General features: G+C 69.3%; 49 protein-coding genes (1 of these 49 running past the window's edge). 27 read left to right on the top strand and 22 right to left on the bottom strand.

The features are described 5' to 3' along the window. Window positions 1–395 precede the first annotated feature (395 nt). Window positions 396–1184 carry a helix-turn-helix transcriptional regulator gene (locus QTI51_RS16390; RefSeq protein WP_116911279.1) on the top strand — a complete coding sequence of 263 codons (789 nt, stop codon included), beginning with the start codon at window positions 396–398 and terminating at the stop codon, window positions 1182–1184. A 21-nt stretch (window positions 1185–1205) separates the two neighbouring features. On the opposite strand, the gene QTI51_RS16385 is transcribed toward QTI51_RS16390, so the two are convergent. After that, a complete protein-coding gene (locus QTI51_RS16385) occupies window positions 1206–2150 on the bottom strand; it encodes a LysR family transcriptional regulator (protein WP_116911280.1) in 945 nt (314 codons plus the stop codon). Window positions 2151–2279: 129 nt separating this feature from the next. On the opposite strand from QTI51_RS16385, the gene gtdA reads away from it, so the two are divergent. The 4 genes from gtdA to QTI51_RS16365 all read left to right on the top strand — a co-directional run bounded on the left by gtdA (window position 2280) and on the right by QTI51_RS16365 (window position 6190). Next, window positions 2280–3368, top strand: coding sequence for a gentisate 1,2-dioxygenase (gene gtdA / locus QTI51_RS16380; protein WP_286515156.1), 1089 nt, complete (start codon window positions 2280–2282; stop codon window positions 3366–3368). 52 nt (window positions 3369–3420) lie between these two features. Next, window positions 3421–4119 (top strand): fumarylacetoacetate hydrolase family protein, encoded by a 699-nt coding sequence (locus QTI51_RS16375; protein WP_286515155.1) that lies wholly within the window; start codon window positions 3421–3423, stop codon window positions 4117–4119. Then, window positions 4119–4760, top strand: a complete 642-nt coding sequence (gene maiA / locus QTI51_RS16370; protein ID WP_286515154.1) for a maleylacetoacetate isomerase — start codon at window positions 4119–4121, stop codon at window positions 4758–4760. The genes QTI51_RS16375 and maiA overlap by 1 nt, the downstream gene beginning before the upstream one ends. Before the next feature lie 98 nt (window positions 4761–4858). Then, window positions 4859–6190, top strand: coding sequence for an MFS transporter (locus QTI51_RS16365; protein ID WP_286515152.1), 1332 nt, complete (start codon window positions 4859–4861; stop codon window positions 6188–6190). Between the two features lie 24 nt (window positions 6191–6214). Here QTI51_RS16365 and QTI51_RS16360 read toward each other — a convergent pair whose 3' ends face one another. Then, the gene (locus QTI51_RS16360; protein ID WP_286515151.1) at window positions 6215–7339 is read right to left on the bottom strand and encodes a BMP family ABC transporter substrate-binding protein; all 1125 of its coding nucleotides are present in this window, start codon (window positions 7337–7339) and stop codon (window positions 6215–6217) included. Between the two features lie 118 nt (window positions 7340–7457). Continuing rightward, on the bottom strand, window positions 7458–8423 hold the full coding sequence (locus tag QTI51_RS16355) for a LysR family transcriptional regulator (protein WP_286515150.1): 966 nt from the start codon (window positions 8421–8423) through the stop codon (window positions 7458–7460). A gap of 133 nt (window positions 8424–8556) precedes the next feature. Here QTI51_RS16355 and QTI51_RS16350 point away from each other — a divergent pair, with 133 nt between their 5' ends. Continuing rightward, window positions 8557–9351 carry an alpha/beta fold hydrolase gene (locus QTI51_RS16350; RefSeq protein ID WP_286515148.1) on the top strand — a complete coding sequence of 265 codons (795 nt, stop codon included), beginning with the start codon at window positions 8557–8559 and terminating at the stop codon, window positions 9349–9351. Here QTI51_RS16350 and QTI51_RS16345 read toward each other — a convergent pair. From QTI51_RS16345 to QTI51_RS16320, 6 genes are read right to left on the bottom strand one after another with little or no spacing between them, the layout of a single operon-like run. Then, entirely contained in the window at window positions 9340–10305 is a 966-nt protein-coding gene (locus QTI51_RS16345; RefSeq protein WP_286515147.1) for an NAD(P)H-dependent flavin oxidoreductase, read from the bottom strand. The two genes, QTI51_RS16350 and QTI51_RS16345, sit on opposite strands and share 12 nt — an antisense overlap. After that, on the bottom strand, window positions 10302–11300 hold the full coding sequence (locus QTI51_RS16340; RefSeq protein ID WP_286515145.1) for an NAD(P)H-dependent flavin oxidoreductase: 999 nt from the start codon (window positions 11298–11300) through the stop codon (window positions 10302–10304). The genes QTI51_RS16345 and QTI51_RS16340 overlap by 4 nt, the downstream gene beginning before the upstream one ends. 4 nt (window positions 11301–11304) lie before the next feature. Continuing rightward, the gene (locus QTI51_RS16335) at window positions 11305–12453 is read right to left on the bottom strand and encodes a CaiB/BaiF CoA transferase family protein (protein WP_286515143.1); all 1149 of its coding nucleotides are present in this window, start codon (window positions 12451–12453) and stop codon (window positions 11305–11307) included. Beyond that, window positions 12450–14594, bottom strand: coding sequence for an acetate--CoA ligase family protein (locus tag QTI51_RS16330; RefSeq protein ID WP_286515142.1), 2145 nt, complete (start codon window positions 14592–14594; stop codon window positions 12450–12452). Before QTI51_RS16330 ends, QTI51_RS16335 begins: the two co-directional genes overlap by 4 nt. A 31-nt stretch (window positions 14595–14625) precedes the next feature. After that, entirely contained in the window at window positions 14626–15774 is a 1149-nt protein-coding gene (locus tag QTI51_RS16325; RefSeq protein WP_116911291.1) for an acyl-CoA dehydrogenase family protein, read from the bottom strand. A gap of 51 nt (window positions 15775–15825) precedes the next feature. After that, window positions 15826–16590: an IclR family transcriptional regulator gene (locus QTI51_RS16320; RefSeq protein WP_286515140.1), complete on the bottom strand. Its 765-nt coding sequence runs from the start codon at window positions 16588–16590 to the stop codon at window positions 15826–15828. Between the two features lie 196 nt (window positions 16591–16786). On the opposite strand from QTI51_RS16320, the gene QTI51_RS16315 reads away from it, so the two are divergent. From QTI51_RS16315 to QTI51_RS16295, 5 genes are read left to right on the top strand one after another with little or no spacing between them, the layout of a single operon-like run. Further along, a complete protein-coding gene (locus QTI51_RS16315; protein WP_286515138.1) occupies window positions 16787–17788 on the top strand; it encodes a Bug family tripartite tricarboxylate transporter substrate binding protein in 1002 nt (333 codons plus the stop codon). A 46-nt stretch (window positions 17789–17834) separates the two neighbouring features. Beyond that, window positions 17835–18272 (top strand): Zn-ribbon domain-containing OB-fold protein, encoded by a 438-nt coding sequence (locus QTI51_RS16310; protein ID WP_286515136.1) that lies wholly within the window; start codon window positions 17835–17837, stop codon window positions 18270–18272. Next, complete coding sequence (locus QTI51_RS16305) at window positions 18269–19426, top strand: thiolase family protein (RefSeq protein WP_286515134.1); 1158 nt, start codon at window positions 18269–18271, stop codon at window positions 19424–19426. The genes QTI51_RS16310 and QTI51_RS16305 overlap by 4 nt, the downstream gene beginning before the upstream one ends. Window positions 19427–19457: 31 nt before the next feature. Continuing rightward, the gene (locus QTI51_RS16300; protein ID WP_286515133.1) at window positions 19458–20264 is read left to right on the top strand and encodes an enoyl-CoA hydratase/isomerase family protein; all 807 of its coding nucleotides are present in this window, start codon (window positions 19458–19460) and stop codon (window positions 20262–20264) included. A 51-nt stretch (window positions 20265–20315) separates the two neighbouring features. Continuing rightward, entirely contained in the window at window positions 20316–21131 is an 816-nt protein-coding gene (locus tag QTI51_RS16295) for an SDR family NAD(P)-dependent oxidoreductase (RefSeq protein ID WP_286515132.1), read from the top strand. Here the strand turns inward: QTI51_RS16295 and QTI51_RS16290 are convergent. Then, window positions 21085–22182 carry a substrate-binding domain-containing protein gene (locus QTI51_RS16290; protein WP_286515131.1) on the bottom strand — a complete coding sequence of 366 codons (1098 nt, stop codon included), beginning with the start codon at window positions 22180–22182 and terminating at the stop codon, window positions 21085–21087. The genes QTI51_RS16295 and QTI51_RS16290 overlap by 47 nt on opposite strands. A gap of 134 nt (window positions 22183–22316) precedes the next feature. On the opposite strand from QTI51_RS16290, the gene QTI51_RS16285 reads away from it, so the two are divergent. The 6 genes from QTI51_RS16285 (at window position 22317) to QTI51_RS16260 (ending at window position 28490) form a co-directional block, all read left to right on the top strand. Next, entirely contained in the window at window positions 22317–23153 is an 837-nt protein-coding gene (locus tag QTI51_RS16285) for an SDR family NAD(P)-dependent oxidoreductase (RefSeq protein WP_286515129.1), read from the top strand. A 60-nt stretch (window positions 23154–23213) separates the two neighbouring features. After that, window positions 23214–24200 (top strand): tripartite tricarboxylate transporter substrate binding protein, encoded by a 987-nt coding sequence (locus QTI51_RS16280; protein ID WP_286515127.1) that lies wholly within the window; start codon window positions 23214–23216, stop codon window positions 24198–24200. A gap of 49 nt (window positions 24201–24249) precedes the next feature. After that, window positions 24250–25806, top strand: coding sequence for a class I adenylate-forming enzyme family protein (locus tag QTI51_RS16275; RefSeq protein ID WP_286515126.1), 1557 nt, complete (start codon window positions 24250–24252; stop codon window positions 25804–25806). Then, on the top strand, window positions 25803–26570 hold the full coding sequence (locus QTI51_RS16270) for an SDR family oxidoreductase (RefSeq protein ID WP_286515125.1): 768 nt from the start codon (window positions 25803–25805) through the stop codon (window positions 26568–26570). Before QTI51_RS16275 ends, QTI51_RS16270 begins: the two co-directional genes overlap by 4 nt. A gap of 55 nt (window positions 26571–26625) precedes the next feature. Continuing rightward, window positions 26626–27408: a citryl-CoA lyase gene (locus QTI51_RS16265; protein WP_286515124.1), complete on the top strand. Its 783-nt coding sequence runs from the start codon at window positions 26626–26628 to the stop codon at window positions 27406–27408. Window positions 27409–27491: 83 nt separating this feature from the next. Continuing rightward, window positions 27492–28490 carry a GlxA family transcriptional regulator gene (locus QTI51_RS16260; RefSeq protein WP_286515122.1) on the top strand — a complete coding sequence of 333 codons (999 nt, stop codon included), beginning with the start codon at window positions 27492–27494 and terminating at the stop codon, window positions 28488–28490. Window positions 28491–28547: 57 nt separating this feature from the next. Here the strand turns inward: QTI51_RS16260 and QTI51_RS16255 are convergent, their stop codons facing one another. The 5 genes from QTI51_RS16255 to QTI51_RS16235 form a co-directional block, all read right to left on the bottom strand. Beyond that, complete coding sequence (locus QTI51_RS16255) at window positions 28548–29747, bottom strand: amino acid aminotransferase (RefSeq protein ID WP_286515120.1); 1200 nt, start codon at window positions 29745–29747, stop codon at window positions 28548–28550. 29 nt (window positions 29748–29776) lie between these two features. Further along, a complete protein-coding gene (locus tag QTI51_RS16250; RefSeq protein WP_286515119.1) occupies window positions 29777–30778 on the bottom strand; it encodes a tripartite tricarboxylate transporter substrate-binding protein in 1002 nt (333 codons plus the stop codon). A 37-nt stretch (window positions 30779–30815) separates the two neighbouring features. Further along, window positions 30816–31484: a DJ-1/PfpI family protein gene (locus QTI51_RS16245; protein WP_286515117.1), complete on the bottom strand. Its 669-nt coding sequence runs from the start codon at window positions 31482–31484 to the stop codon at window positions 30816–30818. 168 nt (window positions 31485–31652) lie between these two features. Continuing rightward, on the bottom strand, window positions 31653–32246 hold the full coding sequence (locus tag QTI51_RS16240; RefSeq protein WP_286515116.1) for a VOC family protein: 594 nt from the start codon (window positions 32244–32246) through the stop codon (window positions 31653–31655). A gap of 43 nt (window positions 32247–32289) precedes the next feature. Next, window positions 32290–33156: a fumarylacetoacetate hydrolase family protein gene (locus QTI51_RS16235; RefSeq protein ID WP_286515114.1), complete on the bottom strand. Its 867-nt coding sequence runs from the start codon at window positions 33154–33156 to the stop codon at window positions 32290–32292. A 235-nt stretch (window positions 33157–33391) separates the two neighbouring features. Here QTI51_RS16235 and QTI51_RS16230 point away from each other — a divergent pair, with 235 nt between their 5' ends. Then, complete coding sequence (locus QTI51_RS16230; RefSeq protein WP_286515111.1) at window positions 33392–34285, top strand: LysR substrate-binding domain-containing protein; 894 nt, start codon at window positions 33392–33394, stop codon at window positions 34283–34285. A gap of 47 nt (window positions 34286–34332) precedes the next feature. Here QTI51_RS16230 and QTI51_RS16225 read toward each other — a convergent pair whose 3' ends face one another. Beyond that, window positions 34333–35256, bottom strand: a complete 924-nt coding sequence (locus QTI51_RS16225; protein WP_286515110.1) for an NmrA/HSCARG family protein — start codon at window positions 35254–35256, stop codon at window positions 34333–34335. A 92-nt stretch (window positions 35257–35348) separates the two neighbouring features. On the opposite strand from QTI51_RS16225, the gene QTI51_RS16220 reads away from it, so the two are divergent. After that, window positions 35349–35762, top strand: a complete 414-nt coding sequence (locus tag QTI51_RS16220; protein ID WP_286515108.1) for a winged helix-turn-helix transcriptional regulator — start codon at window positions 35349–35351, stop codon at window positions 35760–35762. Between the two features lie 36 nt (window positions 35763–35798). On the opposite strand, the gene QTI51_RS16215 is transcribed toward QTI51_RS16220, so the two are convergent. Continuing rightward, window positions 35799–36536 carry an amino acid ABC transporter ATP-binding protein gene (locus QTI51_RS16215; protein WP_286515106.1) on the bottom strand — a complete coding sequence of 246 codons (738 nt, stop codon included), beginning with the start codon at window positions 36534–36536 and terminating at the stop codon, window positions 35799–35801. Window positions 36537–36728: 192 nt separating this feature from the next. Here QTI51_RS16215 and QTI51_RS16210 point away from each other — a divergent pair, with 192 nt between their 5' ends. Further along, window positions 36729–37658, top strand: a complete 930-nt coding sequence (locus QTI51_RS16210; protein ID WP_286515105.1) for a LysR family transcriptional regulator — start codon at window positions 36729–36731, stop codon at window positions 37656–37658. A gap of 94 nt (window positions 37659–37752) precedes the next feature. Here the strand turns inward: QTI51_RS16210 and QTI51_RS16205 are convergent, their stop codons facing one another. After that, a complete protein-coding gene (locus tag QTI51_RS16205; protein WP_286515103.1) occupies window positions 37753–38667 on the bottom strand; it encodes an aminotransferase class IV in 915 nt (304 codons plus the stop codon). A 238-nt stretch (window positions 38668–38905) separates the two neighbouring features. On the opposite strand from QTI51_RS16205, the gene QTI51_RS16200 reads away from it, so the two are divergent. From QTI51_RS16200 to QTI51_RS16180, 5 genes are all read left to right on the top strand, one after another. Continuing rightward, window positions 38906–39841: a transporter substrate-binding domain-containing protein gene (locus QTI51_RS16200; RefSeq protein WP_286515102.1), complete on the top strand. Its 936-nt coding sequence runs from the start codon at window positions 38906–38908 to the stop codon at window positions 39839–39841. Window positions 39842–39855: 14 nt separating this feature from the next. Then, window positions 39856–40584, top strand: coding sequence for an amino acid ABC transporter permease (locus QTI51_RS16195; RefSeq protein ID WP_286515101.1), 729 nt, complete (start codon window positions 39856–39858; stop codon window positions 40582–40584). A gap of 5 nt (window positions 40585–40589) precedes the next feature. Next, on the top strand, window positions 40590–41282 hold the full coding sequence (locus tag QTI51_RS16190) for an amino acid ABC transporter permease (RefSeq protein ID WP_286515100.1): 693 nt from the start codon (window positions 40590–40592) through the stop codon (window positions 41280–41282). Between the two features lie 62 nt (window positions 41283–41344). Next, window positions 41345–42454: a histidinol-phosphate transaminase gene (hisC, locus tag QTI51_RS16185; protein ID WP_286515099.1), complete on the top strand. Its 1110-nt coding sequence runs from the start codon at window positions 41345–41347 to the stop codon at window positions 42452–42454. Between the two features lie 14 nt (window positions 42455–42468). Beyond that, the gene (locus QTI51_RS16180; RefSeq protein WP_286515730.1) at window positions 42469–43653 is read left to right on the top strand and encodes a M20 aminoacylase family protein; all 1185 of its coding nucleotides are present in this window, start codon (window positions 42469–42471) and stop codon (window positions 43651–43653) included. A 5-nt stretch (window positions 43654–43658) separates the two neighbouring features. Here the strand turns inward: QTI51_RS16180 and QTI51_RS16175 are convergent, their stop codons facing one another. The 4 genes from QTI51_RS16175 to QTI51_RS16160 form a co-directional block, all read right to left on the bottom strand. Further along, entirely contained in the window at window positions 43659–44636 is a 978-nt protein-coding gene (locus QTI51_RS16175) for a Bug family tripartite tricarboxylate transporter substrate binding protein (protein ID WP_286515098.1), read from the bottom strand. 60 nt (window positions 44637–44696) lie between these two features. Next, window positions 44697–45614 carry a 2-hydroxyacid dehydrogenase gene (locus QTI51_RS16170; RefSeq protein ID WP_286515097.1) on the bottom strand — a complete coding sequence of 306 codons (918 nt, stop codon included), beginning with the start codon at window positions 45612–45614 and terminating at the stop codon, window positions 44697–44699. A 71-nt stretch (window positions 45615–45685) separates the two neighbouring features. Then, window positions 45686–46420 (bottom strand): class II aldolase/adducin family protein, encoded by a 735-nt coding sequence (locus tag QTI51_RS16165; RefSeq protein ID WP_286515096.1) that lies wholly within the window; start codon window positions 46418–46420, stop codon window positions 45686–45688. A 22-nt stretch (window positions 46421–46442) separates the two neighbouring features. Then, complete coding sequence (locus tag QTI51_RS16160; protein WP_286515095.1) at window positions 46443–47675, bottom strand: FAD-dependent oxidoreductase; 1233 nt, start codon at window positions 47673–47675, stop codon at window positions 46443–46445. Window positions 47676–47784: 109 nt separating this feature from the next. Here QTI51_RS16160 and QTI51_RS16155 point away from each other — a divergent pair, with 109 nt between their 5' ends. Together QTI51_RS16155 and hisD are read left to right on the top strand one after the other, a co-directional pair. Further along, window positions 47785–48726, top strand: coding sequence for a LysR family transcriptional regulator (locus QTI51_RS16155; RefSeq protein ID WP_286515094.1), 942 nt, complete (start codon window positions 47785–47787; stop codon window positions 48724–48726). Window positions 48727–48833: 107 nt separating this feature from the next. Next, on the top strand, window positions 48834–49665 hold the 5' portion of the coding sequence (gene hisD, locus QTI51_RS16150; RefSeq protein WP_116911312.1) for a histidinol dehydrogenase. It continues 488 nt past the right edge of the window; the window shows 832 of its 1320 coding nt (coding positions 1–832); it begins with the start codon at window positions 48834–48836; the stop codon falls past the right edge of the window.

Genomic DNA, 49665 nt, shown 5'->3' with positions numbered 1-49665 from the left:
CGGCATTGCCGACAACCTGCTGCGCCAGGCGCAGGCCGCCATCGTTCGACAGGAGCAGCTGGGCCTGGCGCCCGTGCTGGTCGTGGGGGAGCCGGGGGGGCGGGGGGGGGGGCGGGGGGGGCGGGGGGGCCGGGCCCCGGGGCGGCGGGGGGCGGGGGCGGGGGGGGGGGCGCGGCGCCCCCACGCCGAGTTGAGACAGCGGTACCTGTTTTGCCTGTTGCGTGAGGTTCATGTGTGTGTTCCCGTAACGATGGCCCGATGCTAGGAACCGCCGCCGCCGCCCACACCTAGCACCATTGATAGGGTGCCTACGGGTCGGCCCCGATACGTGCGCGCCGGCCCGGGGCTAGCATCGCCGGGACCGAAGTTCGCACGGTCTTTGCTTGACCCACGCCATGCACCTTTCCACCACACAGACGCGCGCCCTGGGCGACGTGATGCGGCTGCTGGCCGAAGCGACCGACCCCGACGCCCTGCGCGGCGACCTGGCGCTGCCCATGCTCGACCTGCTGCACGCCGACACCTACGTGTCCTTCACCTGGGACAGCGCCGCGCACTGCTTCGCGCGCGTGAAGGCACTGAACATGTCGGTGGAAAACCTGCGCAGCTGGGACGAGTACTACCGCTTCGTCGACCCGCTGACCTTTCCGATGATGGAGCGGCGCCACCCCACGCTGGCCACGCAGATCCTCTGCCAGCAAGACCTGTCGCGCACCGAGTTCTTCAACGACTTCCTCAAGCGCGACCGCATGCACTGGGGCGTGAACGTGTACGTGTTCGCCGACGGCGAATGCACCGGCGACATGCGCATCTGGCGCCACCGCGAGCGCGGCAACTTCGACGCGAACGAGATCGAGGCGCTGCGCCTGGTGGAGCCCGCCTTCGCGGGTGCGCTCGCGCGCTTCAGGTGGGAGGCCACGCCGGCCTCGTCGGCGCGGGCGCACGAAGACGTGAGCGAGCTGCTGCAGCGCAAGTCGGCGCTGAGCCAGCGCGAGGCGCAGGCGGCCGCGCTGGTGGTGTCGGGCTGCCCCGACAAGCTCATCGCCAAGCGCATGGCCGTGGGGCTGCCCACGGTGCGCTTCCACCTGGGCAATGCCTTTCGCAAGCTGCGGGTGGACAACCGCACGCAGCTTGCGGCGCGGGTGCAATCGATGATCAACGGCGAGGCGCTGGCGGACGGTTGAACCTGCGGGCCCGCCGGGCGTTCATCCCGCCTGTTCCGCAGGCGTTCCCGGCAGCGCATCGCCCTCGGCGTGGCGCAGGCAGTCGAGCATCTTCGCCACCGCCGCGCGTTCGGCGCTGCCCACGTTCCAGTACATCGACACCGAGCCGAAGCCCGACAGCCGCATCGGCAGGATGCGCATCGCGCCCAGCCGGGCAAAGCGCTGCGCCGTGCGGTGCGAGGCCAGGCCGATCATGCTGCTGCTGTTCAGCAGCGTGACGTTGACCGTGACCGAGTTCGACTCCACATGGTCGCGCGGCAGCGCACGGCCTTCGGCGGCCAGCGCGGCCTCCAGCGCATCGCGAATGGGCGTGCCGCGCGGCCACACCAGCCAGCGGTAGTCGAGCATGTCGGCCCAGTCGATGGTCTCGTGCTTGAACAGCGGGTGCTGCGGGCGCGCGACGAAGTGCAGCGGCTCCATGTAGAGCACCTCGGTGCGAATCAGCTCCTGGTCGTACGCGGCCGTGGTGCGCCCCACGATCACGTCGAGCTCGGCATGGGCCAGCTGGCGCATCAGCAGGTCCATGGTGCTCTCGACCAGGCGCACGTGCGAGCGCGGCATTTGCTGCAGCAGCCGCAGAACGGCCAGCGGCACGGTGTCGGAGGCCGAGGCGCCCGAGGTGCCCACCGCCACCAGGCCGCTGCCGCCTTCGAGCATCGCGGCCATGTCGTCGCGCGCCATGTCCAGCTGCGCCTCGATGCGCCGCGAATGCGCCAGCAGCGCCTCGCCGTGCACCGTGGGCCGCAGGCCGCGCGCCAGGCGCTCGAACAGCGTGAGGCCGATGTCGTCTTCCAGCTCCTTCAGCCATTTCGACAGGCCGGGCTGGGTGGTGTGCAGCTCTTGCGCGGAGCGGCTCATGTTGCCGGTGCGCGCCAGGCTCTGGAGCATCTGCAGGTTGCGCAGCCGGAGCCGCTGGGTCCAATCCATGGGGTAAACCCTTAAATCAATACGAATCCTGATATGGATGCGAACAAAAGATGATTTTACGGAGTATGGCTTGGCACCAATAATCCGGGCATTCCGCTTTTTCCAGGCGGGACGAACGCGAGACAAAAGATGGCCGACACCGCCCCGAACACTTCACCTAGCCCCACCCCCACCCCCACCGGCTCCGAAGCCGACAGCCGCAACGCCTACTACGCCCGCATCGGCCAGCAGAACATGGCTCCGCTGTGGGAGTCGCTGCACGCGCTGGTGCCCAAGCAGCCCAGGCCCAAGGCGGTGGCTGCGCTCTGGAAGTACGCCGACATCCGCTCGCTGGTGATGCAGGCCGGCCAGCTCATCAGCGCCGAAGAGGCGGTGCGCCGCGTGCTCATCCTGGAGAACCCGGGCCTGCCGGGCACTTCGAGCATCACCTCGACGCTGTATGCCGGCCTGCAGCTCATCCTCCCCGGCGAAATCGCGCCCGCCCACCGCCACACGCAATCGGCCCTGCGCTTCATCGTCGAGGGCAAGGGCGCCTGGACCTCGGTGAACGGAGAGCGCACGACCATGCACCCCGGCGACTTCATCATCACGCCCTCGTGGAACTGGCACGACCACGGCAACCCGACGGTGGCCGAAGGCGGCGAACCGGTGGTGTGGCTCGACGGGCTGGACATTCCGCTGCTGGTGCACCTGGACGCGGGCTTCGCCGAGAACCACAGCGAGGCCATGCAGGCCGTGGTGCGGCCCGAAGGCCACAGCTGGGCGCGCTTCGGCCACAACATGATGCCGGTGCGCCACCGCGTGAGCGACCCGACATCGCCCATCTTCAGCTACCCCTACGAGCGCAGCCGCGAGGCGCTCGACAGCCTCTACCGCTTCGGCGAACTCGACGCCTGGGACGGCGTGAAGCTGCGCTACACCAACCCCGCCACCGGCGGCTGGCCAATGCCCACCATGGCCACCTTCATGCAGCTGCTGCCCGCGGGCTTCCAGGGCAAGACCAGCCGCAGCACCGACGCCACCGTGTTCAGCGTGGTCGAGGGCCGCGGCACGGTGCGCATCGGCGAGCAGCACTTCGACTACCAGCCGCGCGACGTGTTCGTCGTGCCCTCGTGGCAACCGGTGCAGCTGGCCGCGGTGAGCGACGCGGTGCTGTTCAGCTACTCCGACCGCCCGGTGCAGGCCGCGCTCAACCTGCTGCGCGAAGAGCGCAGCTGAGTCTTCCCTTTTTCATTCTTCTTTTTCATTCCTTTTTTCTGGAACACGACACATGGCCTTCGTCTTCAACCCCGCCCCCACCGTCGCGATTCCCGTCGCCGGCAGCGACGAGCAGTTCGCGGTGCGCCGCGTCTACTGCGTCGGCCGCAACTACGCCGCCCACGCCCGCGAAATGGGCTTCGACCCCGACCGCGAACCGCCCTTCTTCTTCTGCAAGCCGGCCGACGCCGTGATTCCCGTGGCCGACGGCCAGACCCTGGAGCTGCCCTACCCGGCCAAGACCGCCAACTACCACTACGAGGCCGAGCTGGTGGTCGCCATCGGCCTGGGCGGCAGCGACATTCCGCGCGAAAAGGCGCTGGAGCACGCCTGGGGCTACGCCGTCGGCCTGGACATGACCCGCCGCGACCTGCAGATGAAGATGCGCGAAATGGGCCGCCCCTGGGAAATCGGCAAGGCCTTCGACGCCTCCGCGCCCATCGCGCCGCTGCATAAGGCCGCGACCGTGGGCCACTTCGACAACGCCGCCATCTGGCTGACCGTGAACGGCGCCGACCGCCAGCGCAGCGACGTGTCGCACCTGATCTGGTCGGTGGCCGAGACCATTGCCGACCTGTCGACCTACTTCCGCCTGGAACCCGGCGACCTGATCTACACCGGCACACCCGAAGGCGTGGGCGCCGTCGTGCGCGGCGACCTGATGAAGGTCGGCATCGACCGCCTGGGCGAACTCTCGGTGCGCGTGGCCTGATGCAGCTCTACAGCTTCTTCAACAGCTCGACCTCGTACCGCGTGCGCATCGCGCTGGCGCTGAAGGGGCTGCCCTTCGACTACGTGCCGGTGAACATCCGCGCCGGCGAGCAGCGCGAGGCGGGCTACGTGGCGCGCGTGAACCCGTCGGCCGCCGTGCCCGCGCTGGTGGACGGCGACTTCAGCCTGGGGCAATCGCTCGCGATCATCGACTACCTCGACGCCAGGCACCCCGTGCCGCGGCTGCTGCCGCAAGACGCGGCCGCGCGCGCCCGCGTGCTGGAGCTGTCGAGCGTGATTGCGTGCGACATACACCCCGTCAACAACATGCGCGTGCTGCGCTACCTGCAAGACGTGCTCGGCGTCACGCCCGCGCAGAAAGACGCGTGGTACCGCCACTGGATCGACGACGGCCTGGCCATGGTCGAGCGCCTGCTGCAAAGCCACGGCCACGGTGACTGGTGCTTCGGCGATGCGCCCACGCTGGCCGACTGCTGCCTGGTGCCGCAGATTGCCAACGCGCAGCGCATGGGCTGCGACACCTCGGCCCACGAACGCGCGATGCGCGTGTACACGCATGCCATCGCGCACCCGGCGTTCCAGGCCGCGGAGCCGCGCAGGCAGCCCGACCACACGGCCTGAAAAAGGCGCAAAAGGCGCAGAAGGCGCATAAGGCGCGCCGCGCTGCGCGCCTTGCACGTCTTTGCGTGTTCGTGCTTCCAGAAAACAGCGAGAGACAAATGTCAGCCCCAACCCTCATTCACGTTCCGTCCTTCATCGACAGGCAGCCGGTCTCGCGCTTCCAGGTCATGATCGTGGCGCTGTGCTTCCTGATCGTGGCCATCGACGGTTTCGACACCGCCGCCATCGGCTTCATCGCGCCGGCCATCGGCGCGCAGTGGAAGCTCACACCCGTGCACCTGGCGCCGCTGTTCGGCGCGGGCCTCATCGGGCTCATGATCGGCGCGCTCGGCATCGGCCCGTTCGCCGACCGCTTCGGGCGCAAGACGGTGCTGCTGGCCAGCGTGTTCTTCTTCGGCCTCATGAGCCTGCTGTCGGCCTGGTCGTCGTCGCTCGAAATGCTGATTGCGCTGCGCTTTCTCACCGGCGTCGGCCTGGGCGGCGCCATGCCCAACGCCATCACGCTCACCGCCGAGTACTGTCCCGAGCGGCGCCGCTCACTCATGGTGATGACCATGTTCTGCGGCTTCACCATCGGCTCCGCGCTGGGCGGCCTGGCGGCGGCGGGCCTGGTGGAGGCCTACGGATGGCATTCGGTGCTGGTGCTGGGCGGCGTGCTGCCGCTGGTGCTGCTGCCGGTGCTCGCCGTGCTGCTGCCCGAATCGGCGCGCTACCTGGTGGTGGCGGGCAAGCGCACCGACGAGGTGTTGCGCACGCTGCGCCGCATCGCGCCCGGCCACGTGCCTGCCCAAGCGCAGCTCGCGATGCCGCCCGCGCCGCGCGCCGGCTCGCCGGTCGGCCACCTGTTCGCGCCCGGCCTGCTACGCGGCACGCTGCTGATGTGGCTCGCCTTCTTCTGCAGCATGCTGGTCATCTACCTGCTTTCCAGCTGGCTGCCCACCGTGCTCAAGAGCACCGGCGCCACGCTGAAGACCGCCGCGCTGGTGACCATGCTGTTCCAGGTCGGCGGCACCGTCGGCACGCTCACGCTGGGCTGGTTGATGGACCGGCTCGACCCGCACCGCGTGCTGATGGCCGCGTATGTGATCGCCGGCGTGTGCATCGCGATGATCGGCACCTTCGGCGAGCAGCACGCGGTCGTCGGCGTGCTCGTGTTCCTCGCGGGCTTCGGCGTGTCCGGCGGGCAGGTCGGCGCGAATGCGCTGTCGGCCGCGTTCTACCCGACCGACTGCCGCGCCACCGGCGTCAGCTGGGCCAACGGCATCGGCCGCATGGGCTCGGTGCTGGGTTCCATGGGCGGCGGCGTGATGCTGTCGATGGGCCTGGGCCTGCCGACGCTGTTCGTGGTGGTCGGCGTGCCGGCGGTGCTGGCCGGGCTGGTGCTGATGGTGCTGGGCTCCGCGCGGGGCGGGCGGCACGCGGTGGCCTGAGCGGCATCCGGGCGCCAGGCTCGCTCAGCGTGTGACGCGTCCCTGCACGCCCTCGACCAGCCAGTTCATCTTCAGGATCTGCTCGTCGCTCAGCTGCGCGCCCTTGGCGATCACGACGCGGCCTTCGTTGTCTCGCACGTCGGCCGCCACCGCGCGAAACGGCTGCAGCTTGCCCGCGGCGATGTCCTTCTGCCGCGCGAGCACCTCGTCCTGCACGGCCTTGGGCACCTTGGTGCCGAAGTCGCCCACGCGGATCATTCCCTCCTTCACGCCGCCCCAGAGGTTGCCGCTTTTCCAGCTGCCGTCGAGCACCGCCTTCGCGCGCTGCGTGTAGTACCCGCCCCACTGGTGCGTGACCGCGACGAGCTGCGCGTCGGGCGCCACCTTGCGCATGTCGGAGTGGTACGCAATGGCCATCTTGCCGCGCTCCTGCGCCGCCGCCATCACCGCCGTGGAGCCGGTGTGGAAGGCCACCACGTCGGCGTTCTGGTTGAACAGCGCCATGGCCGCGTCGCGCTCCTTCGGCGGATCGAACCACTCGTTGAGCCACACCACGCTGACCTTGGCGGCAGGGTTCACCGAGCGCATGCCGAGCGTGAACGCGTTGATGCCCTGCAGCACCTCCGGAATCGGAAAGCCCGCGACGTAGCCGGCCACGTTCGTCTTCGTCATGCGCCCGGCAGCGACGCCCGCCAGGTAGCGGCCCTCGTAGTAGCGCGCATTGGCCGTCGCCACGTTGGGCGCGGTCTTGTAGCCGGTGACCGACTCGAACTTCACATCGGGAAAGTCCTTCGCCACCTTCAGCGTCGGCTCCATGTAGCCGAAGCTCGGCGTGAAGATGAGCGTGTTGCCCTGCTGCGCAAGGTCGCGAATGACGCGCTCGGCATCGGCGCCCTCGGCCACGTTCTCGACGAAGGTGGTCTTCACCTTGTCGCCCAGCGCGGCTTCGACGGCCTTGCGGCCCTCTTCATGCTGGCGCACCCAGCCGGCGTCGGTGACGGGGGTGACGTAGACGAAGCCGATCTTCAGGGGCGGCTTCGTGGGTGCCTGCGATGTCTGTGGAGTCTGTGGAGTCTGAGAAAGAGCGGGCGATAAACAGCAAGCGGCAACCCACGCCAGAACGGCGCGGCCCGCGAGGTTTTTGTACATGGTGGTCCTCTACATGGCCCCGGGAAAAACAGAATCCGCACCTGCCGGGACGCCAGGCGCGAAGGGGGAGCATTTTAGGCGGGCGAAAACCGCTAGCCGGCGAAGCCTGCGTTGCCGGCTATTCGGCCGCTGAAGAGCTCGGAGCCCGCCTCTTCCTGCCTGCGCCTGCCGTGCCGCGCCATTGCTCCCAAGGTGGCGTTCCCTCGAATGCCGTGGCCAGCCGCTCGATCAGCAGCCGCGCCTTCCAGGGCACGTGCTTTGCCGTGGATGTCACGGCATGCAGCGGCAACTCGGGGCTGTCGAAGCCCGGCAGCACTTGCACGAGTTCGCCGCGCGCCAGGTGGTTCGCAAACACGAAGCCCGGTGCATAGGCCACGCCCAGGCCCGCCAGGGCGAGCTCCAGCATCATCGATGTGTTGTTCGCTTCCACCCGGCACGCGCGCGAGAGCTGCACCGGCGCCGAGCCCGGCGCGCCGAACATCCAGGGCGGCGTCGACACATCGCCCAGATAGCCGATGCGGGCATGGGCTTCGAGCTCTTGCGGCGTGCGGGGTGTTCCGGCACGCCGCAGGTAGGCGGGCGTTGCGCAGGCCATGAGACGGCAGCCGGCCAGCCGCCGCACCACCAGGTCGGAATCGGGCAGGCGGCCGATCCGCAGCGCCAGGTCGAGCCCCTCTTCCACCAGGTCGACGAAGCGGTCCTGAAGCTGCATTTCCACGCGCACCGCGGGAAACTCCTGCATGTACCTTGCGACCACCGGGCCGAGGTACATCGCCGCGAAGGTCACGGGTGCCGCCACGCGCAGCGTGCCCCGCGGGCTCGCGTGCTTGTCGACGGCCTCGTTGTTCGCTTCCTCCAGGTCTTCGAGGATGCGCTTGCACTTTGCGTGGTAGGCCTGCCCGGCGTCTGTCAGGCTGAGGCGGCGCGTGGTGCGCTGCACGAGGCGCGCGGGCAGCGCCTGCTCCAGCGAAGAGAGATAGCGCCCGGCCATCACCGCGGAGATGCCGAAGCGCCGGGCCGCGGCCGCGATGCTCCCTTCATCGATCGCAGTCACGAAGACGGCCATGCTCAGCAATCGGTCCATGCAAGCCCCACTATGTACTCTTGATACTGACTGTACATCTCGCTGGACGTCTTATCTATCCAGCCGCAGGAATGAACAATGGCCACCAGGAAGCGGCAAGGGTTGCCGCCGCCCATCACTCAAAGGCATGGTCATGAAAATCCTGGCAAACAGCGTCCATCTCGAGGTATCGCAACAAGGCGCCGGCGACATGGCGCTCGTGTTCCTTCACTACTGGGGCGGCTCTTCGCGCACATGGGCGCCGGTCGTCTCGCGGTTGTCGGACACGTTTCGCTGCGTGGCACTGGACGGCCGCGGGCAAGGCAGTTCCGAGGCACCGACCGAAGGCTACAGCGCCGTCGACCTCGCCGACGATGTGCTCGCCGCCGTCGAGCAACTGGGCATCGGCGACTACATCCTCGTCGGGCACTCCATGGGCGGCAAGACGGCACAGGTCGCGGCCTCCCGACGCCCCATCGGGCTGCGCGGCATCGCCATGGTCGCATCGTCGCCGCCCTCGCCCATGCAGATCGACGACGTGCAACGCGCGCAGATGACAAAGGCGTATGCGAACCGTGAAGCGGTCGAATGGACGCTCGACAACGTGCTCACCGGCAGCCCGCTGTCGCGCGAGGCGCGGGAACAGGCAATCGAAGATGCCCTGCGGCTCAGCCCGCAGGCCAGCCTGGGCTGGATCGACACCGGCACGCGCGAAGACTTCAGCCACAGGGTGGCCGCCATCGACGTGCCCGTGGTCATCGTCGCGGGCGAACTCGACCGCGTCGACCCGGTTGCGGTGGTGCGCGACCACATCGCCGTCCGCTACCCGCAGGCCGCGGTTCACCTGATTCCGAACCGCGGGCACCTGCTGCCCGTGGAGGCACCGCGGGAAGTCGCGGACATCCTGCGCACGTTCGCACGCGCGGCGCGTGCGGTGTCACCGCGCTGATCGCAGCCCGTCGAACTCGCCGCGAAGCGCCCGCACCAGTTCCGCGACCGAAGGAACCGACGCTACGCCCGACACCGAATGCCCAGCGCTCCACAGGTCGGCCCACCGCTGGACCACCGCGCCCTCCGAACCGCCGCCGAACCGGCTGCGTGCTTCCTGCACCGACACGGTCTCGTCGAGCGCTTCGGGGTCCAGCCCGGCCTGCACGACCGAAGGCCGCAGAAAGTTCGCGGGCAAGCCCGTGAAAGCGCGCGTGGTCATCACGTCGTCCAGCGAGCTTTGCGTGAGCATCTGCTTGTAGGGCGCGCTGCCCAGGCTCTCGCGCGTGGCGATGAAGCGCGTGCCCATGGAGCCCAGGTCGCAGCCCAGCGCCACGGCGGCCTTCAGTGCCACGCCGTCCGACAGGCCACCCGCCAGCACCAGCGGCCCGTCGAACAGCGCTCGCACCGCGCGCACGAAGGCAAACGGGTTGGCCCAGCCGGTGTGCCCGCCCGCGCCCGCCGTCAGCAGCACGAGGCCGTCGACACCCGCCTCGATGGCGCGTTGCGCATGGTGCACCGAGGCCACGTCCGCCAGCACCATGCAGCCGCCCGCGTGCAACGCGGGTACCACCGAGGCGGGCGAGCCCACGCTGGTGATCACCACCTCCGCGCGATGCCGCACGATGAGGTCGACCTCGGCCTTCACCTTCGCGGGGTCGCGCCGCATGATCAGGTTGGGGCAGTACGGCGCGTGGCGTGCGCCCTCGGCTTCGGCCTGTTCAGCCTCCGTGCGCAGCCGCCGCAGCCACGCGTCGAACTCTTCGAGCGATGCGCAATTGGCGGTGGGAAACGCGCCGACCACGCCGGCCCGGCATGCCGCCGAGACCAGCTCGATGCCGGACACCCGCAGCATGGGCGCCGCGATGAGCGGCAGCGCAAGGCGCTCTAGAAAGGGCAGTCGATGCCTGGTCATGCCGCGGTCCGTTCGAGTGAAGAAAGCCGGCCTAGCGATGCACGCGCCTCGTCCAGCAGCCGGGCCACGATGGCCGCGAGCGGCTCGATGCGCGTCGCGAAGGCAATGGCCGGCCCCAGCGACAGCATGCCGCGCTGCCAGTCGCCCTGGGCATAGCAATGGTCGCGCGCGGTGCGCCCGCTGATGAGGTCGCCGAAAGCCGCATGGTCGGCCGCGCCGGCACGCTCGATCTCGTCGATGCGCTGCGCGGTGTCGTTGCGCAGCACCCGCCAGGTGTTGCCCAGCGTGTGCAGCAGCCGCACGGTGGAATGTTCGTCGCAGCCCAGCAGGTGCTCCTTGTACGCCCGGTGCGCGCCGATCTCCTCGCACACCAGGAAGCGGCTGCCCATCATCACGCCCTCGTGCCCTTGCGCGAGCGCCGCTGCAATCTGCCGGCCGTGGCCGATGCCGCCGCCCAGCACCACGGGCACGCGGAACTGCTCCGCGGCCAGCGCGCCCATCAGCATGGTGGGCAGTTCGTTGGTGCCGGGGTGGCCGCCCTCTTCCATGCCGATGAGCGCCACGGCGTCGGCGCCCGCGCGCTCGGCCGACAGCGCGTGACGGATGCTCGGCGCCTTGTGCAGCACGATGGCGCCGGCCTCGTGCAGGGTGCCGATCAGCTCGGTGGGCGCGTAGCCCGCAGTCTCGAAGTGGCGCACGCCGTGCGCCAGCGCCATGTCGAGCCAGCGCCGCACGGCCGCGTTGGCCTCGGGCCGGCTCGACAGCGTGAGGTTCACGCCGAAGGGCCTGCCGCCGGTGAGCGTGGCGCATTGCACCAGCGCAGCGGCAAAGTCTTCGTCGCTGTCGAAGGAGCGCGGCGTGATGAAGCCCATGCAGCCGGCGTTGACCAGCGCCGCCACATAGCGGGCGTCCGACAGCCACATCAGCCCGCCGCCCAGGATGGGGTGCGCAATGCCGAACAGCTCGGTGATGCGCGTGCGAAATACGGGTGCCACGGCGTCAGTTCCGCGCGCTGTCGAGCGCCGGTGCGCCGCCGAGCGCGCCCGCCCGCACACCGGCCAGGGGGACGGGGTAGCGCGCCACCGGCAGCACGGCGCCGTCTTCGAACTTGCCGCGCCGCGCGAACTGCGGCAACGCCGCCACCTTCGACGGCTCCACCACCGGCGCCGCGGGCACGTCGTGCCGCTGCAGCAGCGCGAAGACCTCGTCGGCGTCGCTGTGTGCCACTACCTCGGCAATGCGCGCGTTGATGGCACCGGCCACGGCCTTGCGCGCCTTCATCGCGCGGAAGTCTTCGCCGCCGTAGGGCGCCAGGTCGAGCGCCTCGCACAGGCGCGCCCAGAAGTGGTCTTCCAGCGCGGCGATGGACACGTGCCGCCCGTCGCGGCAGGCGAAGGCGCCGTACGCGGGCTTGACCAGCGTGGCCTCGCGCTGCGCTTCCAGCGTGTGGGCACCGGCCTCGCGCCAAGCGCCGACGCGCGGGTTCATCCAGTGCAGCGCGCAGTCGGCGAGCGCCACGTCCAGGTGCTGGCCCTGCCCCGTGTGCTCGCGCTGGTACAGCGCCGCGAGCGTGGACGACAGCGCATACGTCGCGCCGCACAGGTCCGCCACCGGCAGGCCGAAGCTCTGCGCAGGTCCGCCGCCTTGCACGCCCGACACCGCGAGCACGCCCGCGGCGGCCAGGTAGTTGATGTCGTGGCCCGGCAGGTCGGCCCACGGGCCGTCTTGCCCGTAGCCGCTCAACGACACGTACACCAATCGCGGAAACGCCGCGCGCAGGCTGGCCGCGTCCAGCCCCAGCCGCGCCATCACGCCGGGGCGGTACGACTCGACCACCACGTCGGCCGTGGCGATCAGCGCGCGCACCTCCGCGCGCTGCGCCTCGTCCTTCAGGTCGGCCAGCAGGCTCTGCTTGCCGCGGTTCACCGCATCGAACACGCCCGGTCCCATGCGGCGTACGTTGTCGCCACCGGGCGGGCGCTCGATCTTGATGACGCGCGCGCCCATCTCGGCCAGGCTCTGCGTGAAGAACGGGCCCGGCAGCAGCTCGCTGAAGTCGACGACGGTGATGCCGGCCAGCGGCGGCGCCACCGGTGCCGCGCTGGTGCTAGCAGCCGTGGCCGTAATAGCAGCCGTGGCCGTGGTCATGCGGCGCCCCCTGTGCGTTCGATGATCACCGCGTCGAGCGGCATCGCGCCCTCGCCCTTCGCGCCGACCCACACCGGGTTCAGGTCCATCTCCTCGACGCGCTCGCCGTGGCGCACCACGAAGTCCGAGATGCGCACCAGGAGGTCCTCCAGCGCCGCCACGTCGGCCGCGGGCCGGCCGCGCGCGCCGTCGAGCAGCGGAAAGCAGCGCATCTCGCGCACCATCGCCGCCGCATCACGCGGGCCGATGGGCAGCAGCCGCCGCGTCACGTCGCGGAAGATCTCGACATAGATGCCGCCCAGCCCGAAGGTCATGACGTGGCCGAACACCGGGTCGCGCGTCACGCCGATCATCAGCTCGACGCCGCCGCGCGGCGCCATCTTCTCGATGAGCAGGCCGTCGACCTTCGCCTCGGGCTTGTGCCGCGCCACCGAGGCCATGATGTCGCGCCAGGCCGCGGCGACCTGCGCCCCGTCCTGCAGGCCGACCTGCACGCCACCGATGTCCGACTTGTGCACGATCTGCTCGCTGGCGATCTTGGCGACCACCGGGTAGCCCATGCGGTCGGCCAGCGCGCGCGCTTCCTCCGCCGACGTGGCGAGCACGTTCGGCAGCAGCGCCACGCCCGCTTCGCGCAGCTGTTGCTTTGCCTGCGCTTCCGAGAGGCTGCGCGTCGCGCCTTCCTGCAGCGGCGCGGCCAGGGGCGGCAGCGCGACGGGCCGCATGTCGGGGTTCGCGCGGCGCCAACGCCCGTATTCCACCCAGCGCCCGATGGCGGAAATGGCCTTGCCCACCGAGCGCGGCGGCGCAAAGCCCGCCGCCACCAGCCGCTGGTAGCCCTCGCCGAGGCGGTCGCTCATCCAGATGGGCACGATGGGCGCTGCGCAGCCCTTCTGCGCATTGATGATGTTGTCGGCCATGCGCGTGGTGGTCTCGCCGTAGTCCAGCGCAATGGGCACGATGGTCAGGCCCAGGTTGGCGTCGTTGGCCACGCAGCCCAGCGTGGTTTCCACCACGGTCTTGTCGCTGAGCACCATGGCGGTGGTGTCCACCGGGTTGCCAATGGCCGCGTAGTCGGGCAGCTTGGCGCGCAGCACCGCCGTGGTCTCGGGCGTGAAGGCCGCGAGTGTGAGCCCGGCCGAGCCGACCGCGTCGGCCGCCAGCGCCGCCGTGCCGCCCGAGGAGCAATAGATGCCCAGCGCCTCCTGCGCGCCGGGCATGGCGCGCGCGAAGAGCCAGGCGGTGTCGACCAGTTCGTCGATGTCGTCCACCTCGATCACGCCGAACTGCCGGAACACGGCGCTGTTGACCTCGGCCGAGCCCGTGAGCGAGGCGGTGTGCGACTGCGCCGCGCGCCGCCCGTACTCCGACTTGCCCACCTTCAGCCCGATCACCGGCTTGCCGTTGGCCGCCGCGCGCTGCACGGCCGCCACGAACTTCGGCCCGTCCTTGATGCCTTCCAGCAGCGTGACGATGACCTTGATGTCCGGCGCGTCCGCCATGTAGTGGATGAAGTCGGCCACCTGCAGGTCGACCTCGTTGCCGGTGGAGGCCCACAGCCCGATGCCGATGCCGCGCTCCATCGCCTGCATCACGTTGCGCCCGAGGCCGCCGCCCTGCGTGGCCAGGCCGATGGGGCCCTTCACCAGGTCGTGCGGGAACGAGGGCGAGAAGGTCAGGCCGAGCCGACCGTTGACGTTGGTCAGGCCCGGGCAGTTGGGGCCGTACAGGCGCAGGCCGCTGCGCTCGGCGATCTCCTTCATGCGCTGCTGCTCGCGCTCGCCCTCGGCACCCGCCTCGCCGAAGCCCGAGCTCAGGATGACTGCGAACGCCACGCCGCGCGCGGCACATTCCTCGATGACCGTGAGCACGCCGCTCGCGGGCACGGCCACCACGGCCACGTCGGGCGTGGCCGGCAGCGCCGCCACGCTGGGCCAGCAGCGGTGGCCGCGAATCTCGGGTTTCGTCGGGTTCACGAGGTAGACGTCGCCGCCGAACTCAGAATGCGTGAGCAGGTTGGTGAGCGTGCGTTCGCCGATGCCGCCTTCGCGGTCGGACGCGCCGACCAGCGCGATCGAACGCGGGTTGATCAGGCGCGACAGGTCGGCCGGGCCGTGCGCGGTGTTCTTGGTTGTCTCCATGGTGCGTGTTCCTTTTGTTGTTCTTGTGGGTTCAGGCAATGGCCGACATGCCGAGGATCTCGCGCCCGACGATCAGCGTCTGCACCTCGGTCGTGCCTTCGGGAATGGTGCCGCCGCGGGTGTCGCGGAAGATGCGCTCTATCGGATAGTCGGTCGAGTAGCCCAGCCCGCCATGCACCTGCAGCGCCATGCTCGCCACCTCGTGCGCCGCCTCGGTGGCGTACAGCTTGGCGATGGAGCAGGCCATGCGCGCATCGGCCTGGGAGTCGAGCGCGGCGGCGGCGCGCAGGCCCAGCGCCCGCGCGGCTTCCACGCGCACCGTCATGTCGACAATGAGTTTCTGCACCAGCTGGAAGCTGCCGATGGGCTTGCCGAACTGGGTGCGCGTGCGCGCGTAGTCGATCGACAGGTCCAGCGCCGACTGCGCCGCGCCCACCGCTCCCATGGCGATGTTCACGCGCGCGCTGTCCAGCCCCACCAGCATGCGCTTGAGCGCGCTGCCCTCCTCGCCGATGAGGTTGGCGCGCGGCACCTTCACGTTGTCGAAGTTCAGCTCGGCCGTGCCGGTGCTGCGCAGCACCATGGTGTCGACGCGGCGCACCTCGTAGGGCGACACCTCGCGCTCGACCAGGAAGGTCGACAGCTGGCCCTGGCAGTCGGCGCTGAAGGTGCGCGCCACCACGATGCCGAAGTCGGCGAAGGCGCCGTTGGTGATCCACAGCTTGCGGCCGTTCAGCACGTAGTGGTCGTCCACCAGGTCGGCCCGGGTCTGTATCTGCGCGATGTTCGAGCCCGTGCCCGGCTCGCTGATGGCCGTGAAGCAGCGCCGCTCGGAGGCCAGCAGCGGCTTCAGGAAGCGCTCTTTCTGCTCGGGCGTGCCTTCGGCGGCGATCTTGTGGATCGGCCCGTTGGTGATGTTGAGCATGGTGCGCATCGACAGCCACGCGTAGCCCGCCTCTTCCATCAGCATGGCCCAGGTGAGCTGGTCCATGCCCATGCCGCCCTCGGCCTCGGGCAGCCGCCCGCCGATGTAGCCGAACTGCGCCAGCTCTTTCATGATCTCGAAGGGAAAGCTCCGCTCGACGTCGTGCTTCGCGATGAGCGGCGTCACCTCGCTCTTCATGAAGCGGCGAATGCTGTCGCGCAACAGCGCCTGGTCGGCGTCAAGGGTGAAACTCATCGGGTTGTCTCCTGAGGTTGGATGAAAGGGGGCGCGCGCCGCGCCCGTGCGCTACGAAGCGCCGGGCTCCCTGGCGTTGCGTGGACGAAAGACCAGCGCCTGCACTTCCTGCAGGGCTGCGAGAAACGGTTCGCGCTGCTGGCGCAGGCGATCGGTGGGGCCGGCCACGGACAGGGCCATGGGCTCGCCGCCCACGTAGCCCGCCACGGCGAGCGCAGCGAGGCCGTCGCCGCCCTCGTTCTCGACCCAAATCCAGCCCTGCGTGCGGGCCTGCTCGACCTGCGCCTCGAGCACGGCCAGGTCGACGATGGTGCCCTCGGCAATCTTGCGCAGCGGCTTCAGCCGCAGTTGGCGCGCGGCCTCTTCGGGCGTGCCCAGCGCAAGCACCGCCTTGCCCAGCGCCGACACGTGCAGGCTGAGCTTGTCGCCCACGTTCTGCATGTAGCGCAGCGGGTGCCGCCCTTCATTGAAGGCCAGCACCTTCACCACGCCGCCTTCGAGCCGGCCGCACAGGCCGGTCTCGCCGGTCTTGTCGCGCAGCAGTTCGGCCGCTTCCGAGGCCACCGCGTACAGCGGGTCGCTCGCCGAAATTTCCTTCGCCACCGACAGCAGCCGGGCCGTCGGATAGAAGCGCCGGCTGCGCGCCGTGCGCAACAGGTAGCCGAGCTCGTGCAGCGTGTGCAGCAGGTCGGAGCAGCTGCTCTCGGGCAGGTCCATGAGCCGCGCGAGATCGGAGTTGGAGAGTTCGCGCTTTTCGCGGGCGAACAGCTCCAGCAGCGACATGGTGCGGGCGGCGGCGGGGACGAGTGTTGGCATATTTCCTCCGATATTTCGTAGACAGGCACGAATATTAGCGGAGCAGCTTGCAGGCAAGTTCATTCTTGAAGTCGCAGTTTCCGTTTTGATTTGTCGAAATTCATCGGCACATCTCCTCTTGTTTTTCTACGATTGATCGAAGTATATTGCGATTACTCGTAGACAAACGAGACAAAAAAACCAACTGGAGACATGCATGGACAAGTTCTGGAAGAAGGCGCTGGCTGGCCTGTGCGCGGTGGTCGCGGGCGCGGCGTCGCTGGGCGCCGCGCAGGTTGCGCAGGCCGCGGACGTGGCATGGCCGACCCGGCCGATCACCTTCGTCGTGCCGTTCACGCCCGGCGGCATCACCGACAACACCTCGCGGGTGCTCGCCAAGCTGGTGGGCGACAAGCTGGGCCAGCCGGTGGTGGTGGACAACCGGCCCGGCGCGGGCGGCTCCATCGGCGTGGAGGCGGCCTCGCGCCAGCCGCCCGACGGCTACACCATGATCTACGGCACCCAGGGCACGCAGGCGGCCAACCTGGCGCTGTACAAGAACATCCGCTACGACCCGGTGAAAGACTTCGTGCCGGTGCACGCCATGTCGGAGACGCCGCTGATCCTGGTGATCAACCCCGCGCGCCCGTTCAAGACCGTGCCCGAGCTCATCGCGTACGCCAAGGCCAACCCCGGCAAGCTGAACTTCGGCTCCGCCGGCCCGGGCACCGGCACGCACCTGACGGCCGAGCTGTTCCAGGTGGCCACCGGCACCAAGATGACGCACGTGCCCTACAAGGGCAGCAGCCCCGCGCTCACCGACCTGATGGCCGGCAACCTCGACCTGATGTTCGACTACCCGGTGGTGGTCATGCCCTTCGTGAAGGCCGGCAAGCTCAAGCCCCTGGCCGTCACCGGCAAGACCCGCCTGGCCATCGCGCCCGAGATTCCGAGCGTGAGCGAACTGGGCTTTCCCAAGGCCGAGTCCACCGCCTGGAGCGCGGTGTTCGTGCCCGCGAAGACGCCGCCCGACATCGTCAAGAAGCTGGGCGACGCCATCGCGCAGGCCATCGCCGACCCCGAGATGCAGCAGGTGACCGAGAAGTTCGGCAGCGTGCCGCTGAAAGACCTGCGCGACGCGAAGCTGGGCGAATTCGTGAAGAGCGAGATGACCCGCTGGCGCGAGGTCGTCCAGGAATCCGGCGCCAAGCTGGAGTGAGTTCGCCTTGTCTCTTTCCTCTCCCCCCGTTCAGTCCTTCCAGCACATGACCCAAGACCTCACATCGATGAAGCCGCAGCGCCCATCGCTCTACCGGCTCGCGGCCGACGGCCGCTCGCTCGACTTTCTCTTCGCGCAATGCCCCGCATGCCACGCGCTGAGCTTTCCGGCCAATGCGCCCGGCTGCATGCACTGCGGCCACGCGATCGACGCCACGGACACGGCCACGCAGGTGGCGCGGCCCGGCGGCGGCACGCTGCTGGAATACGTGACGCTGCACGTGCCGCTGGTGCCGGGCATGCCCGCGCCCAGCATCGCGGGCGACATCCGCATCGCCGAACAGGTGGTGGAAGAAGGCGTGATCGCCGTGGCCGACGAGAGCGCCCTGCGCCCCGGCATGGCGCTGCGGGCCGTGGCGGTGCCGCTGGCCTCGGGCGACAGCTATGGCTGTGCGTTCGTGCCGACCGAGGAGGTGGTGCGATGAGCGGCAATTGGATCGACGCCAATGACGGCGTCTACGTCGTGGGCATCGGCCTGCACCCGTACCAGTTTCCGAGCGACACGCCCTACACCCACCTCGGCCTTACCGCGGTGCGTGCCGCGCTGACCGATGCGGGCATCGACTGGAAGCAGGTGCAAAGCGCCTACGTCGGCACCACCTCCATCGGCATGGCCGCGGGCCGCGTGATGTTCCGCCACCTGGGCTCCACCGGGCTGGCGGTCACGCAGGTGGAAAACGCGTCGGCCTCCGGCTCCTTCGCGTTCCGCCAGGCCTGCATGGAAGTGGCGCACGGCATCAGCGACGTGGTGCTGGCCATGGGCGTGGACAAGCACGGCGACGGCCGCCGCGCCGCCAACAAGGACAGGCTCGAACGCCTGAGCGACACCGCCACCATTCCGGCCGTGAAGTTCGCGCTGATGGCGCGCAGCTACCTGCGCGAGCGCGGCGCCGGCATGGAGGCCATGGCCAAGGTGGCGGTGAAGAACCACGGCAATGCCTCGCTGAACCCCTATGCCCAGTTCCGCAAGCCGCGCACGCTCGAGCAGGTGCTTGCCTCGCCCCAGGTGGCGGGCGACCTCACGGTGCAGCAATGCTGCCCGCGCGGTGAAGGCGCGGCGGCCGTGCTCCTGGTGTCGGGCCGCGCGCTGAAGCGCCTGGGCCTGGACGCCAGGCGCTGCGTGCGCGTGCGCGCGTCGGTCGCCAACAGCGAGCGCGACGAAACGGTGTACGGCCAGGGCCCCATCGACCTGGTGCGCAGCAGCGCGCAGGCCGCGCTCGACCAGGCCGGCATCGCGCCCACGCAACTCGACCTGCTCGAGCTGCACGACGCCTTCTCGGTGGAAGAGCTGCTCTACAGCGAGGCCATCGGCGTGTGCGCGCCCGGCGAAGGCGCGGCCTACCTGGAGCGCGGGGACTCGCGCATCGGCGGGCGCTGCGCCATCAACGCCTCGGGCGGGCTGATCGGCATGGGCCACCCGCTCGGGCCGACCGGCATCGGGCAGATCGCGGAAATCACGCGGCAGATCCGCGGCGAGGCCGAAGGCCGGCAGCACCCGAACGCCCGCTGGGGCATGGCCCACATGATCGGCCTCGGTTCGGTGGCCATCGCCCATGTGCTCAGCGCCGCGCAGGCCTGAGCGAACCACACCCAGGAAGGAACCCACTCCCATGACCGCATCCACCCCCGCGCTCGACACGCTGCTGTACGAGGTGCGCGGCAACGTCGCCATCGTCACGCTGAACCGCCCCGAGCGCATGAACACGCTCGGCGGCTCGATGAAGCCCGACCTGGCGCGCGCCTTCTTCGAGTACGCCCGCACCGACGAGCGCGTGCGCGCGGTGCTCGTCACCGGCAGCGGCGAGCGCGCCTTCTGCGCGGGCGCCGACATCAAGGAGCGCGCCGGCAGCCAGGCCTCGGGCACCGACTACTTCGTCGCGCAGAAGGCCACGCACGACCTGTTTCGCAACATCGAAGAGTTCGAGAAGCCTGTCGTCGCCGCCATCAACGGCGTCGCGCTGGGCGGCGGGCTGGAGATTGCGCTGTGCTGCGACATCCGCATCGCGGCCGACAGCGCGCGCTTCGGGCTGCCCGAGATCAAGCTCGGCGTGATTCCGGCGGCCGGCGGCACGCAGCGGCTGCCGCGCCTGATCGGCGAGGCGCGCGCCAAGGAACTGATCCTCACGGCCGACCTGGTCGATGCCGACACCGCGCTGCGCTACGGCATCGTGAGCCGCGTGCTGCCGCAGGCCGAGCTGCTGCCCGCGGCACTGGCGCTGGCGCAGCGCATTGCCGAGCACCCGCCGCTGGCGGTGCGCTTTGCCAAGCGCGCCATCAACCGCGGCATGCAGGTCGACCTCGACTCCGGGCTGGAATACGAGCGCTACGCCGCCGCCATGATCATCGACAGCGAGGACCGCAAGGAAGGCATGCGGGCGTTCGTCGAGAAGCGCAAGCCGGTGTTCACCGGGCGCTGAGCGCCCTCTTCTTTCTGCACGACGACCTCAACGAATCAAGAAAGCACACACATGAAACTCGGATTGGAAGGCAAGGTTGCGCTGGTGACCGGCGGCGGCCAGGGCGTGGGCCGCCAGATCTGCATCGAGCTCGCGGCCGAAGGCGCGCGCGTGATCGTCAACGACCTGTTCGCCGAACGCGCGCAGGCCGTGGCCGCTGAAATCACCGCGGCCGGCGGCCAGGCGCTCGCGGCGCCCGCGGACATCACGCGCGCCGAAGAAGTCGAGGCCATGGTCGCCAAGGGCGCGGCGCACTTCGACGCACCGGTGACGGTGCTGGTGAACAACGCCGGCATCATTCCCGAGCGGCGCGAGAAAGGCGGGCGCACGCCCCCCTTTCTCGACATGCCCACCGTGGACTGGGCCAAGATCGTGAACCTGAACGTGTACGGCACCATGAACTGCTGCCGCAGCGTGCTGCCGGGCATGGTCGAGCGCAAGGGCGGGCGCATCGTGAACATCATCTCGGAGGCCGGGCGCATCGGCGAGGCCAACATGGCGGTGTACTCGGGTGCCAAGGCCGCCATCGCGGGCTTCGGGAAAGCGCTGGCGCGAGAGCACGGGCGCCACGCCATCACGGTGAACTCGGTGGCGCTGGGCGCGGTGTCGCACGCGGGCATCAAGGACGGGCCGCTCAACATCCATGCGACGCCCGAGAACGACGAGCGCCTGGGCAAGATGCTGAACGTCTACCCCATCTCCAAGGGCGTGGGGCGCCTGTCGCGGCCCGAAGACATCTCGGGCCTGATCGCGTTCCTGGCCTCCGACCGCGCGCTGTTCATCACAGGCCAGACGATCGGGGCCTCGGGCGGCTTCGCGATGGTGTAGCGGGCACTTCTTCAACGCGCGCCGCCGCCTTCGGCGGCATGCACGAAGCGCCCAGCACCAGGTCGAGCCCGATGGTCACCTTGCGTGGCGCGCCGGCCGTCTTGCCCCCCAGCCGCTCGAGCATCAAGTGCGCCGCGGCCTGCGCGGCCTCTTCGATGTTGAAGCGCAGCGTGGTCAGCGCCGGGTGCATCAGCGCGAAGGCGTCGTCGGTGCCGATGCCCACCACCGACAGGTCCTGCGGAATGCGCAGGCCCGCGGCGCGCACGCTGCGCAGCGCGCCCGACAACAGGCGCGTGCCCAGCGCGATGACGGCCGTGGGCGGCGAGGCCAGCTCGAGCATGCGCGCCATCTGCGCCTCGGACGACTGCACGGCCGAGCTGAGCATGCACACCAGCGCCTCGTCGAAGGCCACGCCGCCGCGCGCCAGGCTGTCCTGGTAGCCCAGCAGCTTCTCGCGGCCGGGGCGAATGGCCACGCTGGGGCCGAACAGCGCGATGCGCCGGTGGCCCAGCGACACCAGGTAGTCGACCGCCTGCGCCACGCCCTGGCGATGGTCCTGGTAGACGGCGTCGCCGTCGCAATCGACCTCGCGGTCGACGATGACCAGCGGCAGCTTGCAGCGGGCGAACGGATCGACCTCGCGCGACAGGCCCTCCACGCTCGGCGAGGCGATGATGCCTTCGAGCCGCCGGTTCTCGAACAGCGTGAGCAGCTCCTTCTCGCGCGCGGGCTGGTCGTAGGTGCTCGCCACCAGCAGCGAGAAGCCGGCCGCCTGCATGCGGATTTCCACCGCGGCGAAAAAGGCCGAGAGAAACGGGTTGGCCATGTTCGACACCATGAAGCCGACCGCCTTGCTGCGCCCGGTCTTCAGGTGCCGGGCGTTGAAGTTGGGCACGTAGCCCGTGGCCTCCACGGCGCGCTCCACCCGGCGCCGCACGTCGGCGCTGACGTAGCCGCTGTTGTTCAGCACCCGCGACACGCTCGCGATGGACGCGCCCGATGCGGCCGCCACGTCGCGCAGCGACACCGACTTTGCTGTCTCCGTGCTCATTGTTTTCCCTTATGAAAACGTTCCATGGCTTGCGAGCGACCGGGGCATCTCTTAGCCTCGGCAGCGTTATGAAAACGTTTCCACATCTTAATGAATCGGCGCGGGTCGGCAACAAGCGTTTCACGGGTCGCACAGTGCTGGTGATCGGTGGCGGGCAGGCGAGCGGCGGTGCCGGTGAAGCGAACGATGCCGGCGCGCCCATCGAGACCATCGAGCCCGTTGGCAATGGCCGCGCCATCTGCCTGCAACTGACCGCGGGCGGCGCCCGCGTGCTGTGCGCCGACCGCTCTGCCGATGCGGCGGCGCGCACGGTCGCCGACATCGCTGCGAGCGGCCTCGCCGAGCAAGGCGAGAACGACCTCGCCCGCGCCCTCGCCCTCACCGCCGACATCTCGCGCCCCGAAGACATCCGCGCGCTGTTCGACGGGCTGGCGCAACGCGGCATCGCCATCGACGGGCTGGTGCTGAACGCGGGCATCAGCGACCGCAAGTCGCTGCGCGACATCACGCCCGAGAGCTGGGACACGATCTTCGGCGTCAACCTGCGCGGCCACGCGCTGTGCGCCCAGGCCGCGCTGCCGGCCATGAACCATGGCGGCGCGATCGTCTTCGTGTCGTCGCTCGCGGCCGAGATGCCCGCGGGCCGCAACCCCGCCTACGAAAGCTCGAAGGCCGGGCTCTCGGCGCTGTGCCGCGCGACGGCGCTGGAGGCGCATGAGAAAGACATTCGCGCCAACCTCGTGCGCGCCGGCCTCATCGACACGCCCATGGGCCGCGCGGCCAGCGCCGCGCGCCCGGGCCGTGCGGCGGGGCCGCTGCCCTTCGGCCGCCAGGGCACGGCATGGGACATCGCCAACGCGGTGTGCTTCCTGCTCTCGGACGAGGCCGCCTACATCAACGCCGCCGAGCTGGCGGTGGACGGCGGGCTGCGACACGGCATTGCGCGCGCGGCGCCGCCGGCCTCTTCCTGACACGTCCGCAGGCACGCCCAGCCCCATCCGATCTCTTTCAGCATTCCCGGAGACATCCCCTTGAAAAGAAGAACCCTCGCATTCACTGCAGCCGCGGCCCTGGCCGCGCTGTGCGCACCCGCTGCCTGGTCGCAACCCGCGCCCGCGGCATGGCCTGCCAAGCCCCTTCGCCTGGTCGTGCCCTTTCCGCCCGGCGGTGCCGCCGACCTGTTCGCGCGGCTGATCGGCGCGGAGCTTGCGCAGTCGCTGGGCCAGCCGGTGATCGTCGACAACCGGCCCGGCGCGGGCGGCAACATCGGCGCGCGCGAGGTGGCCTCGGCCGCGCCCGACGGCTACACGATGCTGCTGGGCACGGTGGGCACGCACGCCATCAACCCCACGCTGTACGGCAACCTGCCCTACGACACGCGCAAGGCGTTCACGCCCGTGGTCATGGTGGGCTCGGTGCCCAACGTGCTGGTGGTGAACCCGCAGCTGCAGGCGAAGTCGGTGGCAGAGCTCACGGCCCTCGCCAAGAGCAAGCCGGGCAAGCTGAGCATGGGCTCGTCGGGCAACGGCAGCAGCATCCACCTGTCGGGCGAGCTCTACAAGCACCTGGCGCAGGTCAGCATCCTGCATGTGCCCTACCGCGGCGGCGCCGCCGCGCTCACCGACCTGATCGGCGGGCAGATCGACCTGATGTTCGACAACCTGCCAACCTCGCTGCCGCACATCGCCAAGGGCTCGCTGCGTGCACTGGCGGTCACGGGCGCGCGCCGCTCGGCCTCGCTGCCCGACGTGCCCACCATGGCCGAGGCCGGCGTGCGCGGCTACGAGTCGACGGCCTGGTCGGGCCTGTTCGTGCCGGCCGGCGTGCCCCCTGCGGTCACGCAGCGGCTGCACGCCGAGGTGGAGAAAGCGCTGCGCACCGACAAGGTGAAGGCGCGCTACCGCGACCTGGGTGCCGACGCGCCCGAGATGAGCCAGAGCGCCTTCGACGCCTTCGTGCGCAAGGAATACGACAAGTGGGCCGAGATCGTTCGCGTGTCTGGCGCGAAGGCCGAGTAAGCACGCCGAGTAAGCACGCCGAGCAAGAAGGCAAAGACAAGACACACCCATGCGCCCCATCGATTTCCTGCTGCGCAGCGCGCGGCGACATCCCGACAAGATCGCCATTTCCGGCCCCGAAGGCGAGATCAGCTACGCCGAGCTGCTGACCCGCACCGAGGCACTGGCCACCGCCTTCCAGGCACTGGTGCCCGACGCGCGCGGGCGCATCGCGATCTGCGCGGGCAACCACATTTCCCATGTCGTGGCGCTGTTCGCCACGCTGATGGCAGGCCGCATCTGGGTGCCGCTGAACCCGCGCGCCGGCCAGGCCGAATTGAGCCGCATCGTCGAGTTCACGGAGGCCGCGCTGGTGGTGACCGAAGCCGGCCTCGAAGACAAGGTGGCAGGCACGCGCGCACGCCGCATCGGCTACGTGCCGCAAGACGCCGCCCACACCGGGCGCCACGCCGAGTGCGAGCTGAGCGCGCTGGTCGCCCTGTACCGCGGCCGCCGGCCCGCCGACGTGCGCCACGACCTGGGCGAAACGCAGGCCATCAAGTTCACCGGCGGCACCACCGGCGCGCCCAAGGGCGTGATGCAGAGCTACCGCGCGTGGAACACCACCATCGTGTCGATCGCGCATGCCATGCGGCTCGACGCCGACGAACGCTACCTGGCGGTGGCCTCGATCACGCACGGCACCTCGACCTTCCTGCTGCCGGTGCTGGGCTGGGGCGGCACCGTGCTGCTGCCCACCTCCACGCAGCCGCGCGACGTGCTCGAGCAGCTGGAGCGCGAGCGCGTGAGCGCCGTGTTCATGCCGCCCACGCTGATCTACAGCCTGCTCGAGGACGAGACCGCGCGCACGCGCGACTGGTCGGCGCTGCGCCACTTCGTGTACGCGGCGGCACCGATGCGGCGCGACAAGATCATCGAGGCGCAGCAGGTGTTCGGCCATGTGGAAACCGGCTACGGCCAGACCGAGGCGCCGGCCATCATTTCGTACATGCCTGCGCAAGACCTGCTCGACGCGCGCAACCTCGACTCGGTCGGGCGCGCCGCGCTGATGACCGACATCGCCATCATGGACGCTACAGGCAAGCTGCTGCCCCCGGGCGAGACCGGCGAGGTGGTGGTGCGCGGCGACCTGCTGATGTCGGGCTACTGGAAGCAGCCCGAGAAGACCGCCGAGACCTTCCACGACGGCTGGCTGCGCACCGGCGACGGCGGCTACCTCGACGAGCGCGGCTACCTGTTCCTGAAGGACCGGGTGCGCGACATGATCATCACCGGCGGCTTCAACGTGTACCCCACCGACGTGGAGAACGCGCTGGGCAAGCACCCCGCGGTGTACGACTGCGCAGTGGTCGGCATCGATGACGACAAGTGGGGCGAGGCGGTGCACGCCGCCGTGCAGCTGCGCGCCGGTGAGCAAGCCACTGAAGCCAAACAGGCCGAACTCATCGCCTGGGTGCGCGCGCATCTCGACCCCGTGAAGACCCCCAAGGCCGTGCACTTCTTCGACCCGCTGCCGCGCACCGCGAACGGCAAGGTGTCGAAGAAGGACGCGCGCGCGGACATCGTCCGGCGCATGCAGCACGACAGCACCAAGGCCCCGACATGACATCGCCAATCGCACAACACGAACATCACCAAGCCACGCAAGACGGCACCCCGCGCCACGCCCTGGTCACCGGCGGCTCCTCGGGCATCGGCCTGGCCACCTGCCACGCGCTGATGGCGGCGGGCTGGCAGGTCGTCAACTTCGACATCCAGCCGCCGCCCGATGGCAGCTCCGGCGCGTTCGTGCGCGTCGACATGGGCGACAAGGCCGCGCTGGCCGCGGCGCTGGCCGAGGCCACCGCGCAGCGCGCCTTCACCGGCCTGGTGAACAACGTGGCCGCTATTCGCCCGGCGCCCATCGAAGACACCTCGCTGGACGACTTCGACCTGCAGATGGCCGTGACCACGCGCGCCGCCCTGCAATGCACGCAGGCCGTGCTGCCCGCGATGCGCGCGGCCGGGCACGGCCGCATCGTCAACATCACCAGCCGCGCGGCGCTGGGCAAGGAGCTGCGCAGCGGCTATTCGGCGGCCAAGGGCGCGCTCAACGCGCTCACGCGCACCTGGGCGCTGGAGCTGGCGGCCCAGGGCATCACGGTGAACGCCGTGGCGCCCGGGCCCATCGCCACCGCCGCGTTCAAGGCCGCCAACCCGGCCGACAGCCCGCGCACCCAACGCATCGCGCAGGGCATTCCGGTGCAGCGCTTCGGCGAGCCGGCCGAGGTGGCGCACGCGGTGGGCTGCTTCATGCACCCGATGGCGTCTTTCATGACCGGGCAGGTGCTGTACGTGTGCGGCGGCATCACCGTCGGGCTCGCGGGCTGAACGCCGCCTGGAAGAGCGCACACGCGAGTACCGACATACGCAAGGACACCTCCCCATGCCCATCAAGACCGACATCGGCTACACCACGCCCGACACCATCTGGGTGCGCGGGCGCAACCTGTCCACCGAGCTCATCGGCAAGCTCGACTTCGTGGAAATGATCTGGCTCCTGACCTTCGGGCGCACGCCCGAGCCGCGCGAGAAGAACATGGTCAACCTGCTGCTGGTGACGGCGGCCGACCACGGCCTCACGCCCAGCGCCATCACCGCGCGGCTCACCTGGCTGGGCGCGCCCGAGTCGCTGCAGGGCGCCGTGGCGGCCGGCCTGCTGGGCGCGGGCAACAACTTTCTGGGCACGGTGCAGAACGTCAGCGAACTCCTGCTGCGCGAAGCCGCGCCGCTGGCCGACGACGCGAGCGACGCCGACGTGCGCGAGCGCGCGGCGCAGGTGGTGCGCGAGCACCGCGCGGCGCGCAAGTCCATTCCCGGCATCGGCCACCCCATTCATGTGAACGGCGACCCGCGCGTGCCGACGCTCATGGCCGTGTCGAAGGACAACGGCTACTTCGGCCGCCACTGGCGCCTGGCACTGGCCATTGCCGACGTGCTGCGCGAAGACCACGGCCGCGACCTGCCGCTGAATGCGGCCGGCGCCAACGGCGCCGTGCTGGCCGACATGGGCCTGGACCCGTTGCTGGGCCGCGGGCTCGCGCTGATCGGGCGCGCGGCCGGGCTGGTGGCGCATGTGTACGAAGAGCGCTCGTCGCCGACCGGGCAGCAGGTGTGGGACCTGGTGCTGCGGCAGGACGAGCGCAACGTGCTGCCGGCGTCGCGCTGACAGGCGGGCGCAGACTGAGTGCCGCGCAGGGACGACGCACAAACCAGGCACAACTGAGGCACAACTGAGGCACAGTTTGTGCCATGCATCCCATCTGGTTCCTCGTCTTCGACCGCTTCCAGCTGCTGGACGTCAGCGGTCCCCTGCAGGTGTTCTCCACCGCGAACGAAGAGCTGGTGCTCTCGGGCCGCGAGCCGCTGTACCAGACCTCCATCCACGCACTGCAGGCGGGGCCGGTGCAAAGCTCCAGCGGTGTCGAGCTGGTCGCGGGCGCGCTGCCGCGCAGGCTCTCGCGCGACATCGCCTCGGTGCTGGTGCCCGGCGGCCCCGGCATCTGGCGGCCGGGCTTGCCGACACCCGATGCACTGCAGGCACAGCGGCTCGATGCGCTGATTGCCTGGGTGCGGCGGGCCGCGCCGCGCTTCTCGCGCATCGCGTCGGTGTGCACCGGCGCGTTCGTGCTGGCGCGCGCGGGGCTGCTCGAAGGCGGCAGCGCGGTCACGCACTGGGCGGTGTGCGACCAGCTGGCCAAGGAGCACCCGGGCGTCGATGTGCAGCGCGACGCCATCTACTCGCGCCAGGGCCGCGTGTGGACCTCGGCCGGCGTCACCGCGGGCATCGACATGGCGCTGGGCATGGTCGAGGCCGACGTGGGCCGCGAGATTGCGATGAGCGTGGCCAAGAAGCTGGTGGTGTTCTACAAGCGGCCCGGCGGGCAGTCGCAGTTCAGCAGCGCGCTGCTGGCGCAGACGGCCGGCGACGCGCGCATCGACACCCTGCACACCTGGATAGGCGCGCGGCTGCACAAGGCGCTGTCGGTGGCCGACATGGCCGAGCAGCTGGCCATGACGCCGCGCACCTTCGCGCGCTTCTACCAGCAGCACGCAGGCATCACGCCCGCGCTGGCCGTGGCGCGCATGCGGCTCGAAAAAGCGTGCCAGCTGGTGGAAACCAGCCGTCAGAGCCTGAAGTCGATCGCGCAGCAATGCGGCTTCAATTCCGAAGAGGTGCTGCGCCGCGCGTTCGTGCGGCACCTGCACGTGTCGCCCACCGAATACCGCGAGCGCTTCGCGGCGCGTTGATCAGGCGCCTGCACGCACCACCGGTTGCACTGGCGGTTGCACCACCGGTCGCATCAGCTATCGCATCACCTCGCCGATGGCGCGGGCCACGGCATCGACGTTGCGGTGGTTGAGCCCGGCCACGCACATGCGGCCCGACAGCAGCAGGTACACGCCGTGGTCTTCCCGCAGCCGCGTGACCTGCGCGGCCGACAGCCCCGTGTAGGTGAACATGCCCCGCTGCGTGAGGTAGCGCGACAGCGTGGCACCGCCCGGCAAATCCTGCCGCTGCAGCGCCGCATGGATGGCGCCGCGCATGGCCTGGATGCGCGTGCGCATGGCGGCCAGCTCGCGCTCCCACTGCGCGCGCAACGCGGCCGACGACAACACCGCCGCCACCACGGCCGCGCCGTGCGTGGGCGGGTTGCTGTAGTTGGCGCGCACGGTGCCGGTGAGCTGGCCCAGCATGCGCTCGGCCTCGGCCTTCGACGCGCACACGATGCTCAGCGAGCCGACGCGCTCGCCGTACAGCGAGAAGTTCTTCGACAGCGAACTCGCGACCAGGCAGGCCACGCCCGCCTCGGCCAGCACGCGGGGCGCGAAGGCGTCTTCGTCGAGCCCGTCGCCGAAGCCCTGGTAGGCCATGTCGACGAACGCGATCAGGCCGCGCCCGCGCATCAGCGCGGCAACGGTGCGCCATTGCGCCTGCGTGAGGTCCACGCCCGTGGGGTTGTGGCAGCAGGCATGCAGCAGCACGATGCTGCGCGCAGGTAGCCCGCCGATGGCGTCGCACATGGCATCGAAGCGCAGGCCACCGGTGGCCTTGTCGCAGTACGGGTAGGTGCCGACGCTGAAGCCAGCGGCCTCGAACACGACGCGGTGGTTCTCCCAGCTCGGGTCGCTGACCCACACGCCCGCGCCCGGAAAGTGCTTCTTCAGAAAGTCAGCGCCGACGCGCAAGGCGCCCGAGCCGCCGAGCGACTGGATCGTGGTGATGCGGCCTTCGGCGCGGGCCGCGTGGCCGGGGCCGAACACCAGCGCCTGCAGCGCGTCGCGGTACGCCGCGAGCCCCGCCATCGGCAGGTAGGAGCGCGCACCGGCGCGCGACTGCAGCTCGGCCTCGGCCTGCGCCACGGCGGCCATCAGCGGCAGCGTGCCGCTGTCGTCCAGGTACACGCCGATGCCGAGGTTGGTCTTCCCGGGACGGGTGTCGTTCTGGAAGTCTTCATTCAGCCCGAGGATGGGGTCGCCCGCGTGGGCACCGATGTGGTCGAACATGGTGGCAATCTTTTTCGGTGGCGGCGGCTTCAGTGCGGCACGAAGCCGCTTTCGCTCATCAGCGTGGACAGCACGGCCGACGCCTGCACCAGCCGCTGCTGCTGCTCGGCCGGCGTCATGGGCGCGGGCGTCATCACGTAGCTCTTGAACTTGGCGACCACCTCGGGGTTGGCCAGCACGCGGTTCAGCGCCGTGTTGTAGCGCGCGACCAGCGCGTCGGGCATGGCCGCGGGGGCGTAGATGCCCAGCAGGTCGGTGGTGTTGTCCAGCCCGGCCAGGCCGGCCTCGGCGAACGACGGCACGCCGGGCAGCAGCGGCGTGGTGCGCGTGACCGCGAGGATGCGCAGCGTGCCGGCCTGGTGGTACTGCTGGAAGTCCGAGATGCTCGACACGCCGGCCGCGAGCTGCCCCGCCAGCAGGTCCTGCACCATGGGCGGCGCGCCGCGGTACGACGCGGCCACCGTGTCGGCCTTGAAGGTGCGCGACACCTTCGCCGCCACGAACTCGGGCGAGCTGGCCGGCGCGGGCACGCCGATGGACGACTCGCTCTGGTGCGCCGCGAACCACGCGCCCAGCTCCTTCAGCGTGTGCGCGTGGGTCTTCGGGTTGACCGCGAGCGCGAGCTCGAAGGTGGCCACGCCGCCCACCGTGCGAAAGTCTTTCGCCGTGGCGAAGCCCGGGTTCTTTACCGTGAGCGGCACCGTGACCACCGTGTGCGTGTTGCTCAGGAAGAGCACCGAGCCGTCGGCCGGCGCGGCCTTCAGCGCCTGCGCGGCAATCTGCCCGCCCGCGCCCGGCTTGTTGTCGACCACCACCGGCTGGCCCAGCTCGGTGCTGAGCTTTTCCGCGACGATGCGCGCGGCGGTGTCCGCCGGGCCGCCGGGCGTGTAGCCGACCAGCAGCCGGATGGGGCCGCTGCCCTGCGCCTGCGCGGGCAGGCCGACCAGCGACAGTGACAGGCCCAGCGACAGGCCCATCAGCCATGTGCGCCAGGCGCGCCATGGACGATGCGAAGAGATGCGTTGGAACATGGAAACCTCGAATGAAAGTGGCGACGACCGAAAAGGCTCAACGCGCGCGCCGCGCCGCGAGCAAGGCCCGGCGCTGCTCGACGATGGGGCGCAACCTTTCGCGCATGGCCTCCACCAGCGCGGCCGGCGCCTTGTGCGGCGTGCCGCTGTCGAACGGCGGTTGCGGGTCGTATTCGGCGAACAGCTGCACGCCGCGTGCCACGTCGTCGCTGCTGGCCAGGGCAATTGCCTTCAGCGCGCAGTCGATGCCCGAGGTCATGCCCGCGCCGGTGATGCGGTTGCGGTCGACCACCACGCGCTCGTCCACCGCGATGGCGCCGACCTGCGCCAGCAGCTCGTGCGAGCCCCAGTGGCAGGTGGCCTTGTAGCCTTCGAGCAGGCCGGCCGCGCCCAGCACCAGCGGGCCGGTGCAAATGCCCACGATCCAGGTGGCGCCGCGCGCCTGCTGCGCGAGAAACGACAACGTCTGCTCGTCCTGCAGCAGCGCCGCGATGCCGGGGCCGCCCGGCACCACGATCATGTCGAGCTGGCCGCAGCTTTCATAGGAGGCGGTGGCGCGAAACTCCCAGCCCAGCTCGGTCTTGAGCGGCTCGGTGTGCTTCCACACCAGGTTCAGCGTGGCGCCGGGAATGCGCACCAGCAGGTCGGCCGGCGCCACGTAGTCGATGGCGGTGATGTCGGGAAAAACAAGCATGCCGATGTTCATGGCGCGGCTCTCGGGGGTTGCGATGAGGGCCAGTCTAGGAACGACGGCGTTGTCCTCGAAGACAGAATGCCCACGATTCCTGCCACGGCGGGGTTGCGCCTCGGCACAGTCGGCGCAGCAGTGCAGAGCTGCGTTGCGGCCTGTACCGCACCGCGCGTTCGCTTCGACTCAGTTCACCAACTCATCCCACGGCGTGCTGCCCACCGGCAGCTCCGGCCGCGCCGTGAGGCTGCGCAGCGGCTCGCCCGCTTCGTAGCGGCGTATCAGGTCCTCCGGGTCGAAGCGCACGCCCATGAAGTTGCGCACATACGCGCCGCCGCCGAAGAAGGCGTCCAGGTCCGCGGGCCGGTCGAACACGTCGTACTGCAGCTCGACGCGGTTGCCGTCCGGGTCCTTGTAGTAGAGCGACACCGTGGGCCCGTGGTTGATGCTCCAGTACGGCGTGACGCCCGCCGCCTTCAGGCGCCGGAAGGTCGCGAGCAGCCGCTCCAGCGTGGCGAAGGTGAAGGCGATGTGCTCGAGCCCGGCCAGCGCGTCGTCGGCCGCGCCCAGGCCTGGGCGGGCGATGAGGCCGATGCGGTGGTGCTCGTCGTCGTAGGTCATGAAGCACAGCATCTCGTTCTCGAACGCGGGCCAGGCCTGCAGCAGTTCGAGGTACCAGGCGCGCGAGCGCGGCAGGTCGCTCACGCGCAGCACGACATGGGCCAGCTTGGAGGGGCGGATGGGCTCGGCGGCGGCGTCCGGTAGGGTTCGGGGGGTCATGGTGTCGTTGTCTCTCTTGTTTTTTTGAACGGTGCGTCGTTGCTCAGGGCAGCGGCTCGGCGATCACCGTGTTCTCGATGGCGCCGATGCCTTCGATCTCCACGCGCACCACGTCGCCCACGCGCAGGTAGGTCGGCGGGTCCATGAGGCCGCCCACGCCGGCGGGGCTGCCGGTGGTGAGCACGTCGCCGGGCTCCAGCGTGAAGGCGGTGGTCAGCTCGACCAGCATGTCTTCCACGCGGTGGGTCATCTCGGCGGTGTTGCCGTCTTGCCGCAGCTCGCCGTTGACCCAGGTGCGAAGGCGCAGGCGGTGCGGGTCGGGCAGCTCGTCGCGCGTCACCAGCCAGGGGCCGAAGGGGCCGTGCGTGTCGAAGGACTTGCCCAGCGTGTGCGTGGGCGCGCGCATCTGCCAGTCGCGCACGCTCAGGTCGTTGACCACCACGAAGCCGGCCACCATGTCCATCGCGTTCTCGCGCGTCACGTGCCGGCAGCGGCGCCCGATGACCACGCCCAGCTCGCCCTCGTAGTCAAACTCGTGCGACACGGCCGGCAGGTGCACCGGGTCGAAGGGACCGGCGACGCAGCTCACCTGCTTGTTGAACCACACCTGGCCCGGTGCCCTGAGCAGGCCGATCTTGCGGGCCTCTTCCAGGTGCGAGGCGTAGTTGCCGCCCAGGCCGAGGAACTTGCGCGGCGCAGGCACCGGCGCGCGCAGGCGCACGCTGGCCAGCGGCAGCCGCCGGGCCTTCGGCGTGGCGCGTTCCAGCCACTGCCAACCGGCGGCTTCCATGTTCAGCATCGACAGCAGGTCACGTGGCCCGTGTTCGAGTGCGCTCACGTCGAGCACCTCGTCGCCGCGCACGAGGCCGAAGCCCTCGTGCCCTTCGAACGCGAAAGACACGAGCTTCATGCGAGTACCGCCTGTGCGCGGTCGCGGAACGCAACCAGGGTCGGCCTGTGGACGAAAGGATCGCAGGGCGGGCGCGGGTCGGTGTGCAGGGCTTTCATGAGGCATTCCGGGATATAAGAACGGCCATCATCCGGCGGGCGAAGCGCGCGATCCAGCGGGTTGGCTGGAACGAATCGTTCCGCGGGCGCAACGACGAACCGCGCTGCTTCGACCGCACCACTGCCACATTTGCGCCATGCACGACATCAACGACCTGGTTTATTTCGCGAAGGTGGTAGAGCACGGCGGCTTCAGCGAGGCCGGCCGCCAGCTCGGCATTCCGAAGTCGCGGCTCAGCCGGCGCATCACCGCGCTGGAGGCCCGGCTGGGCGTGCGGCTGCTGCAACGCTCGTCGCGCCGCGTGACCCTCACCACCGCCGGCCAGGGCTACTTCGAGCAATGCCGCGCGCTGGTCGAGCTGGCGCAGGCGGCCGACGACGGCGTGAAGCAGGCATCGAGCGAGCCCGCGGGCGAGGTGCGCATCAGCTGCCCGATGACGCTGGCGCAGGTGTGGCTCACGCCGCTCATCCCCGGCTTCATGACGCTGCACCCCAAGGTGCGGCTGCAGGTGCTCGTTTCGAACCGGCGCATCGACCCGGTGCAGGAGCGCATGGACGTGGTGCTGCGCGTGCGCAGGCCGCCGCTCGAAGACTCCGACCAGGTCGTGCGCAAGCTCGGCGAGTCGGTCGACGTGCTGGTCGCCAGCCCCGCCTGCCTGGCCGCGGTGGGCCGCCCCCGCGCGCCCGAGGACGTGGCCGGCTTGCCGACGCTCTCATTGCCCGCGGTCGGCGAGCGCGCGCGCTGGCAACTGAGCGACGGGCAGCGCGTGGTGGAAGTGCGCCACGAGCCCCGGCTGGTCACCGACGACATGTTCGCGTTGAAGGAGGCCGCGGTGAACGGGCTCGGCCTGGCCTTGCTGCCGCGCAAGATCTGCCACGACGACCTGCGCGCCGGGCGGCTCGAGCTCGCGCTGCCGGGCTGGGCCTCGCCGCCGGGACATGTGCAGGCGGCGTTCACCAGCCGCAAAGGGATGATGCCGGCGGTGCGTGCGTTGCTGGACTATCTGGACGGGCATCAGCAGGTCGACTAGCCGCCTTGACGGCGCCCTGCGGGCCGAGGCCCTGCGCAGGTCCGGCCTTACGCGTGGCCGTAGCCCCACGCACCGCCGGTTCCCAGCGCCGCCTGGAACGCATCGCGCCCGTTGCCTGCGAGCCAGGCACGGAACGATTGCAGCTCGGGGTTCAGCGCGCGCAACGCGGCCAGGTCGGCCTTGCCCACCAGGCGTCCGTCGTCGAGCAGGGCCGTCAGCTTGGCAAGAAAGGGGTTGCCCCTCAGCACATCATCGGAAAACCGCGCGTACGTGATCGGCCGGCCCGCCGCCTCGGTGAACAAGGCCTGCAGCTGCAGGCCGGTCACCTTGTCGCCCGCCAGCTCGAAGGCCTGCCCACCGAAACGTGCCGGGTCCGCGAAGACCTTCATCACGAGCTTGCCGATGTCTTCCACCGCCAGCAGCTGCATCGCCTGCTCGGGTTTCATGAAGAAATTGAAGCGTCCCGTGTCCAGCCCGAAGCCGGGCATCACCAGCATTTCCATGAACGCGGCCGGCCGCACGATGGTGAAGGTGATCGGCAGCGTGCGCACATGTGCCTCGATGCGCGCCTTGCTGTCGAAATGGCCCATGCCGGTAAGCCCGTCGCTCACCGCGCCGGTCGAGGTATAGACCAGGTGCTCGACGCCGCTCTCGAGCGCCAGGTCGGCAACAGCAATGCCGTAGCGCTCTTCTTCCTCGTCGCTGAGCCCGAGCGCCGGGCCCTGCCCCGAACTCGGCTGCACGCTGAAGACGCCGTGCACGCCCTTCATCGCGTTGCGGATGGCCTCGGTGTCGGCGAAGGTGCCGCGCACGATGTCCGCACCCGCCTCGCGAAGCGCCAGCGACCTCGCGGACCCAGGGTCTCGCACCAGTGCGCGCACCTGCCATCCGGCCTTCAACGCCGCCGCGGCGACCGACCCGCCCTGCTGCCCGGTGGCGCCGAAAACCAGGATTCTCTTGCTGTCCGACATGACAAATACCCTCGTGAATGAACAAGGGTTACGAATCTATACTCACGAAAAAATGGCCGGCGGCGGCACATTGCTTAACCTGAGGCACACGGATGGTACGGCTGCGGAAAACAATCAACGGGCGGCCCTACGCCGAGACGGAGCAGGGCCCTCGCTTCACGCCCTGCGCACCCCACGGCGTGCTCGCGCGGCTGGGAGACAAATGGACGATCCTGGTCATGTCGCACCTTGCCGTAGCGCCCGGCCACCGGCTTCGTTTCTCGGCGCTCAAGATCGGCATCGAAGGCATCACCCAGCGCATGCTGACGCTCACCCTGCGCAACCTGGAGCGCGACGGGCTGCTGGTGCGGCACTACTTCGCGGAAGTGCCGCCGCGCGTGGAGTACGAACTCACCGAAATGGGTGCGGGCATGCTGCCCGCGCTGGAAGGGTTCACCTCGTGGATACGGGACCACTGGCCGCGCATCGAGGAGTGCCGGCGCAGCTACGACGAAGCGCGGCAGTGAGCCGGACAGCACACTGAAAGCGCAGCCGTGCCGCCTTCAGTGCGCCAGGATCTTGTCCAGGAAGTCCTTGGTGCGCGGCTGGCGGTTTTCCGGGTGGCTGAAGAACTCGTCCTTCGGGCAGTCTTCCAGGATCTTGCCGCCCACGTCGATGAAGATCACGCGGCTGGCCACCTTGCGGGCGAATGCCATTTCGTGCGTAACCACCATCATGGTCATGCCTTCCTTGGCCAGGCTCACCATCACGTCGAGCACTTCGCCGACCATTTCGGGGTCGAGCGCCGAGGTGGGTTCGTCGAACAGCATCACGATCGGGTCCATCGACAGCGCGCGCGCAATGGCCACGCGCTGCTGCTGGCCGCCCGACAGCTGGCCCGGGAACTTGTCCTTGTGCGCCATCAGGCCCACGCGGTCGAGCATCTTCAGGCCTCGGGTCTTGGCCTCGTCGGGCGTGCGGCCCAGCACCTTGATCTGCGCGATCGTGAGGTTCTCGGTCACCGAAAGGTGCGGGAACAGCTCGAAGTGCTGGAACACCATGCCGACCTTGGAGCGCAGCTTGGGCAGGTTGGTCTTGGGGTCGTGCAGCGGAATGCCGTTGACGGTGATCTCGCCCTTCTGGAAGGGCTCGAGCGCGTTCACGGTCTTGATGAGGGTGGACTTGCCCGAGCCCGAAGGCCCGCACACCACCACCACGTCGCCCTTGGAGATGCTCACCGAGCAGTCGTCGAGCACTTGCACCGGGCCGTACCACTTCGATACGTTCTGAATCTTGATCAAGTCACTGCCTTTGAAAACCGAAGGGGCTGAAAGCCGAAGCCGGGTATTTCACGCGCACGCCTTAGATTTGTGAAATTTAAATATCAAATCAATTGATATGCCCTGCCAATCAATTCGATTGCGCGCACGCGAGGCTGTTCGCCACCGCGCTGACGCGGCATAGTGGCTGCCTTCACAGCTCCGGGCCGCGCCATGAATCTGCAGCAACTTCGTGACTTGAACGCCGTGATCACGCATGGCGGCTTCCGGTCCGCGGCACGCGCGCTCGACGTCTCGCAAGCCGGCCTGACCAAGAGCGTGGCGCGGCTGGAGAACGAACACGGGCTCTCGCTGTTCGAGCGCACGGCCAAGGGCGTGGCGCTCACCGCCGACGGCCAGGCCTTTCTTCCGTATGCGCAGGCGGCGCTCATCGAGGCCACGCGGGCCGAGGAATGGCTGCGCGGCGCGCAGGGCCGCCGGGCGACACGGGTTGCGCTGGGCGTGTCGGTCGAGCCGTCGCTGCGGCTCGTGCCTGCCGTGCTGCAGGACTTTCGCCGCGCGCTGCCGGACGTTGCCATCCACCTGACGCAAAGCGCGAACTCGGAACTGCTGTCGGCGTTGCGCGACAACAGGCTGGAGCTCGCGGTCATGCGGCTGCCCGAGAAGCTCGACGCGGCCGACCTGCGGGTGGACGTGCTCTACGAGTCGGAGGCGGTGATCGTCGCGCGCGCCGGTCACCCGAGCGCCGGTGCGCGCGCCATCGGCGAGCTGGCCGGCCTGCAATGGGTGGTGGTGGGTGCGCCCGGGCGACCCGGGCAGGACGACGAAAGCATCCAGGAGCTGTTCCTGCAGCAACAGATGGGGCGACCACGCATCGCCGCGGTGTCCGATTCGCTGTTCGGCGCCGTCTCGATGCTGATCGACTCCGACTGCGTGTCGCGCATGCCAAGGTCCATCCTGGACCATCCGTTGACGGCGCGGCAGCTGGTGGAAATCAAGCTCCCGCACCCCTCGCGGCGCTACGAGGTGGGCATCGTTTCCAGGGCAAGCCGCAGGCTGAGCCCCGAGGCGAAGACGCTGGTCGCGATGCTTCGCTCGTTCTCGCGCATCAGCCAGGCCGCGTTGCGGCGCCCTCCGCCCTGAAACTGCCATCGCGAGTGCGCGCGATGGCATGCGTTCAGCCCCGAGTTCAGGCCTGCATGCAGGCCCGTGTCTAGGCCCGTGTCTAGGCCCGTGTCTAGGCCCGTGTGTAGGCCGCATACAGCCTTGCGAAGACGGCGCCCGGCGTGCCGTCCCCGATCTGCTGGCCGTCGAGCGCGACCACCGGCACCAGCTCCTTCACCGCGGACGACAGCATCAGCTCGTCCGCGTCGAACACCTCCGCGCGCGACACCTCGCGAAGCTCGAAGGGCAGCCCCTCCTCGAGGCAGAGCGACTCCAGCAGCCCGTAGCGCACGCCTTCGAGCACCCGATTGCTTTTCGGCACGCCCACCACCCGGCCGTTCTTCACCAGCCACACGTTGCTGGCGGAGGCCTCGCTGAGCTGGCCGTCGCGGAACATGATGGTGTCGGCAACGCCCGCGTCCACGCTCAGCTGCTTCGAGAACACAGCGCCCAGCAGGCTGGTGGACTTGAGGTGCGCCTTGCGCCAGCGAAAGTCTTCGGCCGTGATGCAGGCCACGCCATGGCGGCGTTGTGCCTCGCTCGGCACGGGCATGCGGTTGACCATGGCGAACACGTTGGGCGCGATGCCTTGCGGCATTGCGTGCTCGCGCATCGCGACACCGCGTGTGACCTGGAAATACACCAGCTGGTGGCGCACGCCACCCGGGTGCGGGTCCGCTTCCGCATGCATGGCCAGCAGGCGTATCGTGAGCGCGTGCCACGCGTCGCGCGCCATCGGCTCGGGAATTCTCATCTCGGCCAGGCCGCGCGCCAGGCGCGCCATGTGCGCATCGAACATGAAGGGCTGGCCGTCGTAGGCGGGCACCACGTCGTAGATCGCGTCGCCGAAAAGAAAGGCCCGGTCGAGCACCGACACCCGCGCCTCGCGCAGGTTGGTGAACTCGCCGTTCAGGTAGCAGGGCCAGGGCGGAATGGTGTCGGGGATCTGTGTCTGGAAAGAGGCGGGGAACGGTGTGTCGAGCGGCATGGCGGTGAACTCCTGAAATGCCTGGCATCGTGTGCGCAGTGCCGCGGCGCGTCCACCGCTTCGACGTGATCGGGATAGCCGTTGCGCATCGCCCGGCCGCGGTCGCGCGCCTGCCCCGCGGCCCGTTCGTTCCCGGCTGATAGCGATGTGGAATCGCGATGCCGCCCGCGGCATGGACAGCCCGCGCCGCAGCAAAGACCATTCGCCGGTCTCCCTCCACTCTCCTCGAAGGAAAAAAATGCGCAAAGCTTTCTCCACATGGATCGCCGGCGCCGCGCTGTTGACGGGCTTCTCAATGAGCGTTGCGCAGACGGGCGCCCAGCCGCCGGCGGCACCGCTTTCGGGCACGCTGAAGAAGCTCGCGGACACCGGCACGATCGCCCTCGGCGTGCGCGAGAACCAGGTGCCGTTCGCGTATGTCGACGACAGCCAGAACGTGATCGGCTTCACCGTCGACATCTGCAAGGCATTGGTCGAGAGCCTCAAGGCCGATGCCGGCATCAAGACCCTGAAGGTCGAGCTCAAGCCCGTCACGGCGCAGACCCGGCTCGCGCTGCTGGGCAATGGAACCATCGACATGGACTGCGCCAGCGTGACCAACAACGCGGCGCGCCAGAAGCAGGTGGCGTTCAGCAACACCTTCTTCCTGACGGCCACCGCCTTCGCGGCCAAGAAGGCCAGCAACCTGAAGTCGATTGCCGACCTCAAGGGCAAGACCGTCGTGGCGGTGCCGGGCTCGAACCACATGGTGATCCTCAACGAGCTCAACCTGAAGCAGAACCTGAACCTGCGCATCGTCAACGCGAAGGACCAGCCCGAGGCCTTCCTGATGCTGGCGACCGACCGGGCCGCGGCGCTCGTCAGCGACGACGTGCTGCTGGCCAGCGCCATCGCAAGCGCCAAGGACCCGGGCGACTACGTGATCTCGCCCGACACCCTTGCACCGCCCGAGCCCTACGGCCTGGTGATGCGCCGCGACGACCCCGAGTTCAAGGCCGCCGTGGACAAGGCGCTCAGTGCCTACCTGGCCTCGCCCGCGGCCAAGGCCAACTACGACAAGTGGTTCGTGCAGCCCATTGCGCCGCGCGGCCTGCGAATGAACTTCCCGATGAGCCCCGCCCTGCGCAAGGCCTACGCCAAGCCCACGGACTCCATCGATCCGGCCGCCTACTGAGCGCAGGTGAACGCGTGAACTACCAATGGAACTGGCGGGTTTTTCTCGAGCAGTCGCCCACGGGCGGCGGCGCCTACGGCTACCTGCTGGCCGTCGGGCTCGCATGCACGGTGGCCGCCACGCTGCTGATCTGCATCGTGGCGCTGACACTGGGCACCGCAGTGGGCGTGCTGCGCACGCACCCGTCCGCCAAGGCGCAGGCGGCGGGCCGCATCTATGTCGAGCTGTTTCGCAACATCCCGCTGATCGTGCAGCTGTTCGTCTGGTACTTCGTGCTGCCCGAGCTGCTGCCGAAGGCGGCCGGCGACTGGGTCAAGCAGTGGCCGGGCGGCCCGTTCTTCACCGTGGTGGCCGGCATCGGCTGCTACATGGCCGCGCGTGTGGCCGAGCAGCTGCGTAGCGGCATCCACGCACTGGCGCGCGGCCAGCAGCTGGCCGCCGCGGCGCTGGGCCTCACGCTGGCACAGACCTACCGGCACGTGCTGCTGCCGCGCGCGTTCCGCATCATCTGGCCGACGCTGACCACCGACGCCATGAACACCGTCAAGGCCACGTCCGTCGGGTTGACCATCGGCCTGGTCGAGCTGACCGCGCAAGCGCATGCGATGCAGGATTTCTCGTTCCAGGTGTTCGAGGCTTTTCTCGCGGCGCTGGGCATCTACGTGCTGCTGAACTTCGCGGTCGTCACGGCCATGCGCCGCTTCGAGCGCCGTCTCGAACTGCCGGGCTTCGGCGCAAGGTGAGCGGCATGTTCTCCAGCTTCGACTTCGCCTCGGTCTGGCATGCGTTGCCCTACATGCTCACGACCGGGCTGGCGTTCACCGTCAAGCTCACGCTGGTCGCGGGCTTCTCGGGCCTGCTGCTGGGCTGCGGCATCGCGATGGCGCGGCTCAGCGGCAACCGCGTGCTGCGCGCCGCCGGCGACGCGTACGTCAACCTGTTCCGCGCCATTCCACTGGTGCTCGGGCTCTTCGCCTTCTATGTGCTCGTTCCGTACACGGCGGCGTGGGCGGCGGGGTCGCCCACGCCGGTGGCGGTCGGCGCCACCGCGTCCGCGTACCTGACCTTCGTGCTCTTCGAGTCGGCGTACTTCTGCGAAGTCATTCGCGCCGGCATCCGCTCGATCCCGAACGGGCAGGCGGCCGCGGCGCAGGCGCTGGGCATGAACGGCACGCGCACCATGCTGTACATCGTGCTGCCGCAGGCACTGCGCAAGATGCTGCCGGTGCTGCTCACGCAGTTCATCGTGCTGTTCCAGGACACCTCTCTGGTGTACGTGCTGTCGCTGGACGACCTGTTCGGCACGGCCTCGAAGATCGCGCAGCGCGACGGCCGGCTGGTCGAGATGTACCTGTTCATCGCGCTCTTCTACTTCTGCGTTTCCTTCGCGCTCTCCAGCTATGTGCGCGCGCTGCAGGCGCGCATTGCCCGCGCGGGCTGACATCCAGGCACCCGGACAACTGGAAACCCAACCACCCTCCTCAACGTCGAAAGAAACCTCCCGTGAGAAACGCACCCGTCTACCCCCCGCACATCGAGCAGCTCAAGTCGTACTCGCCGGGCTTGCCGATGGAAGACCTCGCCCGCCGCATCGACATGCCGCTCGCGCACATCGTCAAGCTCGCGTCGAACGAAAACCCGCTGGGGGCCAGCCCCCGTGCGTTGGCCGCGCTGGCCGCGTCGTCCATCGACCTCTCCCGCTACCCGGACAACGACTGCACCGACCTCACCCAAGCGCTGGCGCTGCAGCTCGACGTGCCGCCCGACTGGATCGTGACCGGCGCCGGCTCCGAAAGCGTGATCGGCATGGCTGCCACGGCCCTGCTGAGCGCGGGGCGCTTCACGCTCTACGCGCAGTATTCGTTCCAGGCCTATGTGAACGCGGCGCAGCGCGCGGGTGCCACCGCGGTGGTGGTGCCGTCGCCGGACTTCACGGTCGATCTCGGCGAGATGCTGCGCCTCGGCGCGCGCCAGCCCGTTTCGCTCGTGTACATCGCGAACCCGGGAAACCCGACCGGCACCAGCCTCGACCCCGATGCGCTCGAGGCCTTCATCGCGGCCCAGCCCGACGGCACTGTGGTGGTGCTCGACGAGGCCTACCTGGAGTACCTGCCCGCCGCCGCGCGGGGCGACGCCGTGGCCTGGGTGCGGCGCCACCCCCACCTGCTCGTGACGCGCACCTTCTCCAAGGCCTACGGGCTGGCCGGTCTTCGCGTGGGCTACGGCATCGCGCAGCCCGCGCTGGCCGGCATGCTGCGCCGGGTGCGCGCGCCGTTCCAGGTGTCGCAACCCGCGCAGGCGGGCGCCGCAGCCGCGCTGGGCGACGGCGATTTCCTCGCGCGCACGCTCGCCGTCAACAGCGAAGGCCACGAACAGCTGTGCGCCGCCTTTCGTGCACGGGGGTTGCGCCACCTTCCGTCGTCGACCAACTTCGTCTCCGTGGAAACGGGGGACAGCGCCGCGCTGGCCGGCCGGCTGGAACAGCACGGCCTCATCGCACGGCCGCTGGGCTCCTACGGCCTCAAGAACTGGCTGCGGGTGAGCATTGGCACGGCCACGGAAAATTCGCGTTTCCTCGAGGCGCTCGCGCAAGAACTGCGACCGGCTTCATGACCACCCGCACCCCCATGGCATTGATCGACGCCATCGTCGCGCGCACCGAAGCCAACGCCGCGCTGCGCCGCGACATTCACGCGCACCCCGAGCTGCGCTATGAAGAATTTCGCACCGCCGACCTGGTCGCGGCCGAGCTGACGCAATGCGGCATCGACGTGCACCGCGGCCTGGCGCGCACCGGCGTGGTGGGCTCGCTGCGCCAAGGCAGCGGCAGCAGGTCCATCGGCCTGCGCGCCGACATGGACGCGCTGCGCGTCACCGAGCTCAACACCTTCGGCCACGCGAGCACGCACCCCGGCAAGATGCATGCGTGCGGCCACGACGGCCACGTCGCGATGCTGCTGGCGGCGGCGCGGCACCTGGCGCAAACGCGCCGGTTCGACGGCACCGTGCACTTCATCTTCCAGCCCGCCGAAGAGGGTGGCGCGGGCGCGCGCGCGATGATCGACGACGGCTTGTTCGACCGGTTTCCCGTCGATGCCGTGTTCGGCATGCACAACTGGCCGGGCATGGCCGAGGGACATTTCGCCGTGAGCCCGGGCGGCGTGATGGCGTCGAGCACCGAGTTCACCGTGATCGTTCACGGCAAGGGCGGCCATGCGGCGCTGCCGCACGCGGCCGTCGACCCGGTGCCCGTGGCCTGCGAGCTTGTGCAGGCGTTCCAGACCATCCTCTCGCGCAACAAAAGCCCGGACGAGGCCGCGGTGCTGACCGTGACCGTGCTGCAGGCCGGCCAGTCGAACAACGTGATTGCGGACAACTGCGAGCTGAGGGGCACGATCCGCACCTTCTCGCTGGCCACGCTCGACCTGATCGAACAGCGCATGACCCAGATCGCCAGCCACGTGTGCAGCGCGCACGACGCGCGCAGCGAGGTGCGCTTCAACCGAAGCTATCCGCACACCGTCAATTCGGCGGCCGAGGCCGACTTTGCCCGTGGCGTCATGGCCGGCATCGTCGGCGAGGGCAACGTCCTCGTGCAGGAGCCCGCCATGACGGCGGAAGACTTCGCCTTCATGCTGCAGGCGCGGCCCGGTGCCTATGCCTTCATCGGCAACGGCGACGGCGCCCATCGCGCGATGCCGCACGGCCCGGGCCCCTGCAGCCTGCACAACCCCAGCTACGACTTCAACGACGCGTTGATTCCACTGGGCGCCACCTACTGGGTGAGGCTGGTCGAGCGCTTCCTGGGCTGAGGGCTTCAGTCGACCGTGATGTTGCGTTCCTTGATCAGCTTCGACCAGGTGGCGCCTTCGTCGCGAACCATGCGTGCAAGCTCCTGCGGCGTGCTGGAGGTGGCCTCGAAGCCCAGCTCGCGCAGCTTGTTCACGATGTCGGGGCTCTTGAGCACCTTGTCGGTCTCGATGCGCAACCGCGCCACCACGTCGGCGGGGGTGTGGGGCGGCGCGACGAAGCCCGACCAGCTTTCCAGCGCCAGCTGCGGCATGCCTTGCTCGGCCACGGTCCGCACCTCTGGCAAGGCGCTCATGCGCGTCTTGCTGGTGACCGCGAGCGGGCGAATCTTGCCGGCACGTATCTGCGGCAGCAGCGTGCTGGGCGCTTCGAAGAACAGGTCGACCTGGCCGCCGAGCAAATCGTTCAGCGCCGGCGCGCCGCCCTTGTAGGGCACGTGCGTGATCTCTATCGCCGCCTCGCGCCTGAACGTCTCGCCCACCAGGTGCGGCGTGGTGCCATAGCCCGGGGACGCGAAGCTCAGCTTGTCGGGGCGCGCCTTGGCGGCGGCGATCACGTCGGCGAGCGACTTGTACGGCGAGGCGGCATTGACCACCAGCACCAGCGGAAACTGGCTCACGGTGGTGACGGGCGTGAAATCAGACGGCTTGACGTTGACGCCCTTCTGCAGATACGGCGCGATGGTCAGCGTGCTCGCGTTCGCCAGGAACAGCGTGTAGCCGTCGGGCGCGGCGCGCGCCACGTTGGCCGCGGCAATCATCCCGCCCGCGCCGGGCACGTTCTCGACCACCATCGGCTGGCCGAGGCCGGCCGACAGGCGGGCGGTGATGAGCCGTGCCACCACGTCCGACTGGCCGCCGGTCGCGAACGGCAGGATGACCTTGATCGGCTTCGAGGGATAGGCATCGGCCGCCAGGCCGGCCTGCGGGGCGAGCCCGAGCGCCAGGGCGGCGCCCAGGCCGTAGAGCAGTTTGCGTCTTGTCATTGGTTGTCTCCGTCGTGTTTGTTTCTTGAAACCGCAAGGTGTGCGGTGGTGTGCAGCGCCTCAGTAGCCCAGTCGCCTGTCGACCTCGTCGAGCAAGGGCTCGCCTTGCGAAAGGCGCCGCAGGTTGTCGATGAACTGCGCCACCACCGGGCCGACCGAAGGCTGGGCCGCGATGTGCGGCGTGACCAGCACCTTGTCGTGCCGCCAGAAGGCGCTGCTGGGCGGCAGCGGCTCGGTCGCGAACACGTCGAAGGCGGCGCCGCCCAGGTGGCCTTCGTCCACCAGCGCCAGCAGGTCTTGCTCGACCACGATGCCGCCGCGCGCCACATTGACCACATAGCTGCCCGTGGGCAGCTTCGACAGGCGCGAGCGGTCGAGCAGGCCGGTGGTTTGCGCGGTGATGGGCAGCAGGCACACCAGGTAGTCGCACCGCGCGAGAAACGCGTCCATGCCGCCCTCGCCCACGAAAACCGGCACGCGGGCCGCACGCGCTTCGGAGCGCGTCCACCCGATCACCTTGAAGCCCAGTGAGCCGACCACCTCGGCCACCACCGAGCCGATGGCGCCCAGCCCCATGATGCCGACCGTGACGTCGCGCGCATCGGGCACCGGCAGGCGCTTCCATTCGCCCGCCGCGTGCTGCGCCTGCATTTGCGGCAGCGCTCGGAAGTGGCTGAGGATCTGCAGCGACACGTACTGCGCCATGCTCAGGCCCAGGCCCGGTTCGACCGCGCGCGTCACCTTCACATGCCCCGGCAGGTCGGGCGCCGAAAGAATGCCGTCGGCGCCGGCGCCGACCGATGCCGCGAGCCGCAGGTTGGGCAGGCGCGGCGCGATGCCGGCCGGCAGCTTGAACGCGAAGAGCGCGGTCACGTCGGGGTCGGCGCCGGCACCGAGCTCGGTCACGACCTGCAGGTCGGGCGCGCGCTTGCGCAGTGCTTCGTAGCGCGCGGTAACGAAGTCGGAGGTCAGCAGCATCAGGACCTTGGGGGGCCGTGCGTCAGCGACTGCTTCTGCGGCTGTTTCAGCGGGTATTTCAGCGGGTGCGTTCATGCAAAGTTTCTCTCGAAGGTGAAGTGGGGGTTGTGCCGCCGCGCCTGGCGCACCAGCAGTTGCCAGCGCAAATCGACCACGTCGGGGCGGCGCAGAAAGGCCTTGGTCTGGCGCGCCTCTGCGGGCGGCAGCTTCTTGGGCGTGCCGACGGCCATGGCCTGCAGTTGCACGCGCGCCGCGAACTCGAGCACGGTGGCCGCGATGGCCGTGTCCGCGATGGATTCGCCCACCACCACCGAGCCGTGGTTGCGCAGCAGGATGGCCCGGTTGGTGCCCAGCCGCGCGGCGATGCTGGCGCCCTCCTTCTTGTCGAGCACGATGCCGTCGAACTCGTCGAACAGCACGATGTCTTCGTAGAACAGCGCGCCGCTCTGCGTCACCGGCTCGAGGTTGCTTCCCACGATGCCCAGCGCCAGCGAAGCCTCGGAATGCGTGTGCAGGATGCAGCACACCTCGGGCCGGGCTTCGTAGATCTCGGTGTGGATGTTCAGCGTGGGGTTGCAGGGCAGCGAGCCCGTGACCGTGCGCAGCTCGAAGTCGGATTCGATCAGCTGCTCGGCCGTCGCCTCTTCGAAGCCGAAGCCGTAGGGAATGCTCCAGAACGTGCGGGCGTTCGGAAGGCGGGCCGTGAGGTGGCCTGAAATGCCGCTGCCCTGCCCGTCCATGGCAAGCACCTGGAAGGCGTGCACCAGGTCGTGGATCAATGCCGGCAATGCGTGGTCGTCGTTCATTCGTCGGGTTCCTTGTTTGAATTCAGTTCGTGGCCTGGGCATCGAGGGCGCCGCCGACGTCGACGGTGGTCGCGTCGTAGCTGAACAGCCACTCGTAGCGCTGGCGCACGCTGTCCTCGTTCCATTCGCGGTCCACATAGCGGCTCGCCTCCGCGGCGTCGGCCAGCAGCGGGTTGTGAAAACGCGCCGCGTTGGCCGCGGAGCCGCGCACGATGCGCGAGGTGCGCTCCAGCCGCAGCGCCTGGTAGCGCAGCAAGCCTGCCGCGGGGTCGCCGCGGTGGGCGGCCAGGCAGCGGGCCAGCACCACGCCGTCTTCCAGCGCCATCACCGCGCCTTGCGCCAGGAAGGGCAGTGTCGAGTGGCAGGCGTCGCCCAGCAGCGTGGCCCGTCCGTCGGTCCAGCTGTCCATGGGCTGGCGGCTCAGCAGGGCCCACTTGAAGGGCTGCTCGATGCCCTGGATGAGCCGCTGCACGTCGTCATGCCAGTGCCTGAAGTCGTTCAGGCACTCGTCGACGCTGCCGCGTTCGGTCCACGACTCGACCTGCCAGTCGCTGCGCTCGACGATGCCCACGAAGTTGACGAGCCGGCCCTCGCGCAGCGGGTAGTGGATGACGTGGGCGCCGGGACCGATCCAGTTGGTGCCCAGGTTCGCATGCAGGTGGGCCGGCAGCTTGTCGCGCGGCACCAGGCCGCGCCACGCCACGCAACCGGTGAACTGCGCATCGCTCGGGCCGAACATGGCGCGGCGGATGCGCGAGTGCACGCCGTCGGCACCGACGAGAACATCGCCGCGCACGCGCTCGCCGCCCTCGAGCTCGACCTCGACGCCTTCGACGTCCTGCGTGAAGCCGACCGCCTTGGCGCCCAGCCGGATCGCGTCCGGCTGGCGTTCGCGCACATGGCGCGCCATCAGCGCATGCAGGTCGGCGCGGTAGATCAGGTAGTACGGAAAACCGTACTTCTGCACCGACTCCGCGCCCAGGTCGAACAGCTTCCAGGTCTGCCCGGTGTTCCACAGCCTGACCTGCTTGCCGGCGGCCTGCGTTGCCAGCTGCGGCAGCTCGTCGCCCAGGCCGATGTCCGCCAGGCAACGCGAGCCGTTCGCGCTCACCTGGAAGCCCGCGCCGACCTCGCCCAGCTCGGGCGCCTGTTCGAGCACCGTGACGCGAAAACCGCGTCGCTGCAGCGCCAATGCGCAGCAAAGGCCGCCGATGCCGGCGCCGGCAATGAGTACGTGAAGAGGTTGGGCCGCCATGTGTTTCTTTCCTTCATTGCCAACGGGCCCGATCGGCCACCGGGCAATTGCATCGCAGCGAGAGAAATTTGAGAAGTTAAACTATCAAATCAATTGATAGGCCCTGCTAATGAATATCAGCACCCGCCAGCTCCAGGCTTTCCTGGCCATCGCACGGCTGGGCAGCTTCACCCGCGCAGCCGAGGAAATCTTCGTGACGCAGGCGGGGCTGAGCCTGATGCTCAAGGACTTCGAGGCGCAGGTGGGTGCCCGCCTGTTCGACCGCACCACGCGCTCGGTGCGCCTCACGCCGGCGGGCGAGTCGTTGCTGCCCACCGCGCGCGGCATGCTGGCCGACTGGGACAACGCGACCGCCAACATCGGGCAGCTGTCGGCGGTGGCCGGGCAGCAGGTGTCGCTGGCCGCCACGCCGTTGATCGCGTCGAGCGTGCTGCCGCGCTGGCTGCACGATTTCCGCCAGGTGCAGCCAAGCATCCGGGTGAACGTGAGCGACCTCGACCGAAGGCAGATATTGCAGGGCATCGAGGCCGGCGAGGTCGACCTCGGGCTGGGCGCCTTCTTCAAGCCAGCGGCGGGCATCGAGCGCCAGTTGCTCGCCACGTTCCACATGGTGCGCGTCAGCCCGGGCGCCGGCACGCCGGCCCCGGCGCGCTCGCGCGGCCGGCGCGCGGGCGCGGGGCAGCGCGCGGCCTGGTCTGAATTCTCCGGCGAGCGGCTGCTCGCGCTGCCCAACGACAACCCCATCCAGAAGCTGGTGGATGCGCAATTGCGCGAGCTCGACGCCGCGCCCGCGCGCAGCGGCGCGCTGCAGAACATCCAGGCCATCATCGCGATGGTGGAGGCCGGGCACGGCGTGGCGGCGCTGCCGGGATTCGTGGCGCCTGCCTGCACGCGCTACGAGGTGGCGGTTCGAACACTGGTGGAGCCGCTGGTGCCCATCGACTTCTTCGTGGTGAGCAAGAAGGGGCGGCAAAAGAGCGAGCTCGCGTCCAAGCTGATCGACGAACTCGGCAAGCATTTTCAGAAGTTGAGCCAGATCAACTCGGCCTGAACAGGCTGTCGAACGATCGGAAAAACCTAGGGTTTTCCCTGTTTGCATACGAATGCAAGGTTTCGACATTGCATTCGTATGCAACGCCAAACCACTGGGAACACCCGATGATCAAATACCTCAAGCGCGGCAAGGACGTGCAAGTCCGTGCCGACGACGATGCCAAGGTGCGCGCCACCGTCGAAGGCATCATCAAGGCGGTCGAGGCGCGCGGCGACGACGCCGTGCGCGACTACAGCCGCCAGTTCGACAACTGGAACCCGGCCGACTTCCGGCTCTCCGCCGACGCCATCGAGAAGGCGCGCAAGAGCCTCTCGGCGCGCGAGATCGAAGACATCGCCTTCGCGCAGAAACAGGTGCGCAACTTCGCGCAGATCCAGCGCGAATCGATGAAGGACGTCGAGGTCGAGACCTACCCCGGCGTGGTGCTCGGCCACCGCAACATCCCGATGGACGCCGTGGGCTGCTACATCCCCGGCGGCAAGTACCCGCTGCTGGCCTCGGCCCACATGAGCGTGCTGACGGCCAAGGTGGCCGGCGTGAAGCGCGTGGTGGCCACGGCGCCGCCCTACCAGGGCGCGCCGCACCCGGCCATCGTCACGGCCATGGCCATGGCCGGCGCCGACGAGATCCTGGTGCTGGGTGGCGTGCAGGCCGTGGTGGCCATGGCCGTGGGCACGCAGACCATCGCGCCGGTCGACATGCTGGTGGGCCCGGGCAACATGTACGTGGCCGAAGCCAAGCGCCAGCTCTACGGCCGCGTGGGCATCGACCTGTTCGCGGGCCCGACCGAAACGCTGGTGATCGCCGACGACACCGCCGACGGCGAAATGTGCGCAGTCGACCTGCTGGGCCAGGCCGAGCACGGCCCCACGTCGCCGGCCATCCTGCTGACCACGAGCGAGCAGCTGGCGCACGACACGCTCGCCGAAATCGAGC

The sequence above is a fragment of the Variovorax sp. J22G73 genome, assembly GCF_030317035.1.
Classification (GTDB): domain Bacteria; phylum Pseudomonadota; class Gammaproteobacteria; order Burkholderiales; family Burkholderiaceae_C; genus Variovorax.
This window is presented reverse-complemented; position numbering and strand designations above follow the sequence as displayed.

Bases quoted from the DNA above. Each gene is read 5' to 3' on its own strand.
- QTI51_RS16350 (WP_286515148.1), top strand. From the start codon at position 8,557: ATGAAAATCCTGGCAAACAGCGTCCATCTCGAGGTATCGCAACAAGGC.
- QTI51_RS16155 (WP_286515094.1), top strand. From the start codon at position 47,785: ATGAATATCAGCACCCGCCAGCTCCAGGCTTTCCTGGCCATCGCACGG.
- QTI51_RS16165 (WP_286515096.1), bottom strand. From the start codon at position 46,420: ATGAACGACGACCACGCATTGCCGGCATTGATCCACGACCTGGTGCAC.
- QTI51_RS16235 (WP_286515114.1), bottom strand. From the start codon at position 33,156: ATGAAGCTCGTGTCTTTCGCGTTCGAAGGGCACGAGGGCTTCGGCCTC.
- QTI51_RS16265 (WP_286515124.1), top strand. From the start codon at position 26,626: ATGCCCATCAAGACCGACATCGGCTACACCACGCCCGACACCATCTGG.
- QTI51_RS16385 (WP_116911280.1), bottom strand. From the start codon at position 2,150: ATGGATTGGACCCAGCGGCTCCGGCTGCGCAACCTGCAGATGCTCCAG.
- QTI51_RS16230 (WP_286515111.1), top strand. From the start codon at position 33,392: ATGCACGACATCAACGACCTGGTTTATTTCGCGAAGGTGGTAGAGCAC.
- QTI51_RS16315 (WP_286515138.1), top strand. From the start codon at position 16,787: ATGGACAAGTTCTGGAAGAAGGCGCTGGCTGGCCTGTGCGCGGTGGTC.
- QTI51_RS16220 (WP_286515108.1), top strand. From the start codon at position 35,349: ATGGTACGGCTGCGGAAAACAATCAACGGGCGGCCCTACGCCGAGACG.
- QTI51_RS16240 (WP_286515116.1), bottom strand. From the start codon at position 32,246: ATGACCCCCCGAACCCTACCGGACGCCGCCGCCGAGCCCATCCGCCCC.
- QTI51_RS16330 (WP_286515142.1), bottom strand. From the start codon at position 14,594: ATGGAGACAACCAAGAACACCGCGCACGGCCCGGCCGACCTGTCGCGC.
- QTI51_RS16200 (WP_286515102.1), top strand. From the start codon at position 38,906: ATGCGCAAAGCTTTCTCCACATGGATCGCCGGCGCCGCGCTGTTGACG.
- QTI51_RS16275 (WP_286515126.1), top strand. From the start codon at position 24,250: ATGCGCCCCATCGATTTCCTGCTGCGCAGCGCGCGGCGACATCCCGAC.
- QTI51_RS16375 (WP_286515155.1), top strand. From the start codon at position 3,421: ATGGCCTTCGTCTTCAACCCCGCCCCCACCGTCGCGATTCCCGTCGCC.
- QTI51_RS16295 (WP_286515132.1), top strand. From the start codon at position 20,316: ATGAAACTCGGATTGGAAGGCAAGGTTGCGCTGGTGACCGGCGGCGGC.
- QTI51_RS16260 (WP_286515122.1), top strand. From the start codon at position 27,492: ATGCATCCCATCTGGTTCCTCGTCTTCGACCGCTTCCAGCTGCTGGAC.
- QTI51_RS16355 (WP_286515150.1), bottom strand. From the start codon at position 8,423: ATGGACCGATTGCTGAGCATGGCCGTCTTCGTGACTGCGATCGATGAA.
- QTI51_RS16365 (WP_286515152.1), top strand. From the start codon at position 4,859: ATGTCAGCCCCAACCCTCATTCACGTTCCGTCCTTCATCGACAGGCAG.
- QTI51_RS16245 (WP_286515117.1), bottom strand. From the start codon at position 31,484: ATGAACATCGGCATGCTTGTTTTTCCCGACATCACCGCCATCGACTAC.
- QTI51_RS16345 (WP_286515147.1), bottom strand. From the start codon at position 10,305: ATGACCAGGCATCGACTGCCCTTTCTAGAGCGCCTTGCGCTGCCGCTC.
- maiA (WP_286515154.1), top strand. From the start codon at position 4,119: ATGCAGCTCTACAGCTTCTTCAACAGCTCGACCTCGTACCGCGTGCGC.
- QTI51_RS16270 (WP_286515125.1), top strand. From the start codon at position 25,803: ATGACATCGCCAATCGCACAACACGAACATCACCAAGCCACGCAAGAC.
- QTI51_RS16360 (WP_286515151.1), bottom strand. From the start codon at position 7,339: ATGTACAAAAACCTCGCGGGCCGCGCCGTTCTGGCGTGGGTTGCCGCT.
- QTI51_RS16190 (WP_286515100.1), top strand. From the start codon at position 40,590: ATGTTCTCCAGCTTCGACTTCGCCTCGGTCTGGCATGCGTTGCCCTAC.
- QTI51_RS16255 (WP_286515120.1), bottom strand. From the start codon at position 29,747: ATGTTCGACCACATCGGTGCCCACGCGGGCGACCCCATCCTCGGGCTG.
- QTI51_RS16310 (WP_286515136.1), top strand. From the start codon at position 17,835: ATGACCCAAGACCTCACATCGATGAAGCCGCAGCGCCCATCGCTCTAC.
- QTI51_RS16320 (WP_286515140.1), bottom strand. From the start codon at position 16,590: ATGCCAACACTCGTCCCCGCCGCCGCCCGCACCATGTCGCTGCTGGAG.
- gtdA (WP_286515156.1), top strand. From the start codon at position 2,280: ATGGCCGACACCGCCCCGAACACTTCACCTAGCCCCACCCCCACCCCC.
- QTI51_RS16250 (WP_286515119.1), bottom strand. From the start codon at position 30,778: ATGTTCCAACGCATCTCTTCGCATCGTCCATGGCGCGCCTGGCGCACA.
- QTI51_RS16305 (WP_286515134.1), top strand. From the start codon at position 18,269: ATGAGCGGCAATTGGATCGACGCCAATGACGGCGTCTACGTCGTGGGC.
- QTI51_RS16170 (WP_286515097.1), bottom strand. From the start codon at position 45,614: ATGCTGCTGACCTCCGACTTCGTTACCGCGCGCTACGAAGCACTGCGC.
- QTI51_RS16180 (WP_286515730.1), top strand. From the start codon at position 42,469: ATGGCATTGATCGACGCCATCGTCGCGCGCACCGAAGCCAACGCCGCG.
- QTI51_RS16225 (WP_286515110.1), bottom strand. From the start codon at position 35,256: ATGTCGGACAGCAAGAGAATCCTGGTTTTCGGCGCCACCGGGCAGCAG.
- QTI51_RS16205 (WP_286515103.1), bottom strand. From the start codon at position 38,667: ATGCCGCTCGACACACCGTTCCCCGCCTCTTTCCAGACACAGATCCCC.
- QTI51_RS16300 (WP_286515133.1), top strand. From the start codon at position 19,458: ATGACCGCATCCACCCCCGCGCTCGACACGCTGCTGTACGAGGTGCGC.
- QTI51_RS16290 (WP_286515131.1), bottom strand. From the start codon at position 22,182: ATGAGCACGGAGACAGCAAAGTCGGTGTCGCTGCGCGACGTGGCGGCC.
- QTI51_RS16325 (WP_116911291.1), bottom strand. From the start codon at position 15,774: ATGAGTTTCACCCTTGACGCCGACCAGGCGCTGTTGCGCGACAGCATT.
- QTI51_RS16335 (WP_286515143.1), bottom strand. From the start codon at position 12,453: ATGACCACGGCCACGGCTGCTATTACGGCCACGGCTGCTAGCACCAGC.
- QTI51_RS16175 (WP_286515098.1), bottom strand. From the start codon at position 44,636: ATGACAAGACGCAAACTGCTCTACGGCCTGGGCGCCGCCCTGGCGCTC.
- QTI51_RS16210 (WP_286515105.1), top strand. From the start codon at position 36,729: ATGAATCTGCAGCAACTTCGTGACTTGAACGCCGTGATCACGCATGGC.
- QTI51_RS16160 (WP_286515095.1), bottom strand. From the start codon at position 47,675: ATGGCGGCCCAACCTCTTCACGTACTCATTGCCGGCGCCGGCATCGGC.
- QTI51_RS16390 (WP_116911279.1), top strand. From the start codon at position 396: ATGCACCTTTCCACCACACAGACGCGCGCCCTGGGCGACGTGATGCGG.